The following is a 57,671-nucleotide window of genomic DNA, read 5'->3' on the forward strand; positions in this document are numbered from 1 at the left end:
TGAGCATCAATATAAACAAAAGCCATCATTCCAATTGTTGAAATTAAAAATACACTTAGAAGAAATACTATTTTAACAGCTACTTTTTGCATTTATATTAGATATCTATTTCAATGGTGTACAACGTTTAATATATGTGTCGTAGCAGGGCAAAATGTTATCATGCTTTTTGACTTTTCTGCGCAGTGGTTACTAATTTTCCATTCTGTAAGCATTGCGCCTTTATAAATATACATAAACCAATCGATTGATCACTTTGCTGCTATGACCACATATATGTTGTTGTGCATAGTTTTTTATAAGTTGCTAATCTCATTTCTTATTGCAAACACTTCGTTTAGATCGCAATAATATTCGGTTAATTTTCTTTTACCTTCTTTAATTACATCAAATTCATATTCGTCTATTACTTTATTAAATCCTGTTACGAAAACTTGGATTTTAAATTGTAATTTCAAGCTTGTATAATCAATCTCATTATTTTTGAATTCGAAATTTTCCTCAGTTTCGATTGCTTTAATGGGTTTACTATTTTTTAAGTAAATCAATCTTATACATCTACCATAAGAAGCTCCAAATTCTTCTTTGATTTTTACAATCTCATTATTTTTTTTCCAAATTTTTAGAATTGCTCCTTTGTCAATATGAGTCCCCGTGACTTTACTCCAATCATATTCATTTATTTTCAAGTCAGAATTTGAGTCAATACTTGTTATATATCTATTTATTTCATCAATTTTTTTATTCTGAGAAAAGGCAGTCAAATTTAAAGTTAAGAACACTATTAAGGTAAATCTCATTTTATATATTTTTTATTATGCACAACGTTTAATGTATGGTGTCGTAGCTATCCCGCAGGGTAGCTATGCACTATACATAGTGTTGTAAAATCGTTTTTTTTATTCAATTTCGTTTCTAATTTCATTTCCCCAGTAATAGGCAAAATTATCAGCATAGTTTTCTGCTCTTTGTTTTTTATAGTTTGGACTCCAATATCTCTGATAAACACTATCCATTTGATGCCCGATTTCGTGAAGAAGTAAGCTTTCTAAATAATATCTCTTAATTTTTTCTTCAGTCCATTTTAAAGTCCAATTTCCTTTTGAGTGAATCAATTCAGGCTCGTAGTCAGAATACCATTTTAGTGTTTTGTTAGATGGTTTTTTATTTCCAAATTCCATTTTTAAGTCAGTTGGAAATGGGTAAAGTACAATTAAATTCACTCCACTACCACAAATGAAACAACCTTGAAAACTTCCTTCTTTTTCATATTCTTTATTGGTCATTTTTCTCAACCATATATGAGTCAGATTCTCCGTGTGTTCAGATGGTAATTTCTTTAAAAACTCTTTAATTTCATCAACTGTTACTGGGAAATATAAATCTCTTGAAGAATTATCCACTATAAAAATTGGAGTTTCTTCATTTTCAGTTGGTGCTGAAAAATTATGTTGTCGATTGAAAATATTATCTGCAAGTTTCGGTCTTTTTCTTCCGCCTTTTACATCCCCGAATTTTCGACTTTTTTTCCAAGCTGTTTCTTTTCTATTTTGTCCCATTTCGGTTTCTTGTAAAACGTTTTTATTTATTCATTTGTTTTTCAAACTCACTCAATATATAATCAGCATCATTTTCGGATAGCTCATTAATTTCAACATTACTCTTTACTTCATTTTTCGACATCATAGTTCTCATAAGAATAATTTTAAACACGTCCTTTCTTTCTTCTACTTTGTTATACTGCTTTTCATTCAAAACGTTCTCAAATGTTCCTTTCATTTTTAACCAAAGATTAATTTCTTTATCAATATTGAGGTCACGTTTAAAATTTGTAATTGTTTCCTCTAAACTTATTGGATATACTTCCTCAAAAGTCTGGTGAATCGATTTAATTTTTGTCAGTTGGTCTTCAGATAAGTTTTCGTGTTGAATCGGTCCAGGTATTAATTCGTTTGGGTCAATAGTAATCGTTTCACTTTTTTGTTTTTTAGTCTTATTAGTACAGGAAAATATTAATAAAGCAATTCCGATTACCGCAATTATTGTTAATGTTATTTTCATTCAGTTTAAATGTTTTACAACGTTTAATATATGTGTCGTAGCAGGGCAAATTGTTACCCTGTTTTTCGGTTTTTCTGCGCATTGATTGCTAACTTTTACTTCCTGCAAGCATTGCGCCTTCATAAATATACACAAACCAATCGATTGATCACTTTGCTGCTATGGCACATATATCTTGTTATCGTGCGTTTATTTTTTTCAGTCACTAACCTTACTAGACTAGCCAAGCAAGGTGATATTACTTGAGTAATTATTCCGTCAATTTTATTTTTTCTTTCTCGCGATCACCTTGCAATCATCGAGTAGGGGACAGACTTTACCAAATAAACCTGAACTTTTTTTCGTCAGAAGCTGATCAGCCAAAAAAGCGATTTTTTAGCACGTTACTACTCCGTAATCCTCCTCAATTTTGGTTTTTTATCGTTTTTTTCTTCGATTAGACCTTAACCATCACAAAAATACTCAGATCATTGGGTGGTTAACCGTTCGTTGCTTTCGTTCTACTTTTCAGATTTCTAAAATGCACGGATAACGTTTAATATATGTGTCGTAGCAGAGCAAAATGTTACCTTGCTTTTCGATTTTTTCTGCGAATTGGTTGCCAACTTTTCCTTTCTGCAAGCATTGCGTATTACCAAAAATACAACAACCATTCGATTGATCTCTTAGCTGCTATGATCACATATATGTTGTTGTACACCGTTTTTATTTTTTCATTATTTGCTCCACGTACTTTCTGTGGTTTTTGTATCCGTTATTCTCTGGGTTTTCCAAATCAATCATTTTATCAATTCCAGAGTCGTAAATCTGCCAATTATACTTTTTAGCTAATACAATCAATTCGAAAAGTCCATTTTCTCCATACAACGAAAGCATAAAATTGCTTGAATGCCCATTAGAGGAAAAGAAGTCAATTGTGAAGTTTTTTCCGATTATTTCTCTATGATTATCATCCTTTTTTACTCTTTCAAATGAGTTTTCTAAAATTCCACTAAAGTCAGTTGGTTCAAGTTGAGTTTCGTCCAATTCTGCAACCGATTCTATTTTTTGTTTTGAATTAAAAAGCACAATATCCCAGCTCATAACTTAGAAATTAAATTCGCAAATATTTTGATGAGTACTAACTATTTTTAAACATTCATCTATTAATTTTGAAACTCTTGAAGTCGGAATTAAAGTGTAATTGTAGACAGTTCCGATTTCATTCTTTTTTGATGAGTCCCATTCATATTCGGTTCCATTTTCATTGATTATGATTGATTTTCCTTCAAAAAGATCTTGCCATTCTACTCTTTGAGTTAAATCAGTAATGTTTTTATAAACTATTACTTGGTGTTCGGAGTCTACTTTGTCAATTAAGAATATCATTAGTTTTGTCAAATGGTGTACAACGTTTAATATATGTGTCGTAGCAGGGCAAAAAGTTACCAAGCCATTGACATTACCTGCGCATTGGTTGCTAACTTTTACTTTTTGCAAGCATTGCGCCTTACCAAATAGGCGATGACCATTCGATTCATCACTTAGCTGCTATGATCACATATATGTTGTTGTAGTGCGTTATTTTATGCAATATTACCCGTGTAATTTCCGATTGCTTTCAGTTCCGCAATTCCGTCTTCTTTTTCCGCTAAAGATTTAAGTTCTCGGCAAAAAATATCTATTGCGTTTGGCTCAATAATTAATTCCATTGAGAGTTTATCTTTTTCTTCTTTTCGATATTCCGTTGAGACATTTTCTTCCATTATGATTAACACTCCACATTTTCCAGTCGGTCCAATCTTATAAAATTCCATTTCAAAATATGCGTAACTATCTTTTTCTCCGCAAGAATGGGTCACTTTTTCTTTTCCAAACGGGAATCCGTTAAGTTCCGTTACAAATCCGAGTAAAGATTCAGACACTTCATAAACCTCTGTAATTCCAGAATATCGTGCGTTATTTGCTGAAATCCGCATCTCAAACATATCTTCATCCTTCCAGATAACTTCAAACTTTAAATTATTTTCGTTCATTTTTTTAATGCACTACAACGTTTAATATATGTGTCGTAGCAGGGCAAAATGTTACCTTGTTTTTCGATATTTCTGCGCATTGTTTGCTAACTTTTACTTTTTGCAAGCATTGCGCCTTACCAAAAATACAACAACCATTGGATTGATCACTTTGCTGCTATGATCACATATATATTGTTGTAACACGTTTACTATTTGATTTTTTTTGGTTCGTTTATTCCGTAAACGTTTTCTCTATTTTCAGGATATAGTTTCCGCATTACAGTATGATATTCTGATATAAACTTGTTTAGATCTACTAAACCACTTACAGAGTAACGGATTGTATCTTTTTTATTTACCACATATAAAGTTCCATTGGAGTTTATATCATAGTTTTGCCATTGTTTATTTTGATCAACGAATTTTTCGAATTTCCAGATTGTGTCTGTTATAGGTATCTCTCTGTTGTAAATAACTTTCCATTTAGGATTGTCATTAAATGTACTTTCCATAAATTCAGATTTGATTCTGATTAAATTAGAATTCTTAGTGATTTCTAATTGTTCATATGCTTGATATGTACAAACAGAATGATTAAACCAGACTTTAATGGTATCTAATTTCGTCATTTTTCGTTTGAAGTCCGTAAAATCTTGTTTAAGCTTAAAATTAGACTCTACTAATTGAGTTTTCTCTTCAGTTTCTTTTCCGCAAGAGACTAAAGTCAAAATGATAATAGATATTTTTATTAAGATTTTCACAATGTGTTACAACGTTTCTTGTATATTACGTTTGCCTGCCGAAGGCGGCATATGCAATATACAAACTGTTGTAGCTAGTTTTTTTATTTATGTGTGTTGAATTATAAAGCACATTATTTTGCTTTCAGGTTCAAAAAATATATATAAATCTCCATCTCCCCAAAAGTTCATATTTTCAAAATATTGTCTATACCATTCATCTTTAGGTTGTACGTTTGTACGTTTAGTTTTTATATCAACTCCATCATAAGTCAGTTGGCAAAGTAACTTCATTGTTTTCTTTGACTTTGGGCAAGCAGGAATATCAGGATATTGAATCCAACTAGGAACTGAGGTATGTCCAATTCCACCAAAGTTAGTTTCTTTTTGTGTTGTTATATATACTTTTTCATAAACTATTTCAGAATTTGGTTTCAAATCGTCATATGAATTGTCCGTTTGTTTTAATTCCTCAATGTTTAACACTTTAGGATTTAGTGGGTCGGAATAATCTATAAACAACTTGTCAAAATTCAAGTAAATTGGTGCTGCAATATGCAAATCAAAAGGAAGCCAATTGAAAGCTTCTTCTGTTTTTGAGAATTTTCCTAAATATTGAAAGGGTGCATTAAATTCGAATTTTGGAATTTTAAATTCATTTGGTATTTCTCCACCTAAATAGCTTTCAGATTTTGCTGCTTGATTAAGGCTATAAATCTGATTTGGTTTTAATTTTTGATATTCAAATCCTATTTCACTTTCTTTTAATTTTCTTTCAGTTCTGTGTCCTTCATCATTATCGTAAGCTTTAACTAATTTCCCTTCTTTAAAAACGAGATCAATTGAACTCCAAATATTATTGGCGGTTTTTTTATCTATAACTTGTGTTTCGAGAAATTTTTGGCATTGTTCATCTCCGTTAAATTCTGCTTCCCAACCAGCCAAATAAATATGTTCTTCTTTTTGTCCAAAACAAGAGGTAAATAATCCCATAAAAGTCAATAATATAATTTTGCTTAGTAATCTCATTTTTAAATTAGCTACAACGTTTAATATATGTGTCGTAGCAGAGCAAAATGTTACCTTGCTTTTTGATTTTTCTGCGCATTGGTTGCTAAATTTTCCATTCTGCAAACATTGCGCCTTACCAAAAATACAACAACCTTTCGATTGATCACTTTGCTGCTATGGCACATATATCGTGTTATCAGCTTTTCTTTTTTTAAGATTTGTTAGTCCTCACTTCTAAAACAGGTTATTAGTATATTCTCTTTATTAATAAACACTGTACTTATATCAAAAGTATTTTCCGTTAATGGGTTCCAACTTGATCCATTCTTATTTGACCTCCATTGATTGTTAAACCAATTTGAATAACAAAAAGAGTCATTATTAAATTTATTAAGCAATTCCGCATGAAATTTTTTAGCTATCTCGGTTGGGGTTATTCTAGAAGAAGAATATGCAATGTCAAATTCTATTGAATCTAAAAGCAATTCAGAACATTTTAAGAATTCAATTGAGTTCCATTTTTCTCCCAGTTCATTCCAACCTTCAATTTTGCAAATTTCGTCAAGTTTTGATATTTGATTTTTTTCGATAGATAAATCTATATCAGATATAGAGTATAGATATGCATTACCCCAAATATATTCACTCATATTTAATTCTTCGAATATATCTTTTTTATCCATATACTTTTAATTGCTGATAACGTCTCGGCTATGCGCGGTGGCGGTGTTATGACCACATAGCTTTTAGCTTTGACCAAAAGTTTGATTTATTAATTGTTTTTAAATTTTGTTCTCTATCCGCCATTGTCGTATAGCCATTGTTACCAGTAGTTTCTTCCTCATTTTCTGATTCAGATTCTTCAATTGTCCATTCTTCTCCGATTCCATTTCGATAAGCCGTTTGTCCGTAATTCAGGTAATATACTTCATTTAAAGTATGGTCAAGTTTTATAATTTCTTCTAGGCATACCAATTTAGCGTCTCCTATTTTTGGTTCATATTCTGTATGAAACTGCCAATCTCCATCTTCATTATGATGTACATATAATATTGGTTTACCTTCAAAAGCGTGATGAGTTGTATAAACTCCTAAATTTTTGTCTTCTTGATATCTAAATTCTGTATTCCTATCAAGTAAAGGTTGTTTGAATTTCCAGTTTTCGTTGAACCCACTTTCCCAAGGCCATTTACTTTCTTTATCAGGCCAAATCATTTGTAAAACAGGAAAATCAAAAGTGTTTTTATAATACCATCCAGCATAACCTAAATAGTCAGCATAATTTTCTCTATTAACCTCTAGGAATTGAATCTCATAGCCTTCCAATAAGTCAGGGTAATTTTGATTAAGTTTATAGCTACTTCCTTTTCTTATTTCATCCTTCAGTCCGTTTAGAAGATGTCCCATTACATCTGTTTTAAGACCGAATATTATTATTTCAGGATGTTGGAACTTTTCATAAAGGCCTATTGTATAAACAAAGGCAGGTGAGTAACCATCACTTTCCAATAGCGCTAAATGACAATCATATTCTTTGATGTCATTTAAAATCCTTTCTTTTGTTTGTTTATCATGTTCTTCATGATTTTCCATATTACTGGTAACGTTTTATATATGTGTCGTAGCAGCGCAAAATGTTACCTTGATTTCGACAAAAAACAGCGCATTGATTGCTAACTTTTACTTTTTGCAAGCATTGCGCCATCATAAATATACAACAACCTTTCGATTGATCACTTTGCTGCTATGACACATATATCCTGTTATCGCGCGTTTATTTTTTTCAATCACTAACCTTAGCAAACATGCCAAGCAAGGTGATATTACTTACGTTATTATTCCGTCAATTTTATTTTTCTTTCTCGCGATCACCTTGCAATCATTGGATTAACGACAGACCTTACCAAATAATCCTGAACTTTTTTTCGTCCGTAGCTGATCAGCCAAAAAAGCGATTTTTTAGCACGTTACTACTCCGTAATCCTCCTCAATTTTGGTTTTTCTTATCACTTTTTCTTCGATTAGACCTTAACCATCATAGACATAATGAGGTCATTGGGTGGTTAACCGTTCGTTGCTTTCGTTCTGATTTTCAGGTTCTTAAAATGCAGCGATAACGTTTAATATATGTGTCGTAGCAGAGCAAAATGTTACCTTGCTTTTGGTTTTTTCTGTGCATTGGTTGCTAACTTTAACATTCTGCAAGCATTGCACCTTCATAAATATACAATAACCAATCGATTGATTACTTTGCTGCTATGGCACATATATCTTGTTATCGTGCGTTTATTTTTTTCAGTCACTAACCTTACTAGACTAGCCATGCAAGGTGATATTACTTGCGTTATTACTCCGTCAATTTTTATTTTTTCTTTTCTTGCGATCACCTTGCAATCATAGAGTAGGAGACAGACCTTACCAAATGAACCTGAACTTTTTTTCGTCAGAAGCTGATCAGCCAAAAAAGCGATTTTTTAGCACGTTACTACTCCGTAATCTTCCTCAATTTTGGTTTTTCTTATCGCTTTTTCTTCGATTTGACACTAACCATCATAAAAATACTAAGGTCATTGGGTGGTTAACCATTCGTTGCTTTCGTTCTACCTTTCAGATTCCTAAAATGCATGGATAACGTTTAATATATGTGCCGTAGCAGGGCAAAATGTTACCTGATTTTCGATTTTTCTGCGCATTGGTTGCCAACTTTTACTTTTGCAAGCATTGCGCCTTTATAAATATACAATAACCATTCGATTGATAACTTTGCTGCTATGGCACATATATAGTGTTACCCAACGTTTTTTATATTTAATTTAATTCCCAATTAACGTCAAATTTTTCTTTTTTATCATTATATCCAGGTGGAATAGCAATTTTACAATGCAACATAGGTTCATTGTTTTTTACAGTTTCGTAAAACTCAGATTCGAGTGATGATTTAGGATAGTATTGAATTTCAATTATTGTATTGTCTTTTTCGCTTTTATAGATATACAAGTTTATATCGTAAAGATTTTCGTAGATATCTCTTAATTCAGATGATATTTGTTCAAGCGATTTCGATATTTTTTTGTCATTTTTTCTTTTTCTATCTTTTCTTTTATCAAGGGCATTCAACTCGTCATTTTTGATTTCAGAAATTAGGTAACGTGTATTGTCAGAGATTTTATTCCAGCAAGAATTTTTTGCCATTTCTAATAGGGAAGAAGTGGCTTCTTTTAAATTCTGTTCGAGGTTTTCTCTTTTCATGATTTTAACTCTTAAGCATCAAATTCTACATAGTGAATCAATCTTTCACATTTTTTTTCTACAGTTGGGTATTCCCTGTTAGCTATATCCTCCATGAATTCTTTGATAAGAAAGACTTCCATAAAATATACAAATCCGGGGCATTTTTTTTCAGTCACTTCAAAAGTTTTCCACTCCAATTCTTCTTCTGTCAAATTGAGTATTGTAACTTCTGATTCTCTAGAAAATTGATCATCAATCCTTTTTACATAAAGAACTGATTCTTCGTCAATTTCCTCAATATTTTTTAAGAATTCGATTAGTTTCATCTAATGTTGGGTAACGTATGTATATATGCACTGGTACATATATATGTATTATGTTTTCTACAAATCTAGGGGATTTTTGATCATTCTAAAACTATTAGTAGCGACATGTGTGTAAATCTCTGTTGTTTTGCTAGAACTGTGTCCCAATAAACTTTGAATATATCTTAAGTCAGTACCATTTTCTAATAAATGGGTAGCAAAACTATGACGTAGCATATGAGGAGTTACTTTTTTTAGAATTCCAGCTTTGCGACTTGCTGTTCTTACCACTTTAGAAACACTCTCTGGAGAATAAGATATACCAGGAGATCCTTCGAATAAAAAGTGCACAGGTTTCCATTCTTTATAATATAATCGTAAATCTTTGAGCAAGGTTTTAGAAAGTAAGGTATACCGATCCTTATTCCCCTTAGCATGCGTAACTAAAATCAACATTCTTTTACTATCTATATCTTGGATTTTTAGGTTTAGTAATTCACTTCTTCGTAATCCTGCAGAATATAATAGACTAATAATACATCGATGTTTTATATTATTAGTATGATTAATCATAGATAAAATTTCTTCTTTAGCTAATACTTTAGGTAGCTTTTGTTGTTTTCTGGGGCGTTCTATAGCATAAAATCGGTTGGGCATCTCCAATACAATCTCATAATAAAACTTTATACTATTTATAGCAATGTTGATATAAGAATTGGATCTTCCATCTTTAATTAATCGTTCTATATATTGACGAATCTCCTGTTCGCCAATATGAATAAGATCGAGATCATAATGATAGTTGATAAAGGCTTCAAAAGCTGTTATATAGTTTTTTATGGTGTTTTTTGCATATCGTTTTATAACAAGCTTTTGTAAATACATTTCTGGACATTTACGAAGTTTTTTAGATTGAAAATCCTTGAAACCTTCTTCAATTGCAGGATTATCTGGATTAATTACCCGGTTTTTGAAAAAATAGTTACAATTTACCCAAGCTACACCTCTGAATGTGCTAAAAATTAAGTTTAGGTTTTCTTTAGTGTTTTGTATATAAACCATCCCATATTCTTCGCTCCAGCTAGGATTGGGGAGTTCTTTTATAAGTGCTTCGATAATTTTGTCTTGATAAAACTGTAGACCAATCATTTTCTGTTGATCTACTAATAAATGTTTTAGAGTAATATGTTTGCCTGAGAATTTCATAGATATTCAAATATGATTAAAGAGCGTAATGTGAGCAAGTCTAAGTGTCGAATTAAACGTTTATTAAACGTTTAATTCGATGGATAGGTAACATTTTTAGATTTGAAGACACTATTTTAGAAAGGTGTTTTATGAATCGGAATTGTAGTTATTGTAATGAGAAATTAGAAGGAAGAGTAGGTAAGAAGTTTTGTTCTTCTTACTGCAGATCGGCTTTTTATTATCAACGCACAAAAGAAAAAGAAGATACCTTGTTTAAAAAGATTGATGTTCAACTTAAAAAGAACAGAAAAATTCTTAAAAATTATAATCGAGCAGGTATGGCAAAAATTAGGAAGGAGAAATTGATCCGAGAAGGGTTTGACCCTAAATACTTTACGCATTACTGGAAAAATAAAAAAGGACAGGTATATCTCTTTTGCTACGAATTTGGTTTTATAGAGTTACAAGAAAAGGATCATAAGAAATATCTTTTAGTCGTTTGGCAAGAGTATATGAAATAAGTATCATTCTGTAACAAATTGAATATATGTCGTCAAATAGGATAATATACAGTTACATTTTGAATGAAAAAAATATTGAATGAAGTTATCGGAGTATTAAAAACCGGACATGCGACTAGAGATAAACATAGTGTAAAGGAATATCTGTGGAGTTTTGTGAAAATTTTTATACTTGTTTGTGTCATTAGAATTATTGCAATGATGTTTGCAGGGATGGTATTGCATTTTTTAGGAATTGACATTCCCGAAAATGTAACCCAGACCAATTTGGCAGAAAAATCCTTTTTAGGGAGAGTACTTTTAGTAGTAATATTAGCACCCATTATAGAAGAACTAGCGACAAGATTAGGCTTGGTGTTTAATATCAGAAATTTTGTGATTTCAACCTCTTTACTATTGTTTTATCTATTGCATTACGCCTTCAATAAAGTTATAATACTCGATAGCGTTGGCGGATTGTCTCTTACGCAGAGGACTATAATTTCAGTACTATACGCAGTTGTTATGTATATTTTATTAATCAAAAATGATAGGATAACTACGGTGTTGTCTAATTTTTGGGAAACTCATAAAAGGTTTATTTTCTATATTTCATTTTTATTTTTTGGGTATATGCATATGTTCAATTATGAATTGACGGTACAAAATATTATGATATCTCCGATTATGCTAAGTTCTCATTTAATTATGGGTATATTTCTGGGGTATGCCAGACTAAAATTAGGTTTGATTTCATCTATTGGATTACACGCTCTCAATAACTCAATAAGCTATATCAAGTATCTTTTTTAACTAATATAATTCCAAATGTTTTTATGTTTGGCCAGTTGTTGATAGGTAAATAGAAGCACTTTATTTTTCTCCATAGCTAATGAAGGATCTTCTTTTAGGATTTTCATCGCGTAGTGTCTTGCCATTTTTAGCACATCATTATCTCTTACAATATCGGCAATTTTAAGCGCCAAAACTCCGCTTTGTTGAGTACCCATTATATCTCCGGGACCTCGTAGTTTTAAATCTACCTCTGCGATATCAAACCCATCATTAGTACGTACCATCGTATCTAATCGAGTCTTACTATCCGAAGAAAGTTTATGGCTGGTCATTAGAATACAAAAACTTTGTTCGGCACCTCGACCTACACGACCTCTCAACTGATGTAGTTGCGATAATCCAAAGCGTTCTGCACTTTCGATAATCATTACACTGGCATTAGGAACATTAACACCAACTTCTATCACTGTAGTAGCCACCATAATATTGGTTTCGCCTTTTACAAAGCGTTCCATCTCGTAATCCTTATCGGCAGGTTTCATTTTACCATGTACAATAGATATCTGATAATCCGGAGCAGGGAAGGAGCGGGCAATACTTTCATAACCATCCATAAGATCTTTATAATCTAATGCTTCGGATTCCTGAATTAGCGGATATACAACATAGATTTGCCTTCCTTTTTTTATTTCATCAGCTATAAACTTAAATACTTTAAGGCGATTGCTATCATATCGATGCACGGTTTTAATGGATTTTCTACCTGGTGGTAATTCATCAATTACGGAAATATCCAAATCCCCATATAAACTCATAGCCAATGTTCTGGGTATGGGCGTAGCGGTCATTACCAATATATGTGGAGGATATATGTTCTTATGCCATAATTTAGAACGTTGTGCTACTCCAAAACGATGTTGCTCGTCTATAATAGCCAATCCCAGGTTTTTAAACTTTACTTTATCCTCGAGTACAGCATGTGTTCCTACCAATATATGTAAAGTGCCATCTTCTAATTCTTGATGAACCTCTTTACGTTCTTTGGCTTTAGAGCTTCCCATCAATAATTTTATATTAATATCCAGATCTTTGGTAAGTTCTGTAATTCCCTGATAATGCTGATTTGCTAAAATAGCGGTAGGAGCCATTAAACATGCTTGGAATCCATTATCGATTGCCAATAACATCGTCATGAGAGCCACAATAGTTTTTCCAGAACCTACATCTCCTTGTAACAAGCGATTCATTTGTGCACTGCTGCCAATGTCTTTTCGAATTTCTTTAATTACTCGTTTCTGAGCACTTGTAAGTTCGAAAGGCAGATGATTATTATAAAAATTGGTAAAATGATGACCAACTTCTGGAAAAGGAAATCCTTTTATCTTTTGTTTCCGAATTAGTTTTTTGGTAATTAGCTGAAGCTGGATATAAAATAACTCTTCAAATTTAAGTCGATATTGTGCTTTGGCAAGTACCTCCTGATTTTTAGGAAAATGGATATTCAGAATCGCTTCGTTTTTGGGGATCAGCTTTAATTCAGTTCTTATTTCTTCTGAAAGGGTGTCGTAAAATCGAGCTTTGGTATCTAAAAAAAGCTGTTGCATCATTTTACTAATAACCCGATTGGTAATTCCTCGATTGGATAATTTTTCGGTAGACGGATATACCGGTTGCATCATAATTTTGAGATTTTTTTGATGCTCCGAAAGGAGTTCCATCTCTGGATGTGGCATACTAAAGCCGTTATAATATTTTGTTTTGCCGAAGATTACATAAGGTGTATTGAGTTTTAAGTTTTCTTTGATCCATTTATGACCTCTAAACCAAACCAATTCCATTTCTCCAGTATCATCCATAAACTTGGCTACTAATCGTTTTCCTCGTTTTTGTTCTACTGTTTTTATATGAATGATCTTACCAACGATTTGTACCTCTGCAGAAGTTCTTTGTAATTCATTGATTTTATAATAGTTGGTTTTGTCGATATATCTATTGGGAAAGAAGTTGACTAAATCCTGATAGGTATGAATCCCTAGTTCCGTACGAAGCAAATCAGCTCTGGAAGGCCCAACACCTTTTAAGTAATCGATAGGAGTTTGTAAGATTGTAGCGCTCAAAGAAAATAAACAGGTTATTTAACACTTTAATGACAGCACAATATAAAAATAAATAATTAGGGATATGAATACTATACGATATTAGAAACTGGCTGTTTTTTGGTTTTGAAATAAAAAAAGCATTAAAATATTAGTTTTTAATTATTGGTTTTTGTTTTAAAATGTTAAAGAATTACACATTTAGTATTTTTTTTATCTTAAAAGTATATTGAATTTTAGGTTTTTGATGAAGGGAATATATTTTGTTAAATTCTTCTAAAGACATTGATTTTGTTAGTGTTCATAATTTCTTAAGAGATATTTTACCGACATCACATTACGTTTTTACCGTAGATAACATACGTCTCGGTTGCTTTTTTTGGTACATTTACGAAAACGTTGTAGTAACAGCGTAACTATCTAACCCCAAATAATTTATATTATGAAAAAAATAGTACTCTACACATTCGTATTAGCAGCTTTTACTGTTTTTATTTCTTGTGATAAAAATGAGGAAGTTTTCAATGAAAACTATAAAGATTTTAGTTCTGTAACAGCCAAAGCTCCATGGACCGATATTCTGGTGGATGAATTTAATTCAGGAACTAATATCGATGCTAAATGGGAACGTACAGAACGATTAGATTATAATTCTGATTTTTGTATGTACAGACCATGGAATGTTAGTATTCAAACCTTGGATAATAGAAGTTGTTTACGTTTGCGTTCGTATAAAAAACAAAACGGATTATGGGAATCTGGTCATGTAAAGTCATGGACAAGTTTTGAGCCTGGTTATAATGAGCAGGTACATGTACAAGTAAGTGCGAAAGTTATTGCTTGGGAAAATGGAAATGCTAAAGGATTTGCAGAAACTTATGGTGTTTGGCCTGCAGTATGGACTGTACAAGAAACGGCTTGGCCTACACAAGGAGAGATCGATATAATGGAAGCATATTCTTATGGATATTACGGTGGAGAGAAATATGCTAGTAATCTTTTTTATGGATATAACGCAGGACAAAGTTTATTAGGTCAAAATGCTGTAAGACATTATGATACTATTGGAGAAGGTTGGCATACTTATGATATGTACTGGACTAATGTAAATGGGAATGTATATGTTGATGTATTGGTAGATGGTGCTGCAGTAGCTAATTATCATAACGGAATCGATTCGGATTTACAATTACAAAACTTTGGGCCACATAATGTAATTCTGAACTTGAATATAGGTTCTAATGACGGTATTTTTAATAATAATGCCATCAATGTATTTTGGAATACGGATATGTATGTTGATTTTGTAAGAGTAAAAAAGACCTCTATATAACATTTTATAATACTAACTTAATGCTATTATCAAAAATCTGAGTCTAAGCTCAGATTTTTGTTTTTAGATATATGTGAAAAAAGTAGCATTTGTTATTTGGTCAGATGTTTCTTCTGTCACAATACGCGAATAAATTCGTTATTTTGGCAGAACATTTGATTATTCATAAAATATGCGATTTTTTCTGTATTTATTTATCGGTTTTATTTCGGTATCGGCCATCGCCTCCCTCGACGAAACAACCTTATCTATACCTTCTAAAAAAGAACAACCTAATGTAGATTTCCTAACTGGAAATGTATCTATTTTTCTAGACGCTACTTTTAAAAAAGTAGAAGGTAAAGTAATATACACCTTTAAAGTGTTACAACCTGTAGATTCTATAAGTATCGATGCCCAGAAGATGCAGATTATGGATGTGTTGCTAGACGGAGAAAAGACCACGATAAATTACGACTCCCAAAAAATAAAGGTTGGGGGTAATTTTTTAGCAAATTCAGAACATCGGATAGAAATTCAATATATCGCAGTTCCGAAAAAGGCACTTTATTTTTTAAATGATTATCAAGGCAAAGATCAGATCTGGACACAAGGACAAGGAAAATATACCTCTAATTGGTTGCCAAGTTTTGATGATATGAATGAAAAGGTGGAGTTTGATTTGGTGATTCATTATGATTCGGACTATGAGGTGATAGCAAATGGAAAATTATTACAAACTCAGGCTGTTAATGATACCATAAAAAGATGGGAGTACGATATGGAACAGCCAATGAGTAGTTATTTACTGGCCTTAGTAATAGGAAAGTATGAAAAGGTCGTTGAAACTTCTGAAAGTGGAATCCCTCTAGAGATGTATTATTATCCAAGTGATAAGGATAAATTTGAGTCTACCTACAAACATAGTAAGCAACTATTCGATTTTTTGGAAAAAGAGATCGGATATGCATTTCCATGGCAAAATTATAAACAAATTCCTGTAAAGGACTTTTTGTATGCAGGTATGGAAAATACGGGAACCACTATATTTTCTGATGCTTTTGTAGTGGATGATATAGGTTTTAATGATCGGAATTATATCAATGTAAATGCGCATGAATTAGCGCACCAGTGGTTTGGTGATTTAGTAACCGAAACAGAAGGGAAACATCATTGGTTACAAGAAGGTTTTGCAACCTATTATGCTTTATTGGCAGAAAGAGAGATTTTTGGAGACGATTATTTTCAATACAAATTATATGAAAGCGCAGAACAACTTACCGAGCAATCCAAAGCCGATAATGCTACTGCTTTATTAGACCCTAAAGCCAGTTCGCTTACATTTTATCAAAGAGGTGCTTGGGCATTACACGCGTTGAAGGATATGATTGGTGCTGATAATTTTAAAACAACAGTAAAGCAATATCTCGAAAAACACCAGTTCGGAAATGTTACTACGTCTGATTTTATTAATGTAGCAGAGCAGGTAAGTGGTCAGGATTTATCGGATTATCAAAAAATATGGTTAGAAGCCATTGTTTTTCCTTCTCAGGAAGCACTTGATATTTTAACAAAATCTCCATTTATCAAGCGCTATTTAACTTTAGCAGGTGAACGTACACAGCCCATAGCAGGTAAATGGGGTACACTGGCAACCGCTTTAGACTTTCCTATTAATGAATATCTGGGGCAAGAAGTAATTTATCAATTGGAAGGAGATACTTCTAAAGAGTCATTAGGATTATTTACAAAAGCTTTCGAAACAAACAATATTTTTGTGCGTCAGGCGATTGCTAATACAATGAATACGATCCCAAGGGAGTTAAAGAAGCAATATGAATCCTTGTTAACTGATGAATCCTATGCTACCATAGAACCAGCGTTGTACCATTTATGGGCTAATTTTCCATCTGATAGAACTTCTTATTTAGAGCAGACGAAAGGTGTAATAGGGTTTCACGACAAAAATGTGAGAATATTATGGTTAGTACTGGCATTGAGTACACAAGAATATCAACCAGAAAAGCATCAGGAGTTTTATAAAGAACTGTCAGGCTATTCGTCTCCTGTTCATCATTTTAGTACTAGAGAAAATGCTTTTACGTATCTAGAAAGTCTTCAGGCTTTTTCGGAACAATCACTAGTAGATCTTGTAGATGGAGCGGTACATCATAACTGGAGATTTAGAAACTTTTGTAGAAAAGTGTTGGATAACCTTCTGAAGAACCCTGCATATCAAAAGAAATATGTAGATTTAAAGAATAATTTGCCAAAAAGGCAACAAGAATTTTTAGAAAAGAAATTAACCCCATAAATAAACGTATGCGCGCATTGGTCATATCCGGTGGAGGAAGTAAAGGAGCTTTTGCTGGTGGTGTAGCGCAATATCTTATTCAGGACCTAAAGAGAGAGTATGATTTGTATGTAGGAACTTCTACCGGAAGTTTACTGATCTCTCATTTGGCACTATCCAAAATAAAGGAAATAAAAGAGATATATACTTCGGTAAATCAATCCTCCATATTTAGGAATTGTCCTTTTGTGATCAAAAAAAGAAAAGGATACAACCTTATTACGATTAATCACTTTAATGTATTACGAAACTTGATCAAAGGAAATAAGTCCTTTGGAGATAGCAGAAATCTTAGAGATCTTATCAGAAAGTCTGTTACCGAAAGTTATTTTAATACGCTTAAAGAATCCCAAAAAGACATTATAATTACCGTTACTAATCTATCTACGAATGAAGTAGAGTATAAGTCGATTAAAGAGTGTACATATCAGGAGTACTGTGATTGGGTTTGGATTTCGTGTAATTATCCTCCATTTATGAGTTTGGTACAAAAGAACAATTGTGATTATGTAGACGGAGGATTAGGTTCTATGGTTCCGATAGAAGAAGCAATTAGACGTGGAGCGAAAGAAGTGGATGTAATCATATTAGAAACGGAGATTAATTATCTAAATCGTATGCCTACTAAAAATCCATTTACATTAATTACTAGTATGGTTGATTTTATGATGGATACGATCGAGCATCAGAACATTCGAATAGGTAAGTTTATAGCTACCCGAAAAGACGTGGCTATGGATCTTTATTATACACCAACGGTATTAACTACCAATTCATTAATTTTTGAAAAGGAGAAAATGAAAAAATGGTGGAAAAAAGGATATGAGTTTGCCAAAGAAAAGAATAAATCAAATCGATTAGAATAGAATATGCGAGCATTAGTTATATCTGGTGGAGGAAGTAAAGGAGCGTATGCTGGTGGTGTAGCCCAATATTTAATCCAGGAACAAGGACGGAAGTATGAACTTTTTTTGGGAACTTCTACCGGAAGCCTGTTAATACCACAATTAGCATTAGGGAATATAGACAAGGTGTATGATATGTACACGAATGTTAATCAGAGTACTATTTTTAGTGTTAATCCCTTTAGAACCCGAAAAAAAGGAAATCGGGAGTTTGTTTCTATTAATTTCTTTAATACCATAGTTCAATTTTTAAAACGTAAACGTACATTCGGAGAGAGTAAAAATTTGCGTAGAAATATTCGTAGAAATTTTTCTGAAATAGAATTCGAATTGGCTAAGAAAAAAGTAGAAGATATTGTGGTTACAGTTTCTAATTTAACCAAAAATACTACTGAATATAAGTCTATTAACGACTTTTCTTATGAAGATTTTTGTGATTGGATTTGGATCTCTTGTAATTATGTTCCATTTATGAGTTTAGTGACTAAAAATGGATGTGAGTATGCCGATGGTGGATTTGGTTGTATGGTTCCTATTAGAGAAGCTATTAAAAGAGGTGCAACGGAGGTAGATGCTGTAATTTTAGAGTCTGAAAATATGGAACATAATAAGGTGTTGGGTAAAAATCCATTTTCGCTCATGGTTAATTTATTCAGTTTTATGTTCGATCAGGTAGAAGGTCATGATACGGTAGTTGGGAAATTAGCAGCGAAAAATAAAGATGTTGTATTGAACCTATATTATACACCTTCTAAATTAACAGAAAACTCTTTAGTTTTTAATAAAAAATTAATGCGGAGTTGGTGGCAACAAGGCTTTGATTATGCTGCGGAAAAAGCCAAACAAGCAGATGAAAATAAATTGAAAGAAATCGATATGGCAGGATAGAATATTTTCCTTCATATCCATCTTTACATAAAATAGCCAAATCAAATAATCACTTCTCATTTTTGAAAATGATTATTTGATTTGGCTATACTGGTTTAAGAAAAACCTTTTAGGAACTTAGATCATTCTTAACGTGTTATTTTGAGAAATTTATCTACCTGTTTGTTGTTAATTAGCAAGAAATATAATCCTTCAGAAAGTTTTGTGGTGTCTATAGTTTCTGGAACACCTGATTTAAGAATTACAGTTTGACCTAAAGCATTTAAAACTTTTAAAGAGAATTTGTCTTTTAATTCGGATATGCCATCAATATGTAATATTTCATTTGCAGGATTTGGATATAGTACAATCTGATCTTCTGGTGACTGAAGATCCGGTGTAGATAATGCCTGAATCTCTAAAGCTTCAGAAAATGTGCTACATCCACCTTCATTAAACACTTCTAAAGTGTAAGTTCCTGTTTCTTCGGCAATATAGGTAGCAGCATTAGCTCCGGTAATTGGTTGATCATCTAAATACCACTGATATGATTCATAATTTTCGGTTACCGAGAGTTCATTAGTTTGTGCGTCTACATTTATTGTAGGAACCGTAGGAGCATCCGATACATTTACCTGAATAGCAGCTCTATCGGAAGTACTACAACCGCCGAGTGTGGAAACTTCCCAATTATATAAATAATAATAAAAACCTTGAGGATTTGTGGTAGCAGAACTTCTTTTAATAGAAACTATATTGTTTACCGTATATGGATAATTGACATTGTCATTACTTCTAAAAAGATTCGCTTCTTCTAAAAATCCTATTTCCATATCATTTCCAGCTGGGATGTTCATATTAATATCGATAACACTTTCTCCATCTGGAATATTTATAGTCTTAGTTTCTAAAACAGTTCCACTAGCATCTATCAATTGTAGGGTTCTATTACCAGCTCCTTGTGCTATAACGGTTGCTTTTTTTAACATAATAGGTTGATCAGCGTCGAATACCAAATTAAATCCTCCCTGATGTATATTACCAACTATGTTCGCAACGTCTGTAATTCCAGTAACTGCTTCTACGATTGGTTCCGTAGTTCCAGCTACATAAAAAGTTCGATTTTGTGTAATATTTGATACATCTAAAGTTGGTCCTGTTCCTAAAACCGTATCGCCATCTAGAGTATCATACCAGATATATCCATTACTACCAGAAGCAGTGATCGTATCTACATTACCAGAACAAATAGATTGCGTGTCATTATTAGGTAAAGAAGCAATGGTAACGGTAACAAAATTTTCTTGAGTATTGGTGTCATCTCCAACGGTATTCGTTGCTGTTAACGACACAGTATAACTTCCATCAGCATTATAGGTATGTGTTGGGTTTTGCTCAGTAGAAGTGGTTCCATCTCCAAAATCCCACAATACTGAAGTAACGGTATTTATAGAGGTATTTCTAAAACTAACCTGATCACAATCGATCGTGGCTTCAAAATTAGCAATTGGAGGTTGATTGTTATTTCCTGGTGTATAAGATCCAGAAATTTCATAAAAACCAACTGAAGCATAATCAGAATATCCGCTGGATAAATTACCCTCTCCAACACCATCGATTTCTATAAAATAGGTACCTCCTGCTAAGGTAGTATTTATACTGGCACTTAGGTTATCTTGTGGACTAGATATAGCTAATTCTTCTCCTGTACCGCTTATAATTCTAGCTTGTATGTTTAGGTTTGGATAATATGGATCTGGATCAATGGTAAAGTCTACTTCACCACCAGCAGTAATAAAAGAAAATACATCTTTATCTTCTCTTGTAGAAATAAGTGCCTGATGCAAAGATGGATCTACTGTTCCATTAGAACCTACCTGAATTGGAGTAGCTTCGGAAACTGTATCCGCGTGGTCATCTTCTTTATATCCAAAACCATTTCTATTTCCTGAAATAATAGCCATATCATCTTCCTGAGTAATAGCGTTGTCGTATTCACCTTGGCTCCATTGTCCGATAGCTCTGCTGGCACTCCATCCCATAATAGGACTCCATGATCCATGACCTGAGTAATATTGATTTCCAGGAACTCCGTCATGCGATAATCCTAGGGTATGTCCAACTTCATGTGATCCCGTTTCTCCTGCAGATCTGGTTCCATTGTTATACACCCAACATGGGTTGTCGATATTATTATTTGAAAAAGAATTAAGATAAGCTACACCACCAGATCCTGGTGCAGCATCAGTAGTAGGAGTGAAAATACACATCATTCTACGATTGATAGGAGTGTTTTCGAAAGTAGTTCTATCGGTAGTAATATTGATGTCAAAAGGTCTAAAATCTTCTGCCATAATTCTCCAGATGTCAGTAATTTTGGCATCACTATAGCCCGTAGGTTGCGCATTAATGGTTCCTCCATTAACCCACCAAGTATCACTTACCACTTCGCCATCAAAATCCAGATAGACAGTAAATGCAGATCCTGGTAGACTTGATAAAGTAGGAACTACCATTTTTGATTGATATGAGGTTACTTCTACAGAAGGAAGTTTTTCGTAATCGACACAAAGTACTTTATGAATATCAACTTCTTCTATGAAAACAGCCTTCGCATCATCTGAGGAATACTGATATGCAATTTTATCTTCATATAATACAATTTGACCAGAGATGAGATTGCCTTGTTTCGTAATATGAAATGTAGATGTTTTGGAATCGCCAATACTTCCTATGATGGAATAAGAATTGGCGTTTCCATTCCTCTTTGTAATAACCCCAGAATATGATATCTCCTTAGAGACTTGAAGGGTTATTTTATTGGTTTTTGCTCCCCAAAAGTTACTGGAGAATGTTTTTTCGTTTCCCAAATTAAAGGATTCATTCTTTTGGGAAAAGATATCTGTCTGATAAAAGAATATCACTAAGAGTAATGATAAGGTTTTGACTGATTTGGATTTGATTTGTTTAAAACACTGCTTTTTCGTCGTTTTTAAGAGTGCAATTGTTTTCATTTGATGTGTATTGAGTTTGTAATTACGGTTTGATTCAATGTTCAAATGACTTGCTGGGATATGAAAAAATGTTCATATCCTTAAGATATTTTTCTTGTGCTGAAGAAGGGGAGGTGATGAAAGATTGCCTAAAGGGTCTGGTTTCAGGCGATAATTTAAGGATGTCTGAAGTCCTTAAAAAAGTATTCATCAAATTACACAAGCGTTGCAATGTTGTTTTACGAAGTAAAACATATTTACTTAACTGAAAAATATTGGTTTTAGTATGTGAAATAGAAACGTTTTATATATGAAAGCGTTGGTTTTCTACCAAAGATTATGGCGGTCACGATTCTTTTTTTAACTTAATGCGTTGTTATATAGTTTTTTACATAGAAGTTGAATAGCTTGAGAACTATTTGATTCATGCGGGAATTCTTACACAAAAATTAAATGATTTAGATAATATGAATATTTAATAAATGTATTTAGCAAAATAGAATTCTTATTACAAGATTTGTTGGACTAATTTAGTTTACATATTATCGCTAGAAGCATTTTGTTTAATGGAAGAAGAAGATAACTTTTTTAACCCTTCTTTAGACAAAAACTTAGTATACATTCCTCCCTTTATGTTGTTTACATCAAATTCAATAATAAAAGCGTTTTTATCAATGGTATCGATTAGGGTATAGGTTCTTCGGATATCAATTCTATTAATTACACTATGAATAATTTTTTTTTCGGATTGAGGACCTCTTTTTCCAAAACCTCCAGAGCCGTTATAAATGGTTGTTCCAGTGCCTATAATATCAATTAATTGTTTATTGATTTCATCGGTTTGTTCTGATACAATCATTAAACCTACATAATCTTCGAATCCTTCTATCATAAAGTCTATAACTTTTGCAGTGATAATAAAGGTAAGAATAGAATACATAGCAATTTCTATAGAAAGAAGTAAGGCGGTGACGCTGAATAAAATAATATTGAACAGAAGGATAATTTTTCCGATACTTATTCCTAATTTTTCATTTATGAAGATCCCCAGAATTTCAGAACCATCTAAGACTGCTCCGTTTTTGATAGTTAATCCAATTCCCGCACCTAAAAATAAACCGCCAAAAATGGCTATTAAAAGTTTATCATCTGTAATAGCTGCAAAGTTTTCAAAGTGAATAATAATTGCAAGGGAAATGATCGATAATAATGATTTAACAAAAATTCTTTTAGTGAGGCTGAACCAAGCTAAAATCAAAAAAGGAATACTGACCAACAATAGAAAAATAGATATGTCAATCTCAAAAAGCTCACTAAGCAAAATAGCAATACCAGTGGCTCCGCCATCTAAAAATCCATTTGGTAGTAAAAACATTTTTAATCCTAAACTGGCGAGTAGAATACCTAAAGCAATTTGAAAAATTTCTGACAGTGTTCTTTTCATAGGGTTCTATTTTACCACACTAATTTCTATTCGATTAATACAATGCTTTACGTAATATTACGGTAGACTATTTTCTGGCACCAAAAACTAGCCCAATCATTTTATAAAAATCACCTTGGTTGTAATTGATTTCTTTTTCAGTATCTACTCTATGTACCAAAACCAGTTTTGAATCAGGATAAACACCTAGCATATGTATGCCTACACCAGTATGAAAAAAAGAGTTTCTTTTGGTGTTTTCATCAGGTACTCGTACGTTCCAGAGCATCCCGTAGGCGTTTCCATATTTAGGGTTATAAATAGAGTAGGGTTTGGTGGATACGTCTATCCATTCTTTTGGAATAATTTGTTTTCCATTCCAATTACCGTGATTTAGGTACAACTGTCCATAGATAGCAAGATCTCTGGCTGACATCCTGAAATGATAGGCAGGATATTTAGACTTGCTTTTTTCAAATTGATAAATTCCATCGGTATCCGGAATAGTTTCATCATCTGATTCCCCATCAATATTTTCATAGGTTCCAGTATAATCAATCATACCAATAGGTATGGCAATCTGATCATAAAACAGCTGGTATATACTTTTTCCAGTTTGTTGTTCCAATATGGTGCCTAAGGCGTTAAAATCCCAATTGTTATAATAATAAAACTCTCCTGGTTGATGAGTATCTCTTTCGGGACGACCTCTGAGCATCGCATCATTCGTAGCAGCTGCATTATGATAAATTCCAGAACGTGATCTTAATAAATCGCTTATTGTAGCACTAAGTTCATTATCACTTAAGCTCGGTGAAATATCATTTATGTTTAGCGATTTAAGTGTTGCAGAAGTGTCTATTTGTTTATTTTCTATTGCAATACCATAAAGAGAGTTCAATAAGGCTTTTCGCATGGAATGTATGAGATGTCTTTTATCTGTTTGTCCCCATTCAAAAATAATATCTCCGTCTATCATAAGAATCATAGAAGAAGATCCGCTATTTTCTAAATGCTGTTGTAATAGGCTTAGTTTTTCTGTAGAGAAGCCTTTGGACTCTGGAGAAGCATAAGAAAATTCATGTTTTGTTGTTTGGGCAAAACCAAAAGTAACAAATAATGAAATGAATACATTAAAAGCTATATGCTTCATATAAATTAGATTTTTAGACCTGTCTTATTTCATAATTAGATACTAAAAAGATCTTCTACTTCAGATTTAATAGCAGATAGTGCTTTATCACTTGGAGCTCCTTTTTCTACTACTTCTGTTAGTATAAATTCTCTCATTTTATTGGCGGAATCTACCTCACCATTTAATACGCTTTTTCTAATCAATGCGATAGTACCGTTTTTAGCAGTTTTAATCATATTCCAGCACTCATCTGAGATATAGATTTGTTGGGTTAGATTATGATCAAATTCTTGTTCTATAGTACTTACCAATAAGGATTCATAACTTTTTTTATCATTATCCACAGGAGGAGTTCTTAGTAATAGTTTACCAGGCGAAATTCGCTCCATAAATAAAGCCATACGCTCGTAAGCCTGTAATCTTAATGGTAGCGCCTGCTTTTGATTTTCTCTATGAAGTAAGTATCTTCTTCTTTTTTCTTCATTATCTGTATGCGTTTTGAAATAGAAAAACGCTAATAGAGTGATAAAAAGTGATGGAATAAGTGAGATTAATAAAGGAATGATTTCTATCTTCATGTAATATTATTTTGATTTTGTTTCTTTATAATGTCCTCCTAGATATGAGCAATCTTTGAGATCCTGAATACAGGTGAATTCTACAGGTGTCTTGCTATATTTAAAAGAATCTTCCAAGGTTTTTGTGAGCTCTCCGTCATCTACATTAACATCAATATCTTTCATTGTAAATTGTGAAGGATGTTCATATCCTGCGGCATGCGTTATCTCTACAAGCTCTTTTCTAAAAGATTTAAAATACTGCGCGAGACGATCTGATTTTAATGGTACATTAATTCCTTTTTGTAGCCATTTACTTTGCGTGGCAACACCCGCAGGGCATTTATTAGTATGACATATTTGAGCCTGAATACAACCAATACTCATCATTGCTTCTCGGGCTACATTAATGCAGTCAACACCCATGGCAAAAGCCATTGCAGCTTTTGCAGGGAAGCCTAATTTCCCACTACCAATAAAGACAACTCGTTCTGTTAGATTATGTTTTTGAAATATTTTATAAATCGCGCTAAAACCATAGATCCATGGTAACGAAACGTGATCCGCAAAACTTGGAGGAGCAGCGCCAGTTCCACCTTCACCACCATCTATAGCAATAAAATCAGGTCCGCGATTAGACTTAACCATAAGTTCTGCAAGTAGTTCCCATTGTTCGGTTTTACCAATTGCCGCTTTAATACCTACAGGTAAACCTGTTTCTTCTGCAATATCTTCTATAAGTTGTAATAATTCGGGTACATCTTTAAATGCTTTATGAGTAGAAGGAGATAGTACATCTTTCCCTACTTCGACACCTCTGATTTTGGCAATTTCAGGAGTAATTTTTGCTCCGGGCAATACACCACCTTTTCCAGGTTTAGCACCTTGAGAAAGCTTAATTTCTATGGCTTTTATAAATGGATTGTTACGAACCAATTCCTTCATCTTTTCCATAGAAAAATTTCCGTCTTCGGAACGAACGCCAAAATAGCCTGTACCAAAATGAAATACCACATCACCTCCATTGCTATGATAGGGAGATAATCCACCTTCTCCTGTATTGTGATAAGCTCCAGCTTTTAGAACTCCAATATTTAAAGAATCTACAGCGCGAGCAGAAAGTGATCCATAACTCATTGCAGAAATATTAATAATAGAAGCGGGTCTGTATGGTTTTTTACGTTGATTGTAAGCGCCCATAACTTTTGCACAAGGCAAAAATGTTTTGTCTACAGTATTAGGATGATCCGCTTCCATTTGAAAAGGAATCATACAATTTTTTATAAAAATATGTTGATGCTGATAAATGTCTCTATCAGTTCCAAAGCCTTCGTAATTATTTTCGTTTTTAGAAGATGCATATACCCATCCTCTCTCTATTCTATTAAACGGAAGTTCTTCTCTATTGTTGGCAACAAAATATTGCCTCATTTCTGGTCCAATACTTTCTAAAAGGTATCTAAGATGGCCCACAATAGGAAAGTTATGACTGATAGTGTGTTTTTTATTGAAAAATATATCTCGTATGGCTATTACACCTAATACCAAGAGTATCCACATCCACCATGATATTGAACCGAGAAAATTTAAGAAAGCTTCCATGTAATAAAAAATTATTGAGCGTTTAAATAGTCAAGAGTTAATTGAGACATTACTTTTACACCAAGTAATAAACCACTCTCATCAATATAAAAATCTGGTGTATGATGAGAAGGTGCTTTTGCTTCAGTATGAGGTTTGCCTCCTAAAAAGAAATAAAATCCAGGAACCACTTCCTGAAAATACGAAAAATCTTCCCCTCCAGTAGTGGCTTTAGATAGGATTACATTTTCTTTTCCTGCTATTCCCTCTATTGTAGGTAACATTTGTGTCACGAGCGTAGGATCATTGTAGGTGATAGAAGTATTATTCTGAAAATCTATCGTTGCTTCTCCTCCGTAAGCTTTTGCGATAGCGGGTACCATTTCACTCATTCTACGGATAATCATTTTTCTCATCATAGGGTCTAATGTTCTGACTGTTCCTATCATTTCAGCACTTTCTGGAATAATATTAAAACGAACACCACTAGTAATTTTACCTACCGTAATTACAGCGGCTTCATCTACTAAGGGTGACTCTCTACTAATTATGGTTTGTAGTCCATCAATTATTTTTGCAGAGATTAATATCGGGTCAACACCTGTCCACGGTGCAGATCCGTGTGTTTGTTTTCCTTTTACGTTAATCACAAAACGTTCTACTGCAGCCATCGTACCGCCTGGTTTATAACGGATCATTCCAACGGGAGTTCCAGAATTGATATGAAGCCCAAAAATAGCATCTACATCAGGATTTTTTAAAACCCCTTCTTTGATCATTAATTTAGCACCACCTTCTTCTCCAGGAGGAGGTCCTTCTTCAGCAGGTTGAAAAATAAATTTTACGGTTCCTTGTATTTTATCTTTGTTCTTACTTAATACTTCCGCTACTCCCATAAGAATAGCTGTATGAGTATCATGACCACAAGCATGAGATACGCCAACTTCCTTACCAAGAAATGTTGTTTTTACAGTTGATTTAAAGGGAACGTCTGCTCGCTCGGTTACAGGAAGTGCATCAATATCCGCTCTTAATGCAACTACTTTTCCTTTTTGTTTTCCCTTAAGAAGAGCTACAACACCAGTTTTTGCAACATTTTCTGTTACTTCTAACCCTAAGCTCTTTAAGTGAGCAGCAATCTTTTTGGCAGTTTCGAATTCGCGATTCGAAAGTTCTGGGTTCTGATGAAAATCCCTTCGCCATTCGATAACTTTACTTTCTACTTTATCCGACATAGCATCCACATCGGGATCTATTTTTTGTGCGTTCGTTAAGTAACACACTAATACCATAAGGATGAATATGCTGTTCTTCATAGGATACGTTGAGTTAAAAATTAATGAGTTTGTAGTTTTTATTTTGTAGTTGTACCAAAGCGGTCATCGCAGATAAAGCTAGTTGAACTTTAGGATGTATATCAGACTTGGTAATTTTTCTATGTGCTGCTGTTTGCCCACATAATATAATCTGTACACCTTTCTCACTTAATGCAGTGATCAAATCAGTATTTGGGTTCTTAATATTAAACTTGGCTTGATATGCGTTATCTTTCAAAATATCATTAGCAGCATTTCCATGAATCACTAATGCTACTTTCAAATTCTTAAACGGTACTCCAGCATTTACGTGCATATTGAGATATCGAGCAGCTGTATTCATAAGTGGATTTACTTTAGTACTATCACCGAATGAACGACCAACATCAAAAACAACTTTTAGTTCATTTTCTAAGTCTGTTTTAAAATCAGGATTTTCAACCTCATATGTGTTTCCAAATTCCTTTATTACAGTACCTTGTTGAGGTTCTTTTTGACAGAAAAGGATCATTGGAAATATAGCGAGTAGAAAGAAAAATGTGTGTTTCAAGCCGTTTTTTTTGGTTTCTAAAGATATTCAAAAATCTATAAAAGGAAAGTTAAAATATGTTTTTGATAATTATGATAGCCAAAAAGACATCAGAAAAGTTTGTTTATGAATATTATCTATGATAAAACAAAAGGTATCGGTAGTAATTAGTTTTAACTTGAATTAAAAAATAAAGCTCTCAATTAAATATTATTGAGAGCTTTGAAATAATAAGTTTTACCTTTTTTTAGGATATACTAATAATTCGTTCTAATGGGATAATTGTTGATTGTTTTAGAATAACTTCTTTATCTGTGATTCCCCAGATAGTGGTTTCTACTTTTTTAAATCCTTTATTATCCACAAAAACAATTTTTACTTTATGACGTTCTAGATTGCCTAATGATAAGGCTCTCTTAAGTTCTAAGACTCTATCAATTTGGTCTTTTCTTTTCTCTAGTACGTCTTTTTTTGGAAAGGTTAGAAATTTAATTTGTTCTTTTTCAATAGGTTGAATGTTCATGTTTGGGGACATAACAAAAATATTAGGTGAATGTTGGGGTTAAAGCGTTATCTAGGTGTTTTAGATAAGCTTTTCCTAAGATACGTATTTTATCCTAAAAAACCGTAATTAGACGATGTTTTTTGCATAAAAATTCAAAAATGGCCTCATAAATATTTCCCCAGATGAAAAACTTTAATCTTATTATGGTTAATGATTTGTTTATAAATATCAATCGTATTAGTTCTTAAAAAAAGATAGTTTACTTAAATTTCGAAGCTTATAAAAAATTGAAAATTTGGAAGAGTATTTAGCTGGATTGAATGACGCTCAGAGAGCTCCTGTATTACAAAAAGATGGTCCCATGATTGTAATTGCGGGTGCTGGTTCTGGAAAAACAAGGGTGCTTACGTTTAGGATAGCATATCTTATGTATCAAGGAATAGATGCATTTAATATTTTGTCTTTGACTTTTACGAATAAGGCAGCACGTGAAATGAAAAAACGTATTGCTGATATTGTGGGCGCTAGTGAAGCTAAGAATTTATGGATGGGAACTTTCCATTCTATTTTTGCCAAAATTTTAAGAATAGAAGCTGATAAACTAGGATATCCTTCTAATTTTACTATTTATGATACACAAGATTCTCAGCGATTAATAGCTTCTGTTATTAAAGAGATGGGATTGGATAAAGATATTTACAAATATAAACAGGTTCAATCTCGAATTTCTTCTTATAAAAACAGTCTGATCACGGTAAAAGCATATTTTCAAAACCCTGAATTGGTAGAAGCAGACGCCATGGCCAAAAGGCCTCGTATGGGAGAGATCTATCAGCATTATGTAGATAGGTGTTTTAAAGCGGGAGCGATGGATTTTGATGATTTATTGTTGAAAACGAATGAATTATTGAATCGTTTTCCCGATGTATTAGCGAAGTATCAGAACAGATTTAGATATATACTGGTGGATGAGTACCAAGATACAAACCACTCTCAGTACCTTATAGTAAAGGCCTTATCTGATAAATTTCAGAATATATGTGTAGTAGGTGATGATGCCCAAAGTATTTATGCATTTCGTGGGGCAAACATCAATAATATTCTGAATTTCCAAAGGGACTATGATAATGTGCAGCAATATCGCTTAGAACAAAATTATAGATCTACTCGGAATATTGTAGAAGCTGCGAATTCTATTATCGATAAAAATAAGACTAAATTAGACAAGGTAGTTTGGACCGCTAATGAACCAGGTCCGAAAATTTTAGTAAATAGATTACTTACCGATGGAGATGAAGGACGATATGTAGCGAGTTCTATTTTTGAGAATCAAATGCAGCATCAGCTTAATAATGGTCAATTCGCTATTTTGTATAGAACTAATGCACAATCCAGAGCAATGGAGGACGCATTACGAAAACGTGATATTAAGTATAGGATTTATGGAGGTTTATCGTTCTACCAACGAAAAGAGATCAAGGATGTACTTGCGTATCTTCGATTAATTATTAATCCAAAGGACGAGGAAGCGTTAAAAAGAGTAATTAATTATCCTGCAAGGGGAATTGGTAGTACTACAGTAGATAAATTAGTTGTTGCCGCTAATCATTATGATCGATCTATTTTTGAAGTAATCGAAAATTTAGATCGTATTAACTTAAAAATTAATAGCGGAACTAAAACTCGATTGGAGAACTTTATGAATATGATCAAAAGTTTTCAGGTCACTAACCAAACTTCTGATGCTTTTACGCTGGCAGAAATGGTAGCAAAAAATACTGGATTACTACAAGAGCTTAAAAAAGATGGAACTCCAGAAGGTATTGCTCGTATTGAGAATATAGAAGAATTACTCAATGGTATTCGTGATTTTGTAGAAGGGCAAAAAGAGCTTGCTGATGAAACCGGATCGCTTGCAGAATTCTTAGAAGACGTAGCACTAGCTACAGACCTTGATCAAGATACAGGAGATGATGATAGAGTTGCTCTAATGACAATCCATTTAGCAAAAGGATTAGAGTTTCCTTATGTATATATAGTTGGTATGGAAGAAGACTTATTTCCATCGGGAATGAGTATGAATACCCGATCAGAGTTGGAAGAAGAACGAAGATTGTTTTATGTTGCCTTAACAAGAGCAGAAAAACAAGCTTATCTAACCTATACGCAATCACGATATCGATGGGGGAAACTCGTAGATGCGGAACCAAGTAGATTTATTGAAGAAATTGATGATAAATATCTAGAATATATAACACCAATTGATACTTATCGATATAAGCCTTTGGTGGATACAGATATTTTTGGAGAAGTTGATAAAAGTAAGTTGAGACTAAAAAAACCAGTATCTGGATCTCCACCAGTATCGCATAGACCTACAGAAGAGCAGTTACGAAAACTACGTAAGTTGAGACCGATTACTAATGGTACTCAAAGCGCTCCAAAAGCCAATAGTATTGATGGGGATTTAGTGCCTGATACTATCGTAGAACATATGCGTTTTGGACGTGGAAAAGTTCTTAAGCTAGAAGGTGTAGGGCAAGATAGAAAAGCCGAGATTAACTTTGAAAATGGAGGGATTAAGAAACTCTTATTACGATTTGCTAAACTGAAAGTCATAGGTTAAAGTAAACATTCTCATTGTATTATCTAGAATATAAAACCACGGTAATTATTGTATCGGTAAGGAAACAATAATTACCGTGGTTTGTTTTTGGGAAAATTTCAAATTTTCACTTCATTTATTGAGAGGTTCTGATCTCTTTAGATTTTGCAGATATATCTCTTAATATGTCAAGATATTAAGTGTTTTTTTGATTGGTTATTACTTTTTTAACCTTCTTTAAAACAAAATATCAACACTCAATCGTTTTCGTGAAAAATCGATACGCTCATAATTATATTATTCGATTTTTTTTTAGAAATCTTTATTACAACGATTGAGATAATTTCCCCATATAAATTATCCAGCCGTTCTTTTATTAACACACAAACAAAATCTTAATTATGAAAAAAATACTCTACTTAGGGTTATTAGTGGTTTGCCTATGTTTACCAAAAATAGGAATAGCGCAAGCAGAAAGAAATCTTCCATTTTCGTGGGATAACTTAACGGTTTATTTCTTGATAACAGATCGTTTTTACAATGGCGATACTACCAATGATTCTAATTTTGATCGTTTCCAAGATAGTAGAAATAACGAATTAGATTTCCATGGAGGAGATATCGCAGGGGTTACTCAAAAATTAGAAGAAGGTTATTTTGATGAGTTGGGGGTGAGTGCTATTTGGGTTACTCCGGTAGTAGAAAATCGACATGGCTTTAATAACCCTCCTGCAGATGATCCTACTTTTAGGGATTATCCATATCATGGCTATCATACAAATGATTGGACTGCTTTTGATCCTAATTTTACAAGTGCAGAAGACTTCGAAAAATTTATAGACACAGCTCATGATCATGGAATTAGAGTATTACTCGATATTGTAATGAATCATTCAGGTTATCGTACCTATAAAAATGTAAATGGTCAGTTAGAGTTTGTAGACGAAGATTATCCATCGGATTGGGTACGACTACAATGCGGTTCAGAAAATGGAGAACTTCCTTGCGATGATTTAACTACCCCTCTTTTCGGATTACCTGATATTCGTACAGAATCTTTCAATTCAGTAGCGTTGCCACAATGGTTAATAGATAAGTGGGATGCTGAAGGAAGAAGACAGCAAGAATTGGATGAGCTTAATGCTTATTTCGCAAGAACAGGAAAACCAAGAGCACCTAGATACTATTTAATAAAGTGGTTAACGGATTGGGTGAGAGAATACGGTATTGATGGATTTAGAGTAGATACAGAAAGACATGTAGGTGTAGATGCATGGGCAGAGTTAAAAGATGAAGCAGTTTCAGCTTTGAGAGAATGGAAACAAAATAATCCAACAAAAAAGCTAGATGATCTTGATTTTTACATGACAGGAGAGCATTCTGGTGTAAATATTATTGGTAATGTAGGGGATCCTTTACCAGATGATTTTACAGTAGGAAAGTTTAATAGTATGATTAATTTCCGTTCTCCAAAAGAAGCATATACAGATTTAGGGCAGGAAGAAATATTTAGTTCTTTTGCAGCAAAATTAAATAATAACGATAATGGTTTTAATACTCCTGGGGAGTATAATATGATCAGCTACCTAAGATCTCATGATTTTAGCGAGTTCTTTACAGGTAATATGTTTGAAGGAGCGGTAAAATTATTATTATCTCCTGGTGGAGCGCAGATTTATTATGGAGATGAATCTGGACGACAGTTCTTTAACGCTACTACTTATGTAGATGCTGGGTATCGTTCTGATATGAATTGGGATTCTATAGATGATGCTTTATTATTACATTGGAGAAAGCTTGGGAAATTTAGAAGAGAACATATATCTATCGGAGGAGGATCTCATCAAAAATTAAGCGATGCACCTTATATCTTTAAACGTGAATATGATCGCAACGGAGTGTCAGATAAAGCTCTTGTTTTCCAAGGTCAGGATAATGATTTTGCTGGAGCTTTAAATGTATTCGGTATGTGGCCTGATGGTACATTGTTAAAAGATTATTTTTCTGATACAACCGCAACTGTAACAGGAGGAACAGTTACTTTCGGAACTACATTTGGAATAGTATTAGTCGGAGAGCCTTTTGATCTTTCAGATTCTGTAACCTTATCTATTGATCCAGTTTCCGGATTTTATAATGATGCTATTACAGTAAGTATGACAGCTTCTACCACTGCAGAAGGAGCAAGTACTTCTATCTACTATACAACGGATGGATCTGATCCTTCTGCAACAAGTATAGTATATACAACACCTTTTACTGTTAATGGCTCTGCTTCAATAAAGGCAATTGCAATTGATTCTGATGGGAATGAATCTGCTATTGTTTCTAGAGATTATATAATTGGTGATGGAGAGCCATTTAATGTATATTTTAAGAAACCTTCAGATTGGTCATCAGCTTATATTTATATATTTAACCAAAATACAGGAGATCCATTACCAGGATTCCCAGCCTGGCCGGGAGAACAAATGGATGGTGTAGCAGGAACTCCTTGGTATTCTTATTTAATAGATCAAGATGTACAAGTAGGTATTGTATTTAATGATAATGGAGGTGCGCAATCTGAGGATCTAACGAGAATTGTAGAAGGATGGTATGATGGTCAGTGGTTTAATACTTGTCCAAGTGATTGTCCTACAGGACCACAACCACCAACATTAACGGTTTCTCCAGATTCTGGAGTATATAATGCAAGTGTTGAGGTATCGATGAGTGCAACAAATGATGGAGTTATATACTATACATTAGACGGATCTATTCCTGATAATACCAGTACTTTATATGAAGGTGAATTTGTTATATCTTCTGTTGGAACTACAGAGTTAAATGCTATCGCTATGAACGATACCGGAAGTTCTTCGATAGAAAGTCGTACCTATACTATTCAGGATGTGGCTGGATATACTGTTAATTTCAGAAAACCTGACACTTGGGGAACCTCATATATCTATTTATTTGATAAAAACGCGAATGCAGCAATTCCTGGATTCCCTGCATGGCCAGGTATCGAAATGACCCAATTGTCAACTTCTCCTTGGTATTCCTATACCATAGATGAAACTATAGAGGTAGGTATAGTATTTAATGATAATGGAGGATCCCAGTCAGATGATTTGTTTAGAACTACAGATGGATGGTACAATAATGGGTGGACAGATACCTGTCCTGGAGAATGTCCTGGTATTACTCCGGATGATTCATTCGATGTATTCTTTAAAAAACCTTCATCTTGGAATACAGCTTATATTTATATATTCGATAAAAATGCGAACGCTTCAATCCCTGGATTCCCAGCTTGGCCAGGTGTAGCGATGAATGAAGTAGCAGGATCACCTTGGTATTCCTATACCATAGATGAATCTGTAGAAGTTGGTATTGTATTTAATGATAATGGAGGAGCACAAACAGATGATCAATTTAGAACTGTAGAAGGATGGTATGATAACCAATGGTTTAATAATTGTCCGAGTGATTGTCCGTCTTCTGAAGATATCAAAGGATCTTTTGTAGATCAGAAACCAGAAGGAGACGCTTTGCAATTAGTAAAGGCATGGCCAAATCCTTTTAATGATTCATTGACTTTATCTTTTACAGGAAATATGAAAGATAATCGTGTACGAATTGAAATATTTGATCTTGCGGGTAAAAATACAAATACGTCCATAACAAAAGATACCAAAACAAATACTGTAACCATGAATACAGCTAATCTTCCAAAAGGAATCTATCTTCTTAAGATCGTTTCCAACAAAAATGTGAAAGTGCTGAAAATGGTAAAGTAACCAATAAATTTTGCTGATTTAAGACCTGTCTAGAGAATTATTTTTTTGGGCAGGTTTTTTTATTGTAGATTTAAATAAAAAAATGAAATTTTTAAAAACCTGTATTTCAGTTAATTATACTGTGGTTTTTTAGTTGTGTAAAGTTTGGCACGCGTTTTGAATTTTAACAAACAACTGATGAGATGATTATCAGTAAGAGTTAAAAAAGTTTATTAATTTAAAATTTAGAAGTTATGACAAATTTTATTTCACTTAAGATTAATTGGAGTATTTTGAGAAAGTTTTTACAGGAATTACCAGCTGCAAGTAGCCATGCAATTCACCGATAGACTTTCATTAATAAATCCCCAGTAAAATGTATACTAATTACTTAATATAACTGGATATAAATATTGTTTTATATCCAGTTTTTCTTTTTTACTCTCCTCTGTATACTTTTCTTCTTTATTGTTTTTTACGGCTAACCCTTATCTTTTTTAACAATTAACCTTTTATAACCACAGTGGTTTTCAGGGGTTTCTTTTCACTGAATGTCTGGTTGATTTACAGACAGTTGTGTTTTACATTTGAAATAACCATCATAGAAATATGTAACTCTTACTTAACCTAATTTCATTTTCACTTATTGGTTGAAGTAAAGATTTCTTGTTTCTGACTTGGATTCACACATTAATCTTAAAACTTAACAATGGCACTTCAATCTAAAATACAGCTATTTATTGGGGGATTTTGTATAAAGGCCTTTAAAAAACTTACACTCCAGCAAGAAATTGATAACCATCATACTGTAGAACTTTTATGTCGTAGAGATGTATTAGAAAATGCATCCAATTTGGACGAAGAGGTAAGCAATGATTTTTTGGGGCAAACGATAACGCTTACGATTTCTTCTTTGGATGCTGTAGATATCTATAAAGAATTAAAATTTAAAGGAATCGTAACAGAGGTGAAGCTTACCAATGGTTTTCATCAATCCACAGGAGATTCTATTCTAATTAAGGCGAAAAGTAATTCTATTTTAACAGATGATGGGCCAAATTATACATCATTTAGTGATGAAAATTTGGAATCCATTCTTACTCAGTCCTTTCAGCAATATGATCGCTCTAAACTAAATACTTCTATAAAAACCAGATCCAAAGATACATTACATTACTGTGTTCAGAATGGAGAGAGTAGTTTTGAATTTGCAAGTAGATTATCCAAGCAATATGGAGAATGGTTTTATTATGATGGAGAATACTTAGTTTTCGGAAAACCAATGGATTCAGAACCTGTTGTTTTAACCTATGGTGTGGATTTAATGGAATTTTCCAGAAGCCTAAATCCTAGATCTAATAGCTATTCTTTTTTTACCAATGATTATCTGAATAATGAAAAACATAAGGTAACAACTTCAGAAATTACAAGTTCCATAAATGGATATAACGGTTATGCTTCTAATAAAAGTCAGGAGATGTTTCCACACGACACCAACGTTTTTCTAAATACATATAATGATCCACAAACGAAGCAGCGATTAAATCATTTAGTAACTGAACAAAAAAAAGCAGAAGAGATCAAACAGGTTTTGATCACTGGAAAAAGTGATAATCCTGGAGTATGCTTAGGTAAAGTAGTACAAATAAAACAAGAAGGCAAAAGCCAAGGAAGTTATAGGATCATAAAAATAAGACATAATGCTGCGGAGAATGGAAAATATATCAATCATTTCGAAGGAATCGCAGTAGATCAAGATGTATATCCATATACCAATATACGTAATAATCCTAAAAGTGATACTCAAGTAGCTACCGTTACTGCTAATAATGATCCAGAAGGTTTAGGTAGGATTAGAGTTCAGTTAGATTGGCAGAAACCATTAGGAGTATATACCCCTTGGTTACGAGTCATGACACCGCATTCTGGTGGAGATAAAGGATTTCATTTTATTCCAGAAGTAGGAGAAGAGGTTCTTATAGGGTTCGAAGGAGGGAATGCAGAACGTCCTTATGTTATGGGGGCTCTTTATAATGGAGCAGCAAAACCTAGTAGCTGGAAAACAGATAAAAATAATGTGAAAGCTATTAGAACTAGAAGCGGACACACTATCGAACTTAATGATACCGAAAAATCTGAATTTATTACGATCATTGATAAAAATCAAAATACCATCCATATAGATACTGCCAATAATAATATCACCATTACAGCATTAGAGAAGATGACCTTGAATTCAAAAAACATGGAGATTAATGTTGATGAAAATTTAGACATTAATGTGGGGAATGATAAAATAGAGCGTATTACTAAAACTCATAAAATTAATACAAGTAAGAGTATAGAATTTGCTTCTCAAACAAAATCTGTTAACGTTAATTTAGCGTATATGCAATCTGCAGGAAGCACAAGTTTAATATCGGTGGCAGGAGATTTAACGATGCATGCAAAAGGTGTTTCTACCTTGCAAGGTAATTCTGATGTAAAAATTAGCAAAGGTTAAGTTATGAGAACGTTTATAGAAGATCAAGTATCAATTGGAATACTTCCAACCTCTGAAATAGTAACCTATCATCAAAAAATACATTCAGAGATTCATTGCAATAACCGCATAGAAAATCAGATGCTACAAAAAGATATGGATGTACAGATTATAGAGTATAATCCTATGTTTTATACAGTTAAGATTGTAACTAAGAATCTTGGAGTACAATTAAATTCTACACTAAAAAAACAAGAAAATTTAACTAAAGAAATTTATGAAGTACTAAAAGAGTTAGAATTTCGAATGAATTGGAAAGGAGAGTTTATCGAAATTGTTAATCATCAGAAAATTAAGGAGCTCTGGAGTAAACAAAAAACAAAATTGAAAGAAAGATATAATGGACAGGCTATAGAACGTTATTTAATCGGCATAGAAAAGAAAATATTTCATCATGACAAACTTCTTTTGGATTGTTTACAATACCGTTCATTTGGATTGTTGTTCAACGATTTATTTGGTTATCATTCCAATGATCCGCAAGAAGCTCATAATAGATCTCGTGTTATTGGAAATATGGTATATCAACTTCCTTTAAAGATTAGAGAAAAAGTATCGCTTTTGAAGGAGGAAGAAAACAAAATTTTGATTGGTATTTCTGGAACTTTACATAGAGAACAAGAATATACCACAAAAATCAAGAACTTATTTAAAAGAAAAAATATCTCGAACCCCGAAGGAATTGTATTGACTGATTATACTGGCGAATATATATATAACAAGAGAATAGGTGTTTTTGACAGTGTCACTCTTAATATGGTTACCGAATATGGTGTGGATTATAAAAAAACCCAGAAATATCAGTTAAAACAAGTGTTATAAAAAAATGGTATGAGTGGAAAAAAATACGTTTGCAATGGTGCAAAAATAGAATGCCCCTTATGCACAAAACCTATAGGAAAGCTAAAAGTTACTTCTAATAGCATTAAATTACAAGATAAAACGTGGGCAAATATAAAAGACAAAACAAAAGCCAATCTTAAGTTTAGTGGCAAATGTTTGAAAAGCCCAAAACAAAAAATTCCTTGTAAAGCTATTATATCTCCTGTAAAATGGATTAATACTGGTGAAATTTTGATTCAGGGAAATAAGGCTTTATTAGAATGCTCAACTATAAAATGCAGCTATGGCGGTGCAACTATTAAGATAAAAGATCATATTCAAAAATCAGAACCAGAAGCTATAGCATCTACCGATGTAGATGGAATAACACCAGATGAACCCGTGTCTAATTCCTTGGCATCCTCAGAATTTTCAAATTAATTAATCTATGGTACTTCAATTTGAAACAGACAGGGTAACCTTAAATTTCATGCCAGAAATAGGGATTCAAGAAAATAAATATACTATAAAAGTTTATGCAAAAAATCCATCTGTAAATCAAAATAAGATATTGGTTTATACTTCTGATCCTATGTATTTGAAACCAGATAAGAATGCTTATTTTTTGGATATAGATTATTGGTATTATACAAGAGTTGCAAAATATATAAATGATAGTGAAAGTTCATTACCAACTTGTATAGATTTTTATTTTTCTATTTGTATAGGAGAAGAAGAAAATTCCATTCCTAATCCCTACAGAGTACATTTTATAAAGTATCTACCAGAGTTATTGGAAATAGCAGGATATAAGCAGGCAAAAAAAGCCCATAGTACATGGTTTTTTTTGCCATCAGAAGATAATGTAGAAATAGCAGACCCAAGGACGAATCATGTAGATTTTACCAAATTATTGGAAACATCTTTAGTCTTTAAAAACCTTTATCGAAAACATTGTGAAAAAGTCATAACCCAAATATCCAGATCTAACAGAAATGAAATCAAAAAATGTTTGGTTAACCAAGTACAGAAAGTTATAGATATATACCAAGATGACAAAACATATGATTTTGGAAGTTTAGAGACTACAATTGTCGATACAGAAGATCATGTATTAGTACCTTTATTTGATACCTTTCATTTTTACAATGCATCTTTACAAGAACATCTAACTTATGGATTTGATGATGATATGGATGGATTACTGTTGACAGACTGTTCCTTAAGATCAATAGCTTTTGGTAAAATAATCAAAGAGGAAACTCATTTACAGATACGTATTGAACGTTTAGGATTCTATATAAAAGATCAGTATGCATTTAACGAAGAGCAAGGAAATCTTCCCTTAAGCCATTGCGAGGTCATAGATAAGGAGAAAGTGGTTTTTAATAGGACACCAGTGATCAAAGAAGAGAGTTTTAAGATTATACCAACCAATTATTTTAGTTATAGAAAAGATCATGAATTAGGAGGGGATTTTAATTGGTACTCAACAGTACATTTTGAGGATGTATCCATAAAACTAATATTATAATTTATTAAACCATTTTTACTATGTTAATTTTAATAGCAGTGGTTGCAGTAGTTGCGGTGGTGGGCATGTTAGCTTACCCCAACATAAAAGATGCACTTATTCCGTCTACACCAGATATTCCTGTTCCTGATACGGATATGGCTACGGAGATAGAGGAAGTATTAAGTGGTATAGAGCAAGAACCTTTAGTGCGTCCTGAAGCACGTCCAGAAAATATTGTGCCAGATCATCAAGGGGTCCTGGAGTCAGAATCAGAGCCTGAACAAGAATCAATTGAAGAAGAAGAGTCTGAGCAAGAACAACAAACCGAGGAACTTGCGGACAATTCTACAGCAGCAAATGATGCCAAAGAAGATGGGATTAATGATGCTTATTTTGCAAAAGAAATATTTGTGGAAAAAGGAGAAGAAGTAGCTGGAACTTATGATGAATACAAATTTGGTAATGCTAAAAATTATCCTGAAAATCAAGGTGATAAAGATGGTGATGCGGATTATATTTTAGAAAATACCAGAAGCATTTTAAATGCTAAAAAAGAATTTACTACTAGAGAAGCTATTCTGAATGCTATTGATAAAGATGTGTACAATGTTGGTGATAGTATAAGTTTTGTTACGTACAAAATGACTCCTGAGTATGAAAAAATTGATAGTGCTCCTTTAAGTAGTGAAGTATTTATTGTAGCAAAAACTACCAATCTCGATGAAGAAACTGTTACAATCACTATACAAGAAAAAGAAGAATTATTGGTAGCAAAAGATGCTCCGTTACCAGTTTTAGAGATGCCAGAAGAAGAACAAGAGGATACTAAGGAAAATCAAACCCATACTCGTAATGAGGCAAGGATGGGTGAGGATACAGGTTCAGATATAAGTTCCGAAACAGAAAGTAGTGATACCACCCAAGAAGCGGAAATAGATTCTGAAACCTCTGAAAGTGAAGCGTCAGATTCATCGGAAACAGAAGGAGAATCAGAAGAAAAAGATGCAGAAGAAAATGAGATAACGGAGATCAAAGCTGTCGTAGAAGAAGGAATTGCTAAAAAGAAAATAAAATTACGACCTAAATCTGCTGAAGATCTGCAAACCTGGACAGAAAAACTTAAAGGAGGGGCAGAGGATGGAATGTATACCTATGAGGTGAAAGGACAATTTTCGGTAACTGGAGATGCAGATGCTATCGCTACCACAATTCAAAATAGGAGCAATGCCGTTTTGGTTCCAGATCATTTTGTTAAAAAAGAAGATATTATAAAGCTTTTGGTTGAAGGCGCTACCTACAATAATACCACCTCTTTTGTGTTTCCTAAATATAAAAAAGGATCTCAGACAGAACTTTTATGGTTAAAAGCACATGCCTATGGAGGAGAAGAGGAGCACAATGAAGAGTTTTTAAATGAAAGTAAAGACCAAGCAAATGATGATAGTTCGTATTTTAGAATTGGAGGTTGTGATATTATAATTTGGGGGAATAAATTTAACTGCGAAGAAAGGAAGCGTGTTATACAAATGGCAAAGAACTTAGAACTCGCAGATAATGATCATATTGAAGGCGCCAACTGGTTGATGTCGATTATGGCCTTAGAAACTGGTAGGACATTTGATCCTTCTATAACAAATAGTTTAGGTTATACAGGGTTAATACAATTTGGAACTCCAGCGGCTTCAGATTTAGGTACAACGACTGCGGAATTAAGAGAGATGTCTATTTTGGAACAATTAGAATATGTTGAAAAATACTTCGAAAGAAGAAAATCAAAACTACTTACATTAACAGATATTTATCTAGCTGTTTTATATCCAAATGCAGCGGGTAACGGAAATAATCCTGACTATGTAGTTTTTGATGCTACTAGTTCTATTAGGTCTAGTAGAAGAGGATATTCTCAAAATCCAGCTTTCTTTTTTGAAGAAGGAGAAGATGGAACCGACCCAAATGGTAAAACATATGTTTGGGAAATCGGAAGAAAAATAAGAGAGTTTTATGATGAAGGAGTACAACATAAAAATAAATGTGATTGTAATCAGTCTGGATGGCACGATCCAGTAGATAACCCGATGTCTACCAATTATATGCAAAGTGGAGGTGGTGGAGTATTAGGAAAGAAATGGGGATTATTTGGAAATTCAATTAGAAATGGTTCAGCACATGCAGGTTTAGACTTATTTGCCAAAACAGGTGAAAATATTTACGCTTGTGTTGATTGCACAGTTTATAGCAGGAGTTGGCACGGAGGATATGGAAATACACTAGTTATAAAAGTGAAGGACCCTAAAGCGTTTTTATCATTCAAAAGATCATATACATTAAATTCTCCTGATGAACAAAGAGAAGGAAGTAATTGGGATGAAAATGGAGATATTTACTTGTTATATGCTCATTTAGATAGCGTGAATGAATTTTCTTATGGAGATGAAGTCACTGCTGGTCAGGTTTTAGGTAAAACAGGAAGATCTGGTATAGGACGTGGAGGCACGAGTGCACCTCATTTACATTTTGAAATTTTATGCGCTTATTATCCCGATACGGTAGTTTTCGGTGTGGGAACTAGTTATCGAATTAATCCGGGGTACTTTGTCTCTTATAAAAATTATGATGAACAAAGTGAATCTGAAAGAGCAGAGCAAACTTCTGAAAAGGATAGAGGTAAGATTAATGAGATCAATGGATCGGTTAAGTTAGATAGAGTAAATATCTTTCCTTAATAATAATTAATACTATGAAAAGAGTAATTTTAAATTTATTAATATCCCTATTAGTCTTGATTGGTTGTAAGAAATACAATAATGATAGTATAACCGCAGCGAAGGAAATAATCAAACAAGAAAAAACTATACTGGAGACAGCGATTTATGAAGAAGTAAATTTAACCAAGAAAGGGAATTATGAAAATAGAATTAATAGTTTAGAACTGAGTTACAAAACTCTTCATATAAAACTAAAGTATATCGAAGATAAAGCTTATATAAAAGCTGAGAATCAGTCCGAAATTTTATTTGATTGGAATCCAGTAAATATTAACTTTTATTACAATTTATCTTTCGAAAAATCCGAGAAAGATGTTCACCTACTCATTAACAAAAAAGATTTGTCAAAATGGTATATACTATTTCCATCTTTTACAGAAGAATACCCAACTTATTCTTTATATAATTATGTATTTGGTAAGTCAATTAGCTATCTAGGAGAATATTCTAGTGATTCTTTTGATATAGGTAAATTTTATTATGACGAAAACTCTAAAGAACTATTTTCTAATTCTATTGATAAAACTATCAAATTAAAATACATAAATAGTTTAGAGTTTAAAATACCTGATGAAAATATTAAACAGGATATTCAAAAAATAAAAAATTATACTTCTGTAAACACTAACCTCATTGCTTCTAAATCAACGAAAGACTATAAATCAAATGAAAACTGGAAGGGTTCATATATTTTTAAGCTGTCGGATTTAGAAAGAATGGGAGAGTCTCATACCATATCATATAGGTTTTTAATTGATGAGAAACCATTTGTTGAAGTTACTATTAATGAATCTGATATAAATAAATTTTCCTGTGAGATCCTAAAAATAACAAGGGATACTTTGATTATCAGAAAAACAAAAAGTAATGATGATTTCATTTTGTCCAAAATTGAAAACAAATATTTTATTGCTGGTGATGAAATTTACATGCTTAATCCTCCTAACGATAGATATGCTTTGGAAAAACAAAAATGATCGGATTGATCTTATTTGTTAAATCAATTCCTAATGATTTAGTCTGACAAAATACAGTGGTTTTCAGGGGATAATTTTCACAAAAATCAAGGATGTTTTGATCCTTAGAACTTCATATCTTTCATAAAATAAACACACAAAACTCTTAAAACTAAAACCAAATGAAGGGCTTATTATTTTGTAGAAACACACTTTTGTTAGTGTGTAGTCTAATGGTACTTTCTTGTTCCAAAGAAATAGACGGATCCGATGTAACCTTATTAAATTCTGATAAGGAAATCTTAGAATTTAGTTTTTTAACATCAGAGAATGGCGAATTAGAAACTAACATTACGGCTAATATAGATCAACTTAAAAATACTGTCTCTGTAGTATTACCTTTCGGAATACCCATAATAGCTTTAAAACCTAGCATAGTTGTATCAGAAGGAGCAACCATAGTTCAGAATATTGATACTACTTTTGATTTTTCAGAACCTATTGTTTATAGTGTTCTAGCGGAGGATGGATCAACCAAAGATTACACGATCTCTGTAAGAGTAGTTACTAGTACAGCCAGAGAAATATTGACTTCTTTCTTCAATCAAAACCCAGATAATACTTTAGGATGGAATCTAGAAAATGAAGATGTTTCTACTTGGGAAGGAGTAGTGGTAGTCGATGATAAGGTAGTTGCACTAGAGTTGAATGAGAAAGGACTAACGGTACTACCGCCAGAGATTTGCGATTTGTTTTACCTAAAAACACTTTCCTTAGAAAGTAATAGTATAACCGAAATTCCTAAGCAAATAGAAGACTTATCTAATAATTTAAGAACACTAAATCTTGGTGCTAACTTAATTGAAGCCATACCAGAAGAGTTTTTTAGTCTGAGAAAGCTTGTGGAGTTTAGGATCTATACAAATCAACTTACCGAGATCCCAGTGAGTATAGAAAGTCTTAAAGAACTTAGAGAACTAAGTATATCAAATAACACCTTAGAAGAGGTACCATCAGAGTTGTTTAATCTTACGGAATTAAATGTCTTATTTATGAATAATATTGGATTAACAGAGATACCAGAGGAAATTACCAAGCTTTCTAAATTAACAGCTCTGGGAGTGTCTAGTAACCCTATTGGAACTATTTCAGAACATATATTAAGCCTACAATCGCTAACTAGTTTAGATATGTATAATACAAACTTGACAAGTATTCCATCTGATATTGTTAAACTTACCAATCTGGTAAGATTGCAATTATCAGGAAATATGTTGGCAAATATCGATACTAGTATGGGAGATATGTTTCATCTAGAATATTTATATCTGCGAACAAATATGATAGAGATGGTTCCGAATCAATTAAGTAACCTCATTAATTTGAAAGTATTAGATCTTTCAGAAAATGGTATTGTTTCTATGCCTATTGCAGTATGCGATTTAGTGAATACAGGTACGGAGATTTTATCTGATGATGGAGTAACTTGCTCTACGAGGTAGTTTTAATAAAGAAGGTAATTGGCATATGTTTATCAAGGTAAAGAGTGGCTTTATCTTTGGTTTAGCCAGTTTTCTATAGTTTCCAAAAAACCGGTACATCTTTTAAAAGGTAAATTGTTATCCTGAAATTCGTAGAATCCACCAGTTTTACATTCGCGAATATTATGATCACAATTTGGAAATGATTGTATTTCTAAATCTGTATTTGTTGCTAATGTCTGTTCATATAACAATTTGGTTTTTTTCCAATCAACATTCATGTCACTTTCTCCAAATAATGCCAAAACAGGACATTTGATGTTCGATAAGATCGTTTTGAAATCCTTAACTACAATAGGCAAGCCAGTTTTTTCGTCAAGTTCTTCTTTCATCAGTTGCTTCTGATAATTATAATATTCGTCCTCTGTAATGGTGCTACCATTATTGAATCTTAATATAAAATCGTTTTTCCTTAGGTTTGGGGTAGCGTTTTGAGCACTTTCATAACTTCCTCCTGAATGATGAATTTTTACAGCTGCTTTCCATTCTCCAACAATTAAATTAACCGAATCTTTTGGCAATCCATCAATTCGCAAGTTTTGTTCGAGTAGGTATCCAAAATTTTCTTTGTCATCAACGCCGCTTACAGAAACCCAAAATGCTATATCGTTGTATGTGTTTATTACTATTGGATTTACCCAACCAGCTCTACTAACTCCATATAAACCTATGGTGTCCGAACCAGGTATTTGCTTTTCTTTTAAAGTATCGATGGCAGCAATTACTTCTTTCGCACTGTTTTCGATTGATTGATTATAATTAAACGTACCTCCACTTTTGCCACAGCCCATTTTATCCCACATATAGATGCCGTAACCTGCTTTTACAAATGTTTCTCTTATATCTAAATACCATTCCTGAGCAACAGCATTTGTCTTTCCAGATCCATGCACTAACATCACAACTCCCTTAGGTTTTTGATCTTTCGGAAGGTTTAAAACCCCATTAAGTTGTATTCCTTCAAATTCGAAGTTTATGATTTGTCTGCTACTCTGAGCCTTCAAATTCATAAGAATTAGAAAAAGAGCTGAGGTTATGATGATTCTATTCATTCTTAAAATTTATAGTCATTTATTACAAGTGTTCCTGTAGTAATGATTAATAAACGTTAAGAATGTTACAGTTTAATCCAAGAATATATTTGGATAAAGGACATGTTTACGAAGTTATTTCTTAAGTAAAAACTCTAAAGGAATATGTAGTCTTTTACTCCAAGCATTTTCGCTATGGTTTTCTCCCGGAAAAAATTGAGTACTCCAATTGTTTTTATTGTAACCTTTTTTAATCATAACTTGATCAACTTTTTGCTGGATATCTGGATATAATTCATCTAAAGTTTTATCACCACAGTCGAAGTAGATCTTATGATTTTTGGGATTAGGAAGATGATTATCTAGATATTTGATAAACGCCTCTGGCATTGAATTGTTTTTAAGTGTAAAAGAACCTGGCCAATGAGTCGATAGGCAAGCGGCTCCTCCAAATATGTTAGGATATTCACAAATAGCATACATAGATATTAAACCTCCCATACTACTTCCCATAATATAAGTGTTTGCTTGATCTGAAGAAACAGAATAGTTTTTATCGATATAGGGCTTTAGTTCTTCAACAATAAACTTAAGATAATTATCGGATTCGGGTTCGAATGATGTTTTTATTGGTACGTGTGAATGTTTAAGTTGTGTATTTAAGGTGTCTTTTTGACTTTGTGACAAATAATGAAATGGTTTTTTGGGGAAGTAATCAGAATGTCTTGTTGCTCCACCATTCCAAATACCAACAACAATAAAATCTTTTATTTTGTTTGATTCAAGTAATTTAGAAGCTACATTATCTATATTCCAGGCTTGTTTATTCCATGAGCTCTTAGGATCGAATAGCATTTGTCCATCGTGCATATATAGTACTGCATATTTTTTTGACTCAGAATAATTTTCTGGCACCCATATATCTATATTTCTAGAGGTTACATGCTTTGATTCAAAATTCTCTATACGTTCCAACTTCCCTGATACGACTTCGGGAAGCGTGTTTTGAGCTTTTGCAGTAAAAATTAGTAATAAGACTATGACGCTATTTATTATTTTTTTCATCTATTCGTTACATTAGATATATCTGCTATTCTGGGCATAATTTATACCAAATAAATCAATCTACCAATCCTATGCTAGATAGGAATATGTTAAAAGATCGAAAGTCATGTATGGATTAGCTGTTGGAAAGTTCTCTAGCTTTTTGAAAATACTTCTTTACGAATTCATCCTTTTCGGGTAACTACAACATAAGTTGGAAATGCGTAGGATGCTCTTTTAATTATTTCTATTACCTCAAATCCATTTAGAATTAGAAAAAGCTCAATTTCATCTTTAGTGAACGTTCTTACAGTGGAGTGATCTGTTCCAACTTTTAACAAATTATTTTTTTCTTTTTTATAAAAGTTAGATTCCCAATCGAAACACCAGCTATTTAGGATATTGGGATTCCATTTACTCTTCCTTATGTAAGTTATATTCTTATGGTTAACTTCATGAGTAATTGCCTTTTTATTGCTTATTTCTGGTATGAATTCGTTAGCATCTATGAAATCAAAACAAAAGATACTTCCTTTTTTCATATTATTATGAATACTAGCAAAAGTGGATTCTACATCTTTGTTTTTAACTAAATAGCTTATTGTTCTGCCTGTCATGATAATACTTTCTACTGGTTTTTTTAAACTAAAATGTCGCATATCTGCATGAATAAAACTAGCGTTAGGATTTCTTTTCTTAGCTATTTTTAGCATTTCTTTACTAAAATCAAGTCCGCAATAATCATAGTTGTCGTTGATAAAACGTTGAGATAAATTTCCTGTTCCACAACCTATTTCCAGAATACTGTTTTTGTCATACTTTTTGAGAAAACTTTTATATAGGTCATATTCTAACTGGTAATCAATAAATGTTGCATACATCATTTCGTATACCTCAACTAAATCTGTATACAAACTACTCATTTCATTTTTTTTTAACTGTAGTATAAATTAAATAGTTAATCTACCAGTCCCATTTTAATCGCATGTTTTGCTAACCCAACAACGTTTTTTACGTTTAGTTTAGAAATCAAACTGGTGCGATAGCCTTCAATAGTATATTTGCTTAAGAATAGTTTATCAGCAATTTCCTGTGTAGTGTATTCTTTGGCAATTAGTTGAAGGATTTCTTTCTCACGTTTACTAAGATTAATTTCATTGGATTGTTTTTGTTCAAAAACACTCTTGGTATACGTTTCCTTAATACTGTCCGAAAAGTAATTAGAACCTTTTAGGATGGTTTCTATAGCTTTTAATAATTCTTCTTTTCTAGAGTTCTTAGGAATATAACCATTTACGCCATCCTGAGTAAGTTCATAAATTTTATCAGGAGTCGATAACATACTAACGATTAGCGTCTTTATACTAGGATGATTCTTCTTTATATGTTGGTTTAAAGCTATTCCATCCATTTTAGGCATATTAATATCCAAAATAGCCAGATCAATTTGGTCATCGGTATTGATGTCTAAATACTTCTTTAGATCACTCCCGTTGCTTGCTGTATAGATAATTTCATAGTCAGATTCATGGGCAATGATACTTATCAAACCGTCCAAAAACATTTTGTGATCATCTGCTACGACTAATTTATATGTATGCTTTTTAGTCATGTATTATTGTGGGTATTTCAATACGAATGGCAGTACCTCTATTCATTGAAGAGTCAATATCCATTTTTGCTTTTAATAACGCTATGCGTTTTTGAATATTTTGTAAACCGATACCATTCGTTACTTTATCTGTATCAAAACCAATTCCATCGTCTTCAAAAATAATTTCTATAGAATCTTGGTATGCATTTAGACAAATCTCGATCACTTTAGCTTTGGCATGTTTTAAAGCATTCGTCATCAATTCCTGAATGATTTTGAAAATCTCAACTTTTTGATTGTCGTTTATATTGTTTATTTTTTCTACTGGATGTGGTATAAATGTAATTTCGGGATCCGTAACTTTTTCTATCGTATCTATATATTCTCTGATATAATTAGCAAAAGCTGTTTGGTTAATTTTTTTAGGAATCAGATTATGTGATATTTCTCGAACTTGTTGATACGTATCATCTAATTGATCGATTAATGTATCTTTTATTTCAAGATCTTTTTGGACATTCACAATTTGTAATTTGATCGCAGCTAAATTTCCTCCAATGCTATCGTGCAATTCTCTAGAAATTCTGCTACGTTCTTCATTTTGAGCAATTACATAGGTATTCGCTAGTTTTAGTTCTTGTTCTTTTAGAAAAGAAGCGGTTTTCTGTCTATTAATCTCTTCTTTTTGAGCATTGTATTTTATTTTAACTTGTAATTTCTGGTAATACACAAACAGGAGTGCCATGATTGGTACTAAAACAATGATAAAACCAATGATGTAAAACCTTTTTAATAAGCGTTGCCTTTTAATTTCACTTTCTTTAAGAAGTTGATCTTCTTTTAAAAGCAAAATCTCTTTCTCTTTGGTAGCGGTTTCATATTTTACTTCGAGTTCGGTGATCTCTTTCTTTTGTTTTCTATTATTTAAAGAATCTCTTAGTCTGTGAAATTGTATTAAGGCTTCATTTGCGGATTTATGATTATTTGCTTTTGTATATACGGTAACTAGATTATCATAACTATTTTTTTGTATTTCTATGTTTGAGATCTCTTTTGCTTGCGCTATGGTTTTATTTAGCATTTGTATCGCTTCCGAATAATTTCCCATCACTCCTATAACTTCAGCTTTATGAGCAGTAGCATTAAGGCTTTTATCTATAAAACCGTATTCATCCGCGATCTTTTTACTTTTATCAAAGTATTCAATCGCTTGCTTATACTTTTTATTTTTATAAAGTACAGAACCTAAGTTTAAGATCAGTGTAGAAGATGCATTAGGAGAGGAGTTTGGTGGGAGTATTTCAAGAGCTTTTTTGAAAAAGTTTTCAGCATTTTCAAAATCGTCTTTTTTAAAATAGGCAGCACCTATATTAATGTAGTTAGAACAAATAACTTTTTGATCTTCTGTAACCGCATTACTTTCTTCGAAAAAAAGAATAGCTTTATCGTAATCCCCTTTGTTAGCTGATAAAATCCCTAAATCAGATTTTACCTTAACAATCATATCTAAGTAGTTGATTTCTTCAGAAATCTTTAAACTTTTGTATAGAATTTCGATGGCATCATCGATTTTACCGCTTCTTCTATATCCAGATCCTAATAATCGATAGGCTTGAGATAAATATTTTTTATTTCTAAGATGGATTAAGGACGATTTTGTATAATAAACAGAAGAATCTATGACACCAATGGAGTTAAAATAACTTCCTAGGTAAAGCTTTGCTTTTGCTTTTGTAGAATCTTGATTGTTCTTATCCTTTGCTATTTCCGATAGTTCGTTATACGAATACGAAGGGTTTACACCCAAAGAATCCACAGCATTATTGAGTCTTAAAGTAGCTGATTCTTGTCCGTATCCGATAGAAACACTGAGTAGGAGTAGTGCTATGAATATTTTTCTTTTGATATTCATGTAATCTGGGTGAAAAATTATGTAGGTTTTCTAATTAAAGAAAAGGTTTATTAATTAGGTTAGTTTAAATATAGTAGTATTTCACGGATTACAATACCTTATTAGTCATATTAACGTTTGTTGGGAGTTTAATTAACTGTCTTTTAGGTAAGTAAAAGATGCAATTTTTTATTGCTTTTAAATTCGATTTTTTATGTTTTGGAAATGACTAAAATTGTGATCAAAAAAAGCTTCAAAAAACCGAAAAGACTCAGGTTTTTTCTTCTTAAAATGGGCTTTGTGTCGTATCTTTATAGAGTAATTAGAATCACACTCTTTCTCTAAATATTTTCTATGGAAAACCTTGATGCAGCAAGACTCCAAATGGCATTTACGCTTATATTTCATATCGTTTTTGCTTGTATTGGAATGGTCATGCCTTTTTTTATGGTAGTATCACATTATAAGTGGTTAAAAACAAAAGATCAACTCTATTTAACATTAACAAAAGCCTGGCAAAAAGGGGTGGCAATTTTTTTCGTTACAGGTGCCGTATCCGGAACTGCTTTGTCTTTTGAGTTGGGGCTGTTATGGCCCGAATTTATGAAACATGCGGGTCCTATTATTGGAATGCCTTTTTCCTTAGAAGGAGCAGCTTTTTTTGTAGAAGCAATAGCACTTGGTTTTTATTTGTACGGATGGAATAAATTGCCAGAAAAATTTCATTGGTTTACTGGGGTTATTATAGGCTTGTCTGGAGTGGCATCCGGAATTTTGGTAGTTGCAGCAAATGGATGGATGAATTCACCGTCAGGATTTGATTATGTAGATGGACAGTTCTTAAACATTGATCCTGTTAAGGCAATGCTTAATCCTGCATGGTTTACCCAAGCATTACATATGACTTTAGCCGCTTTTACGGCAACGGGTTTTGCCGTAGCAGGAATTCATGCCTATCAAATATTTAGGGGTAGAAGAGTGGCTTTGCATACCAAGGCATTTAAAATAGCAATCACTTTTGGAGCAATAGCGGCAATTTTACAACCGATTAGTGGAGATATTTCGGCAAAAGATATTGCAGAAAGACAACCTGTAAAATTAGCAGCGATGGAAGCTCATTATAATACAGAAAAAGGAGCTCCTTTATATATCGGAGGTATCGTAGATGCCGAAACTCAAGAAGTAAAATACAAGCTCGCTATCCCAGGAATGCTTTCTTTCTTGGCATTTGGAGATTTTGATGCAGAAGTAAAAGGATTAAATGATTTTCCGGAAGATGAACGCCCTAATGTTCCAATGGTACATTATGCGTTTCAGGTGATGGTTGGTATTGGTGGTATCCTGATGCTAGCAGGATTATTATATTTTGTCTCTTTAAAAAAGAAAAAATGGCTTACCAATAAAAAATATTGGTTATTGTTTATAGCACTAGCACCACTTGGATTTTTAGCATTAGAAGCTGGTTGGATTGTAACAGAAGTTGGAAGACAACCTTGGATTATTCATAAAATAATGCGAACAAAAGATGCAGTGACACCTATGCCAGGAATTGTGGTAAGTTTCTATACCTATATTGTAGTTTATACTACACTATCGATTGCAGTTACCTGGTTAATGATTCGCCAGATCAAAGTTCTTAATGCTCAAAATAATTAGTCTATGCTATACGTCGTTTTATTCTTCTTAATATTTTCCTTGTACTTATACGTTGTTCTAGGTGGCGCGGATTATGGAGCAGGAATTGTAGAGATGTTTTCCTCAGAAGAAAACCAAAAAATTACAAAAAAAACAATTTATAGAGTCATGGGACCTGTATGGGAAGCCAATCATATTTGGATCATTATTCTCATAGTAATATTATGGATTGCATTTCCTGTGTACTATAATATCTTAGTAGTGAATCTGCATATTCCATTAACGATAGTTTTATTGGGAGTTACCCTTAGAGGTGTTGCCTTTGTATTTAGACATTACGATGCTGTCATCGATAATTCGCAGAAATTATATGATGCTATGTTTAAAATATCTAGTTTGATTACACCGATATTTTTAGGAATGGTTTTCGGAGGATTGATCAGCGGACAAATTATACTAACAGAAGATGTTGAAAATCTTTCGTTCTATGATGTTTTTATGAAACCTTGGTTTAATGTATTTAGTATTTCAGTTGGGTTGTTTTTTGCAGCTTTATGTGCATTTTTATCTTCTGTATTGCTTATTGGGGAATCGGTAAGAGGAAAGGAAAATATTTATATCCGAAAGGCAGGAATAGCGACTATTGTAGTTTTTATAACAGGTTTAATAACTTTTATTTACGGATATATCAGCGGATATAGTTTTGTTACTGTATTTGTTACAGATCCTTATGCTATTGTTGCTATGTTTATCTCAGGATTACTTTTAATTCCTCTTTGGATTACTATAAAAAAAGGACGTAGAGTGTTAAGCAGATTTTTTGCAGGTTTACAGGTTTTTTTAATTCTTCTCGCAGCATTTGTAGCCCATTTTCCTAACATAATTATTACCAAAACCAATGAGGTGAGTTTATTAGATAATATAGCTCCTGATAGTGTAATTAATGTACTTGGGATATCACTAATTATCGGTGGTGCAGTTATTCTTCCTGGGTTGTTTCATTTATTAAAATCATTTAAAATGATTAAGATTTTAGAACGCCATAATAATCCTTCACAATAACGAAAGTATTTTTATATTTGTGTCCCATTTTCGGGTAGTAGCTTAGTCCGGTTAAAGTGCTGGTCTGGGGGACCAGAGATCGGAGGTTCGAATCCTCTCTACCCGACAAAAAAATCCAATAGTCTCATGAATATAGACTATTGGATTTTATTTTTCTTTTACAAAAGATCAATTTTCATGATCATTTTAGAAAGCAAAAGAGTAGCTTTAGATCAAGCTATATGATACCAATGCTACTAGTTTCTTAATCGGAATTTATTCACTGCATCTGATATTTCATAACCTAGACGATATCCTTCTACACAGTCCATTCTAATATGAACTCCCAGAGGAATTCTGGAGAATGCGTTTTCTTCAGCCATTTCAGAAAAGGAATCAAATTGTCTTGGATCTCCTAAAAACTCAGTTCTTCCTTCGTGTGTACGATCTGTAAAGTTAATATCGTTTCCAAACTCATTTATGAATATTCCCGCAGCAGCAGATGCGAATGTTGAGTGACCAGATGGATAACCAGGAAATGTTGGATTCGGCCAAAAAATAAACTTGAATAAATTTGTCTGATAATCAGGATTAATAAACTCCTGAATATATACACTAGGACGCATAACTAAATACTCATATTTATCTGCCCAAGATGAAACTGCAGCATCATTTAGAGAAAAACCTAATTTGAGTAGCATCGCCAATGATTTGTCATAATCAAGGTTATATTGATTTATTAGTTGATTAGCTATTGCAATTTGACGTCCTGGAGGACTTACCATTAATCCTTCTACATCATCCGACCAAAATTCTGCGATCCATAGATCTTCGTTATTTTCTTCAGCTGCTTTTGTACTTACACTATAAACTTCATCCATCTCAGCATAATAATCACTTTGTGGATCGGTACTATAAGTAATTGGTGGTGGAATACTGCTTGTTTCTTCAGAAGAAATTATAAAAGTTCTTACCTTTCCCCAATAAGGAAATAAACCACGTTCTTGCTCTGCACTATAACTCCATAAACCCGGACCAACAGGAGGCTCATAATCTAACGGTTGCGGCTCTAGGATTTGTGTTTCAGCTTCAGTGTCTGTTTGGCTATATGCGATAACTTGTTCTGCCACATGGGTTCCCCATTCGATAGAATTTCGGATATCACGTCTTCTTAAACGTTTAGAAAGCTCGTCTTCATATTCGGATTGTAATTGACCAATTTTAGCGTCTATTTCAGGATCAATGTTATTCATAAAATGATCAAAGACAAGAGCATAACACGTGTTCAGTGCCAGATCTAAACTGATATTTCTATCTCTTTCCCGTTGGTTTATTTGTAATTCATCAAATCTGTTTTCTACAGATCTATATCCACGCATATCTTGTACAGCAGTTTCATATGCTGCCAAGTGTATATACGCCAAAGCTCTTGCAGTGGCATTTGGTCGCATTCCAAAGGCATGTTGATCTAGTTCTACCCATAAAGAATTCCAATCCATAATTAGATCAGTGGTAGTATTAGATTCATTAGATCCTTTCGTAGCATCTTCAATACTTTCGGATCCTAAAGCTTCTTCATCTAATTCCTCATTGTCGTAAGAACAAGATTGTATTAAAATTGCTGTAATAGAGAATATCAGCAGTATTCTGAAATTTGTTAGTTTCATAAATTTGAATAGTTAATTGTTAGACTAAAAATCTTCACCTTTCATGTTAGAAAAAGAAGATTATTTTCCTTTAAAAATTGCTTTGGTACCAAGCAATTTTTAAAAAATGTAAGTGTTGAATTCAAAAAGGAATTTGTTATAGTTTGCTCGAACATTTTTAGAGCGGATATACAAACCTTTTTCGAAGCTTAGCTAAGTGTGTTACAAAAAGAATAACTTAAGATCTTGGATTTATATTGCAAGGGGATATTACCCTTTCAGCAGAATGTTTCCGAGGACTATTGAATGATCTTTTATCTTCAGTGAATGGATGTTTATTTTCAGTAAATGAGCATTTTTAACCTAAAATCAAAATAGTTATGGTTTACCATTTTAAGAGTAATGTTAAACCCATAATTATTTTAAAAAAAATAGAAAGGAAAAGAATAAAATCATGACAAAATAGAAAATACTTTTTGCAGGATGATATGAATTTAACCTATTAAAGTAATTCTATGTTTTTGAAAATTAGAAAAGGTTAAAGAATGTAAATTATTCCTTAAGAACAAAGGATTTTTATTTTATGATGAAATTTATTTGTTAATTTGAATATGAGATTAGATTATGCTAGTATAAAAGATGAGAGCACCTTTATTCTAACCGACTTTAATTGTACTCCTGCTTTAGATTTACTGAAAGATAAAGGACTTTATAAAATTCTATGGAGTCGAGGACAAGCTGTAAGTTTTAGAGTTGATGGTTCACTGATCGAATTAGAGAAAGATCAGATCATTTTTTGTACACCTATTAATGTGTTAGAAATAGATAAGGATACTGAAGGGATTGTTTCTTTAGTTTTTAATAGAGAGTTCTATTGTATTCAGGATCATGATCAGGAAGTTTCTTGTAATGGTTTTTTGTTTTTTGGTTCTTCGGTTCCGCAAATATTAACATTAAAAGGTAAGGATAAAGATAGTTTCTACTCAATGTTTGACTCTTTTGAGGAAGAATTTAAGAATAGGGATCAAATACAAGGTGAAATGTTGAGAACACTCCTTAAAAGTTTTTTAATTAAATCGAGGAGACTGATCAAACAAGAATTACCTGATCCTGGATTGCCTAATAATCAATTAGATATTATTCGAAGATTTAATGTTCTTGTCGAAAAGCATTTTAGAGAAAAACATCAAGTAGCGGATTACGCTGATTTACTTTTTAAATCTCCTAAGACATTATCCAACTTATTTCATAAGTACAGTGATAAGTCTCCATTAGCTACGATTAATGAACGTATCGTTGTAGAGGCAAAAAGGTTATTATTGTATTCGGATAAAACATCTGAAGAAATTGCTTATGAGTTGGGATATAAAGAAGCAGGCCATTTTTCGAAATTTTTCAAAAAACATGCAGGATCGAATCCATCAGAATTTAAGAGTAAAAAATTAGCAAGTTCATAAAATAAGGCATAAAAAAACCATCTACCTCAAGCAGATGGTTTTTCAATTATATATAGAATTTTATTTAATTCTTCATATTGTCTTTTACCAAATTGTAAAAGTTATTAAACTTAGGATCTATGATAATCCTAGTTACAGTTTCAATTCCTTCGGTACTATACTCGCTCTTTCCTAAAGCTTCCATTCTTTTAGGATCTACTTTATAATCTGTCTGCAGTACTCTAACTACAGAAGCAGCTTGTCTAGAACTTAAATCCCAATTATCGATTAACTTTTTGCCATCTAATTTTAAGGCATTACTATTTCCTTCTACGATAATGTTTAAATCAGGATTCGCATTTAAGGTTGCTGCAATTTTCTCTAGTGTAGGTTTCGCTTTGGCATCTACAACATAGTTCTTATCATTTTCTCCAAAAAGAGT

At 32.8% G+C, this 57,671-nt stretch carries 47 protein-coding genes and 1 tRNA gene (1 of these 48 running past the window's edge); 19 read left to right on the plus strand and 29 right to left on the minus strand.

Annotation, left to right across the window (positions count from 1 at the left end; all coding sequences use genetic code 11):
• Positions 1 to 296: 296 nt before the first annotated feature.
• The 13 genes from ABD077_RS24510 to xerA all read right to left on the minus strand — a co-directional run bounded on the left by ABD077_RS24510 (position 297) and on the right by xerA (position 10,551).
• The gene (locus ABD077_RS24510; RefSeq protein WP_343914841.1) at positions 297 to 800 is read right to left on the minus strand and encodes a hypothetical protein; all 504 of its coding nucleotides are present in this window, start codon (positions 798 to 800) and stop codon (positions 297 to 299) included.
• A 99-nt stretch (positions 801 to 899) separates the two neighbouring features.
• Positions 900 to 1,559, minus strand: a complete 660-nt coding sequence (locus ABD077_RS24515; protein ID WP_343914842.1) for a hypothetical protein — start codon at positions 1,557 to 1,559, stop codon at positions 900 to 902.
• 22 nt (positions 1,560 to 1,581) lie between these two features.
• Positions 1,582 to 2,061 carry a hypothetical protein gene (locus ABD077_RS24520; protein ID WP_343914843.1) on the minus strand — a complete coding sequence of 160 codons (480 nt, stop codon included), beginning with the start codon at positions 2,059 to 2,061 and terminating at the stop codon, positions 1,582 to 1,584.
• Positions 2,062 to 2,766: 705 nt separating this feature from the next.
• Positions 2,767 to 3,144, minus strand: a complete 378-nt coding sequence (locus tag ABD077_RS24525) for a hypothetical protein (RefSeq protein ID WP_343914844.1) — start codon at positions 3,142 to 3,144, stop codon at positions 2,767 to 2,769.
• 3 nt (positions 3,145 to 3,147) lie between these two features.
• The gene (locus tag ABD077_RS24530) at positions 3,148 to 3,429 is read right to left on the minus strand and encodes a hypothetical protein (protein ID WP_343914845.1); all 282 of its coding nucleotides are present in this window, start codon (positions 3,427 to 3,429) and stop codon (positions 3,148 to 3,150) included.
• Positions 3,430 to 3,626: 197 nt separating this feature from the next.
• The gene (locus ABD077_RS24535; protein ID WP_343914846.1) at positions 3,627 to 4,076 is read right to left on the minus strand and encodes a hypothetical protein; all 450 of its coding nucleotides are present in this window, start codon (positions 4,074 to 4,076) and stop codon (positions 3,627 to 3,629) included.
• Between the two features lie 191 nt (positions 4,077 to 4,267).
• Positions 4,268 to 4,819, minus strand: a complete 552-nt coding sequence (locus tag ABD077_RS24540) for a hypothetical protein (RefSeq protein ID WP_343914847.1) — start codon at positions 4,817 to 4,819, stop codon at positions 4,268 to 4,270.
• Positions 4,820 to 4,906: 87 nt separating this feature from the next.
• Entirely contained in the window at positions 4,907 to 5,932 is a 1,026-nt protein-coding gene (locus ABD077_RS24545) for a hypothetical protein (protein ID WP_343914848.1), read from the minus strand.
• A gap of 98 nt (positions 5,933 to 6,030) precedes the next feature.
• On the minus strand, positions 6,031 to 6,459 hold the full coding sequence (locus ABD077_RS24550) for a hypothetical protein (protein WP_343914849.1): 429 nt from the start codon (positions 6,457 to 6,459) through the stop codon (positions 6,031 to 6,033).
• A 79-nt stretch (positions 6,460 to 6,538) separates the two neighbouring features.
• Complete coding sequence (locus ABD077_RS24555; RefSeq protein ID WP_343914850.1) at positions 6,539 to 7,402, minus strand: DUF4262 domain-containing protein; 864 nt, start codon at positions 7,400 to 7,402, stop codon at positions 6,539 to 6,541.
• A gap of 1,215 nt (positions 7,403 to 8,617) precedes the next feature.
• A complete protein-coding gene (locus ABD077_RS24560; RefSeq protein ID WP_299188491.1) occupies positions 8,618 to 9,058 on the minus strand; it encodes a hypothetical protein in 441 nt (146 codons plus the stop codon).
• Between the two features lie 11 nt (positions 9,059 to 9,069).
• The gene (locus ABD077_RS24565; RefSeq protein WP_299188494.1) at positions 9,070 to 9,366 is read right to left on the minus strand and encodes a hypothetical protein; all 297 of its coding nucleotides are present in this window, start codon (positions 9,364 to 9,366) and stop codon (positions 9,070 to 9,072) included.
• A gap of 57 nt (positions 9,367 to 9,423) precedes the next feature.
• Positions 9,424 to 10,551, minus strand: a complete 1,128-nt coding sequence (gene xerA / locus ABD077_RS24570; protein WP_343914851.1) for a site-specific tyrosine recombinase/integron integrase — start codon at positions 10,549 to 10,551, stop codon at positions 9,424 to 9,426.
• Positions 10,552 to 10,682: 131 nt separating this feature from the next.
• On the opposite strand from xerA, the gene ABD077_RS24575 reads away from it, so the two are divergent.
• Both ABD077_RS24575 and ABD077_RS24580 read left to right on the plus strand, forming a co-directional pair.
• Positions 10,683 to 11,054: a hypothetical protein gene (locus ABD077_RS24575; protein WP_343914852.1), complete on the plus strand. Its 372-nt coding sequence runs from the start codon at positions 10,683 to 10,685 to the stop codon at positions 11,052 to 11,054.
• Between the two features lie 63 nt (positions 11,055 to 11,117).
• The gene (locus ABD077_RS24580; protein ID WP_343914853.1) at positions 11,118 to 11,846 is read left to right on the plus strand and encodes a CPBP family glutamic-type intramembrane protease; all 729 of its coding nucleotides are present in this window, start codon (positions 11,118 to 11,120) and stop codon (positions 11,844 to 11,846) included.
• Here ABD077_RS24580 and recG read toward each other — a convergent pair.
• Positions 11,843 to 13,945 carry an ATP-dependent DNA helicase RecG gene (gene recG / locus ABD077_RS24585; RefSeq protein ID WP_343914854.1) on the minus strand — a complete coding sequence of 701 codons (2,103 nt, stop codon included), beginning with the start codon at positions 13,943 to 13,945 and terminating at the stop codon, positions 11,843 to 11,845. The two genes, ABD077_RS24580 and recG, sit on opposite strands and share 4 nt — an antisense overlap.
• A gap of 421 nt (positions 13,946 to 14,366) precedes the next feature.
• Between recG and ABD077_RS24590 the strand changes: the two genes are divergently transcribed.
• The 4 genes from ABD077_RS24590 to ABD077_RS24605 all read left to right on the plus strand — a co-directional run bounded on the left by ABD077_RS24590 (position 14,367) and on the right by ABD077_RS24605 (position 19,382).
• Positions 14,367 to 15,257, plus strand: a complete 891-nt coding sequence (locus ABD077_RS24590; protein ID WP_343914855.1) for a glycoside hydrolase family 16 protein — start codon at positions 14,367 to 14,369, stop codon at positions 15,255 to 15,257.
• Between the two features lie 172 nt (positions 15,258 to 15,429).
• Positions 15,430 to 17,550, plus strand: coding sequence for a M1 family metallopeptidase (locus ABD077_RS24595; protein WP_343914856.1), 2,121 nt, complete (start codon positions 15,430 to 15,432; stop codon positions 17,548 to 17,550).
• Positions 17,551 to 17,558: 8 nt separating this feature from the next.
• Positions 17,559 to 18,455, plus strand: coding sequence for a patatin-like phospholipase family protein (locus tag ABD077_RS24600; RefSeq protein ID WP_343914857.1), 897 nt, complete (start codon positions 17,559 to 17,561; stop codon positions 18,453 to 18,455).
• 3 nt (positions 18,456 to 18,458) lie between these two features.
• On the plus strand, positions 18,459 to 19,382 hold the full coding sequence (locus ABD077_RS24605) for a patatin-like phospholipase family protein (protein ID WP_343914858.1): 924 nt from the start codon (positions 18,459 to 18,461) through the stop codon (positions 19,380 to 19,382).
• A gap of 128 nt (positions 19,383 to 19,510) precedes the next feature.
• On the opposite strand, the gene ABD077_RS24610 is transcribed toward ABD077_RS24605, so the two are convergent.
• From ABD077_RS24610 to ABD077_RS24645, 8 genes are all read right to left on the minus strand, one after another.
• Positions 19,511 to 22,375 carry a PKD domain-containing protein gene (locus ABD077_RS24610; RefSeq protein ID WP_343914859.1) on the minus strand — a complete coding sequence of 955 codons (2,865 nt, stop codon included), beginning with the start codon at positions 22,373 to 22,375 and terminating at the stop codon, positions 19,511 to 19,513.
• A gap of 514 nt (positions 22,376 to 22,889) precedes the next feature.
• The gene (locus ABD077_RS24615) at positions 22,890 to 23,798 is read right to left on the minus strand and encodes a YitT family protein (RefSeq protein WP_343914860.1); all 909 of its coding nucleotides are present in this window, start codon (positions 23,796 to 23,798) and stop codon (positions 22,890 to 22,892) included.
• A 67-nt stretch (positions 23,799 to 23,865) separates the two neighbouring features.
• Positions 23,866 to 24,930, minus strand: a complete 1,065-nt coding sequence (locus ABD077_RS24620) for a serine hydrolase domain-containing protein (protein WP_343914861.1) — start codon at positions 24,928 to 24,930, stop codon at positions 23,866 to 23,868.
• A gap of 35 nt (positions 24,931 to 24,965) precedes the next feature.
• Positions 24,966 to 25,490 carry a DUF7935 family protein gene (locus ABD077_RS24625; protein WP_299610941.1) on the minus strand — a complete coding sequence of 175 codons (525 nt, stop codon included), beginning with the start codon at positions 25,488 to 25,490 and terminating at the stop codon, positions 24,966 to 24,968.
• A 6-nt stretch (positions 25,491 to 25,496) separates the two neighbouring features.
• Positions 25,497 to 27,071 carry an FMN-binding glutamate synthase family protein gene (locus ABD077_RS24630; protein ID WP_343914862.1) on the minus strand — a complete coding sequence of 525 codons (1,575 nt, stop codon included), beginning with the start codon at positions 27,069 to 27,071 and terminating at the stop codon, positions 25,497 to 25,499.
• 11 nt (positions 27,072 to 27,082) lie between these two features.
• The gene (locus ABD077_RS24635; RefSeq protein WP_425545919.1) at positions 27,083 to 28,285 is read right to left on the minus strand and encodes an amidohydrolase; all 1,203 of its coding nucleotides are present in this window, start codon (positions 28,283 to 28,285) and stop codon (positions 27,083 to 27,085) included.
• A 94-nt stretch (positions 28,286 to 28,379) separates the two neighbouring features.
• Positions 28,380 to 28,916 carry a DsrE family protein gene (locus ABD077_RS24640; RefSeq protein WP_343914864.1) on the minus strand — a complete coding sequence of 179 codons (537 nt, stop codon included), beginning with the start codon at positions 28,914 to 28,916 and terminating at the stop codon, positions 28,380 to 28,382.
• A 226-nt stretch (positions 28,917 to 29,142) separates the two neighbouring features.
• On the minus strand, positions 29,143 to 29,430 hold the full coding sequence (locus tag ABD077_RS24645) for a hypothetical protein (RefSeq protein WP_343914865.1): 288 nt from the start codon (positions 29,428 to 29,430) through the stop codon (positions 29,143 to 29,145).
• A gap of 265 nt (positions 29,431 to 29,695) precedes the next feature.
• Between ABD077_RS24645 and ABD077_RS24650 the strand changes: the two genes are divergently transcribed.
• From ABD077_RS24650 to ABD077_RS24690, 9 genes are all read left to right on the plus strand, one after another.
• Positions 29,696 to 32,026, plus strand: a complete 2,331-nt coding sequence (locus ABD077_RS24650; RefSeq protein ID WP_343914866.1) for an ATP-dependent helicase — start codon at positions 29,696 to 29,698, stop codon at positions 32,024 to 32,026.
• Between the two features lie 380 nt (positions 32,027 to 32,406).
• Positions 32,407 to 35,790, plus strand: coding sequence for a starch-binding protein (locus ABD077_RS24655; RefSeq protein WP_343914867.1), 3,384 nt, complete (start codon positions 32,407 to 32,409; stop codon positions 35,788 to 35,790).
• A gap of 688 nt (positions 35,791 to 36,478) precedes the next feature.
• On the plus strand, positions 36,479 to 38,272 hold the full coding sequence (locus tag ABD077_RS24660) for a type VI secretion system Vgr family protein (RefSeq protein WP_343914868.1): 1,794 nt from the start codon (positions 36,479 to 36,481) through the stop codon (positions 38,270 to 38,272).
• A 3-nt stretch (positions 38,273 to 38,275) separates the two neighbouring features.
• Entirely contained in the window at positions 38,276 to 39,133 is an 858-nt protein-coding gene (locus ABD077_RS24665) for a hypothetical protein (protein WP_343914869.1), read from the plus strand.
• 9 nt (positions 39,134 to 39,142) lie between these two features.
• Entirely contained in the window at positions 39,143 to 39,574 is a 432-nt protein-coding gene (locus tag ABD077_RS24670) for a DUF4280 domain-containing protein (RefSeq protein ID WP_343914870.1), read from the plus strand.
• A 7-nt stretch (positions 39,575 to 39,581) separates the two neighbouring features.
• Positions 39,582 to 40,667, plus strand: a complete 1,086-nt coding sequence (locus ABD077_RS24675) for a DUF6402 family protein (RefSeq protein ID WP_343914871.1) — start codon at positions 39,582 to 39,584, stop codon at positions 40,665 to 40,667.
• Positions 40,668 to 40,687: 20 nt separating this feature from the next.
• The gene (locus ABD077_RS24680; protein WP_343914872.1) at positions 40,688 to 43,372 is read left to right on the plus strand and encodes a M23 family metallopeptidase; all 2,685 of its coding nucleotides are present in this window, start codon (positions 40,688 to 40,690) and stop codon (positions 43,370 to 43,372) included.
• Between the two features lie 14 nt (positions 43,373 to 43,386).
• A complete protein-coding gene (locus ABD077_RS24685; protein WP_343914873.1) occupies positions 43,387 to 44,391 on the plus strand; it encodes a hypothetical protein in 1,005 nt (334 codons plus the stop codon).
• Positions 44,392 to 44,552: 161 nt separating this feature from the next.
• Positions 44,553 to 45,872 (plus strand): leucine-rich repeat domain-containing protein, encoded by a 1,320-nt coding sequence (locus ABD077_RS24690; protein ID WP_343914874.1) that lies wholly within the window; start codon positions 44,553 to 44,555, stop codon positions 45,870 to 45,872.
• Between the two features lie 50 nt (positions 45,873 to 45,922).
• Here ABD077_RS24690 and ABD077_RS24695 read toward each other — a convergent pair whose 3' ends face one another.
• The 5 genes from ABD077_RS24695 to ABD077_RS24715 all read right to left on the minus strand — a co-directional run bounded on the left by ABD077_RS24695 (position 45,923) and on the right by ABD077_RS24715 (position 51,492).
• Positions 45,923 to 46,963 carry an alpha/beta hydrolase family protein gene (locus ABD077_RS24695; protein WP_343914875.1) on the minus strand — a complete coding sequence of 347 codons (1,041 nt, stop codon included), beginning with the start codon at positions 46,961 to 46,963 and terminating at the stop codon, positions 45,923 to 45,925.
• A 114-nt stretch (positions 46,964 to 47,077) separates the two neighbouring features.
• Positions 47,078 to 48,007, minus strand: a complete 930-nt coding sequence (locus tag ABD077_RS24700) for an alpha/beta hydrolase (protein ID WP_343914876.1) — start codon at positions 48,005 to 48,007, stop codon at positions 47,078 to 47,080.
• 164 nt (positions 48,008 to 48,171) lie between these two features.
• The gene (locus ABD077_RS24705) at positions 48,172 to 48,933 is read right to left on the minus strand and encodes a class I SAM-dependent DNA methyltransferase (RefSeq protein WP_343914899.1); all 762 of its coding nucleotides are present in this window, start codon (positions 48,931 to 48,933) and stop codon (positions 48,172 to 48,174) included.
• 11 nt (positions 48,934 to 48,944) lie between these two features.
• A complete protein-coding gene (locus ABD077_RS24710) occupies positions 48,945 to 49,598 on the minus strand; it encodes a response regulator transcription factor (protein WP_343914877.1) in 654 nt (217 codons plus the stop codon).
• Positions 49,591 to 51,492, minus strand: coding sequence for a tetratricopeptide repeat-containing sensor histidine kinase (locus ABD077_RS24715; protein ID WP_343914878.1), 1,902 nt, complete (start codon positions 51,490 to 51,492; stop codon positions 49,591 to 49,593). Before ABD077_RS24715 ends, ABD077_RS24710 begins: the two co-directional genes overlap by 8 nt.
• 333 nt (positions 51,493 to 51,825) lie before the next feature.
• Between ABD077_RS24715 and ABD077_RS24720 the strand changes: the two genes are divergently transcribed.
• The 3 genes from ABD077_RS24720 to ABD077_RS24730 all read left to right on the plus strand — a co-directional run bounded on the left by ABD077_RS24720 (position 51,826) and on the right by ABD077_RS24730 (position 54,274).
• A complete protein-coding gene (locus ABD077_RS24720; RefSeq protein WP_343914879.1) occupies positions 51,826 to 53,127 on the plus strand; it encodes a cytochrome ubiquinol oxidase subunit I in 1,302 nt (433 codons plus the stop codon).
• A 3-nt stretch (positions 53,128 to 53,130) separates the two neighbouring features.
• The gene (locus ABD077_RS24725) at positions 53,131 to 54,168 is read left to right on the plus strand and encodes a cytochrome d ubiquinol oxidase subunit II (protein WP_343914880.1); all 1,038 of its coding nucleotides are present in this window, start codon (positions 53,131 to 53,133) and stop codon (positions 54,166 to 54,168) included.
• Between the two features lie 31 nt (positions 54,169 to 54,199).
• Positions 54,200 to 54,274 (plus strand) — tRNA-Pro (locus ABD077_RS24730).
• A 130-nt stretch (positions 54,275 to 54,404) separates the two neighbouring features.
• On the opposite strand, the gene ABD077_RS24735 is transcribed toward ABD077_RS24730, so the two are convergent.
• Entirely contained in the window at positions 54,405 to 55,814 is a 1,410-nt protein-coding gene (locus ABD077_RS24735; protein WP_343914881.1) for a vanadium-dependent haloperoxidase, read from the minus strand.
• A gap of 590 nt (positions 55,815 to 56,404) precedes the next feature.
• On the opposite strand from ABD077_RS24735, the gene ABD077_RS24740 reads away from it, so the two are divergent.
• The gene (locus ABD077_RS24740) at positions 56,405 to 57,250 is read left to right on the plus strand and encodes a helix-turn-helix domain-containing protein (protein ID WP_343914882.1); all 846 of its coding nucleotides are present in this window, start codon (positions 56,405 to 56,407) and stop codon (positions 57,248 to 57,250) included.
• 64 nt (positions 57,251 to 57,314) lie between these two features.
• Here the strand turns inward: ABD077_RS24740 and ABD077_RS24745 are convergent, their stop codons facing one another.
• Positions 57,315 to 57,671, minus strand: partial view of an OmpA family protein gene (locus tag ABD077_RS24745; RefSeq protein WP_343914883.1) — the end only. The gene runs 453 nt beyond the window's last position; 357 of the gene's 810 nt are visible here — the last part of the coding sequence; its start codon lies beyond the right edge, outside the window — the gene reads right to left on this strand; its stop codon occupies positions 57,315 to 57,317.

The organism is Aquimarina litoralis, assembly GCF_039523995.1.
Classification (GTDB): Bacteria; Bacteroidota; Bacteroidia; order Flavobacteriales; family Flavobacteriaceae; genus Aquimarina; species Aquimarina litoralis.

What these genes read in the sequence shown, in the direction of transcription:
- ABD077_RS24635 (WP_425545919.1), bottom strand. Translation starts at nt 28,285, where the DNA reads ATGTCGGATAAAGTAGAAAGTAAAGTTATCGAATGGCGAAGGGATTTT.
- ABD077_RS24670 (WP_343914870.1), top strand. Translation starts at nt 39,143, where the DNA reads ATGAGTGGAAAAAAATACGTTTGCAATGGTGCAAAAATAGAATGCCCC.
- ABD077_RS24520 (WP_343914843.1), bottom strand. Translation starts at nt 2,061, where the DNA reads ATGAAAATAACATTAACAATAATTGCGGTAATCGGAATTGCTTTATTA.
- ABD077_RS24595 (WP_343914856.1), top strand. Translation starts at nt 15,430, where the DNA reads ATGCGATTTTTTCTGTATTTATTTATCGGTTTTATTTCGGTATCGGCC.
- ABD077_RS24740 (WP_343914882.1), top strand. Translation starts at nt 56,405, where the DNA reads ATGAGATTAGATTATGCTAGTATAAAAGATGAGAGCACCTTTATTCTA.
- ABD077_RS24720 (WP_343914879.1), top strand. Translation starts at nt 51,826, where the DNA reads ATGGAAAACCTTGATGCAGCAAGACTCCAAATGGCATTTACGCTTATA.
- ABD077_RS24700 (WP_343914876.1), bottom strand. Translation starts at nt 48,007, where the DNA reads ATGAAAAAAATAATAAATAGCGTCATAGTCTTATTACTAATTTTTACT.
- ABD077_RS24550 (WP_343914849.1), bottom strand. Translation starts at nt 6,459, where the DNA reads ATGAGTGAATATATTTGGGGTAATGCATATCTATACTCTATATCTGAT.
- ABD077_RS24610 (WP_343914859.1), bottom strand. Translation starts at nt 22,375, where the DNA reads ATGAAAACAATTGCACTCTTAAAAACGACGAAAAAGCAGTGTTTTAAA.
- ABD077_RS24725 (WP_343914880.1), top strand. Translation starts at nt 53,131, where the DNA reads ATGCTATACGTCGTTTTATTCTTCTTAATATTTTCCTTGTACTTATAC.
- ABD077_RS24645 (WP_343914865.1), bottom strand. Translation starts at nt 29,430, where the DNA reads ATGTCCCCAAACATGAACATTCAACCTATTGAAAAAGAACAAATTAAA.
- ABD077_RS24510 (WP_343914841.1), bottom strand. Translation starts at nt 800, where the DNA reads ATGAGATTTACCTTAATAGTGTTCTTAACTTTAAATTTGACTGCCTTT.
- ABD077_RS24655 (WP_343914867.1), top strand. Translation starts at nt 32,407, where the DNA reads ATGAAAAAAATACTCTACTTAGGGTTATTAGTGGTTTGCCTATGTTTA.
- ABD077_RS24675 (WP_343914871.1), top strand. Translation starts at nt 39,582, where the DNA reads ATGGTACTTCAATTTGAAACAGACAGGGTAACCTTAAATTTCATGCCA.
- ABD077_RS24530 (WP_343914845.1), bottom strand. Translation starts at nt 3,429, where the DNA reads ATGATATTCTTAATTGACAAAGTAGACTCCGAACACCAAGTAATAGTT.
- ABD077_RS24630 (WP_343914862.1), bottom strand. Translation starts at nt 27,071, where the DNA reads ATGGAAGCTTTCTTAAATTTTCTCGGTTCAATATCATGGTGGATGTGG.
- ABD077_RS24515 (WP_343914842.1), bottom strand. Translation starts at nt 1,559, where the DNA reads ATGGGACAAAATAGAAAAGAAACAGCTTGGAAAAAAAGTCGAAAATTC.
- ABD077_RS24690 (WP_343914874.1), top strand. Translation starts at nt 44,553, where the DNA reads ATGAAGGGCTTATTATTTTGTAGAAACACACTTTTGTTAGTGTGTAGT.
- ABD077_RS24535 (WP_343914846.1), bottom strand. Translation starts at nt 4,076, where the DNA reads ATGAACGAAAATAATTTAAAGTTTGAAGTTATCTGGAAGGATGAAGAT.
- ABD077_RS24575 (WP_343914852.1), top strand. Translation starts at nt 10,683, where the DNA reads ATGAATCGGAATTGTAGTTATTGTAATGAGAAATTAGAAGGAAGAGTA.
- ABD077_RS24565 (WP_299188494.1), bottom strand. Translation starts at nt 9,366, where the DNA reads ATGAAACTAATCGAATTCTTAAAAAATATTGAGGAAATTGACGAAGAA.
- ABD077_RS24665 (WP_343914869.1), top strand. Translation starts at nt 38,276, where the DNA reads ATGAGAACGTTTATAGAAGATCAAGTATCAATTGGAATACTTCCAACC.
- ABD077_RS24695 (WP_343914875.1), bottom strand. Translation starts at nt 46,963, where the DNA reads ATGAATAGAATCATCATAACCTCAGCTCTTTTTCTAATTCTTATGAAT.
- ABD077_RS24620 (WP_343914861.1), bottom strand. Translation starts at nt 24,930, where the DNA reads ATGAAGCATATAGCTTTTAATGTATTCATTTCATTATTTGTTACTTTT.
- ABD077_RS24680 (WP_343914872.1), top strand. Translation starts at nt 40,688, where the DNA reads ATGTTAATTTTAATAGCAGTGGTTGCAGTAGTTGCGGTGGTGGGCATG.
- ABD077_RS24615 (WP_343914860.1), bottom strand. Translation starts at nt 23,798, where the DNA reads ATGAAAAGAACACTGTCAGAAATTTTTCAAATTGCTTTAGGTATTCTA.
- ABD077_RS24600 (WP_343914857.1), top strand. Translation starts at nt 17,559, where the DNA reads ATGCGCGCATTGGTCATATCCGGTGGAGGAAGTAAAGGAGCTTTTGCT.
- ABD077_RS24715 (WP_343914878.1), bottom strand. Translation starts at nt 51,492, where the DNA reads ATGAATATCAAAAGAAAAATATTCATAGCACTACTCCTACTCAGTGTT.
- ABD077_RS24625 (WP_299610941.1), bottom strand. Translation starts at nt 25,490, where the DNA reads ATGAAGATAGAAATCATTCCTTTATTAATCTCACTTATTCCATCACTT.
- xerA (WP_343914851.1), bottom strand. Translation starts at nt 10,551, where the DNA reads ATGAAATTCTCAGGCAAACATATTACTCTAAAACATTTATTAGTAGAT.
- ABD077_RS24560 (WP_299188491.1), bottom strand. Translation starts at nt 9,058, where the DNA reads ATGAAAAGAGAAAACCTCGAACAGAATTTAAAAGAAGCCACTTCTTCC.
- ABD077_RS24555 (WP_343914850.1), bottom strand. Translation starts at nt 7,402, where the DNA reads ATGGAAAATCATGAAGAACATGATAAACAAACAAAAGAAAGGATTTTA.
- ABD077_RS24660 (WP_343914868.1), top strand. Translation starts at nt 36,479, where the DNA reads ATGGCACTTCAATCTAAAATACAGCTATTTATTGGGGGATTTTGTATA.
- ABD077_RS24685 (WP_343914873.1), top strand. Translation starts at nt 43,387, where the DNA reads ATGAAAAGAGTAATTTTAAATTTATTAATATCCCTATTAGTCTTGATT.
- ABD077_RS24710 (WP_343914877.1), bottom strand. Translation starts at nt 49,598, where the DNA reads ATGACTAAAAAGCATACATATAAATTAGTCGTAGCAGATGATCACAAA.
- ABD077_RS24735 (WP_343914881.1), bottom strand. Translation starts at nt 55,814, where the DNA reads ATGAAACTAACAAATTTCAGAATACTGCTGATATTCTCTATTACAGCA.
- ABD077_RS24605 (WP_343914858.1), top strand. Translation starts at nt 18,459, where the DNA reads ATGCGAGCATTAGTTATATCTGGTGGAGGAAGTAAAGGAGCGTATGCT.
- ABD077_RS24590 (WP_343914855.1), top strand. Translation starts at nt 14,367, where the DNA reads ATGAAAAAAATAGTACTCTACACATTCGTATTAGCAGCTTTTACTGTT.
- ABD077_RS24580 (WP_343914853.1), top strand. Translation starts at nt 11,118, where the DNA reads ATGAAAAAAATATTGAATGAAGTTATCGGAGTATTAAAAACCGGACAT.
- ABD077_RS24525 (WP_343914844.1), bottom strand. Translation starts at nt 3,144, where the DNA reads ATGAGCTGGGATATTGTGCTTTTTAATTCAAAACAAAAAATAGAATCG.